Source organism: Aristophania sp. ESL1142 (assembly GCF_058107345.1).
In genome coordinates, this window is record NZ_JBYLUH010000001.1 from 1,165,172 (window position 1) to 1,222,842 (window position 57,671).

46 protein-coding genes, 1 tRNA gene, 1 other RNA gene and 2 pseudogenes (1 of these 50 cut by a window edge) are annotated in these 57,671 nt (G+C 46.1%); 12 read left to right on the forward strand and 38 right to left on the reverse strand.

Annotated features, from left to right (window positions below):
- From AC3B6P_RS05510 to AC3B6P_RS05520, 3 genes are all read left to right on the forward strand, one after another.
- Positions 1-303, forward strand: the 3' portion of a protein-coding gene (locus AC3B6P_RS05510; RefSeq protein ID WP_489805101.1) for a hypothetical protein. The gene continues 51 nt to the left of window position 1, outside the view; only the last 303 of its 354 coding nucleotides appear in the window; its start codon lies beyond the left edge, outside the window; the stop codon is at positions 301-303.
- Positions 304-634: 331 nt separating this feature from the next.
- Positions 635-1,981, forward strand: coding sequence for a glucoamylase family protein (locus AC3B6P_RS05515; protein WP_489805551.1), 1,347 nt, complete (start codon positions 635-637; stop codon positions 1,979-1,981).
- Between the two features lie 246 nt (positions 1,982-2,227).
- On the forward strand, positions 2,228-3,022 hold the full coding sequence (locus tag AC3B6P_RS05520) for a Fic family protein (RefSeq protein ID WP_489805102.1): 795 nt from the start codon (positions 2,228-2,230) through the stop codon (positions 3,020-3,022).
- Between the two features lie 16 nt (positions 3,023-3,038).
- Here the strand turns inward: AC3B6P_RS05520 and AC3B6P_RS05525 are convergent, their stop codons facing one another.
- From AC3B6P_RS05525 to zwf, 27 genes and pseudogenes are all read right to left on the reverse strand, one after another.
- Positions 3,039-3,596, reverse strand: coding sequence for a nicotinamidase (locus AC3B6P_RS05525; protein WP_489805103.1), 558 nt, complete (start codon positions 3,594-3,596; stop codon positions 3,039-3,041).
- Positions 3,597-4,982 (reverse strand): hemolysin family protein, encoded by a 1,386-nt coding sequence (locus tag AC3B6P_RS05530; RefSeq protein WP_489805104.1) that lies wholly within the window; start codon positions 4,980-4,982, stop codon positions 3,597-3,599. It abuts the gene before it with no gap.
- A gap of 129 nt (positions 4,983-5,111) precedes the next feature.
- On the reverse strand, positions 5,112-5,924 hold the full coding sequence (gene focA / locus AC3B6P_RS05535) for a formate transporter FocA (protein ID WP_489805105.1): 813 nt from the start codon (positions 5,922-5,924) through the stop codon (positions 5,112-5,114).
- Positions 5,925-6,478: 554 nt separating this feature from the next.
- Entirely contained in the window at positions 6,479-7,894 is a 1,416-nt protein-coding gene (locus AC3B6P_RS05540; protein WP_489805106.1) for a cytochrome-c peroxidase, read from the reverse strand.
- Positions 7,895-8,105: 211 nt separating this feature from the next.
- Entirely contained in the window at positions 8,106-10,187 is a 2,082-nt protein-coding gene (gene ligA, locus AC3B6P_RS05545; protein ID WP_489805107.1) for an NAD-dependent DNA ligase LigA, read from the reverse strand.
- Complete coding sequence (recN, locus tag AC3B6P_RS05550) at positions 10,184-11,920, reverse strand: DNA repair protein RecN (RefSeq protein WP_489805108.1); 1,737 nt, start codon at positions 11,918-11,920, stop codon at positions 10,184-10,186. The genes ligA and recN overlap by 4 nt, the downstream gene beginning before the upstream one ends.
- Before the next feature lie 486 nt (positions 11,921-12,406).
- Positions 12,407-13,231 (reverse strand): annotated as a pseudogene (locus AC3B6P_RS05555) (outer membrane protein assembly factor BamD); the annotation flags it as partial.
- A gap of 105 nt (positions 13,232-13,336) precedes the next feature.
- Positions 13,337-14,260 carry a UDP-3-O-acyl-N-acetylglucosamine deacetylase gene (lpxC, locus tag AC3B6P_RS05560; RefSeq protein ID WP_489805109.1) on the reverse strand — a complete coding sequence of 308 codons (924 nt, stop codon included), beginning with the start codon at positions 14,258-14,260 and terminating at the stop codon, positions 13,337-13,339.
- Between the two features lie 138 nt (positions 14,261-14,398).
- Positions 14,399-15,838, reverse strand: coding sequence for a cell division protein FtsZ (ftsZ, locus tag AC3B6P_RS05565; RefSeq protein WP_489805110.1), 1,440 nt, complete (start codon positions 15,836-15,838; stop codon positions 14,399-14,401).
- 75 nt (positions 15,839-15,913) lie between these two features.
- Positions 15,914-17,251: a cell division protein FtsA gene (ftsA, locus tag AC3B6P_RS05570; RefSeq protein ID WP_489805111.1), complete on the reverse strand. Its 1,338-nt coding sequence runs from the start codon at positions 17,249-17,251 to the stop codon at positions 15,914-15,916.
- Complete coding sequence (locus tag AC3B6P_RS05575; protein ID WP_489805112.1) at positions 17,251-18,234, reverse strand: cell division protein FtsQ/DivIB; 984 nt, start codon at positions 18,232-18,234, stop codon at positions 17,251-17,253. The genes ftsA and AC3B6P_RS05575 overlap by 1 nt, the downstream gene beginning before the upstream one ends.
- 9 nt (positions 18,235-18,243) lie before the next feature.
- Entirely contained in the window at positions 18,244-19,236 is a 993-nt protein-coding gene (locus tag AC3B6P_RS05580) for a D-alanine--D-alanine ligase (protein WP_489805113.1), read from the reverse strand.
- 5 nt (positions 19,237-19,241) lie between these two features.
- On the reverse strand, positions 19,242-20,183 hold the full coding sequence (gene murB, locus AC3B6P_RS05585) for a UDP-N-acetylmuramate dehydrogenase (RefSeq protein ID WP_489805114.1): 942 nt from the start codon (positions 20,181-20,183) through the stop codon (positions 19,242-19,244).
- 23 nt (positions 20,184-20,206) lie between these two features.
- Positions 20,207-21,613: a UDP-N-acetylmuramate--L-alanine ligase gene (gene murC, locus AC3B6P_RS05590; protein ID WP_489805115.1), complete on the reverse strand. Its 1,407-nt coding sequence runs from the start codon at positions 21,611-21,613 to the stop codon at positions 20,207-20,209.
- 37 nt (positions 21,614-21,650) lie between these two features.
- On the reverse strand, positions 21,651-22,757 hold the full coding sequence (gene murG / locus AC3B6P_RS05595) for an undecaprenyldiphospho-muramoylpentapeptide beta-N-acetylglucosaminyltransferase (RefSeq protein ID WP_489805116.1): 1,107 nt from the start codon (positions 22,755-22,757) through the stop codon (positions 21,651-21,653).
- Between the two features lies 1 nt (position 22,758).
- The gene (locus AC3B6P_RS05600; RefSeq protein WP_489805117.1) at positions 22,759-23,967 is read right to left on the reverse strand and encodes an FtsW/RodA/SpoVE family cell cycle protein; all 1,209 of its coding nucleotides are present in this window, start codon (positions 23,965-23,967) and stop codon (positions 22,759-22,761) included.
- Positions 23,968-23,976: 9 nt separating this feature from the next.
- A complete protein-coding gene (gene murD, locus AC3B6P_RS05605; protein WP_489805118.1) occupies positions 23,977-25,305 on the reverse strand; it encodes a UDP-N-acetylmuramoyl-L-alanine--D-glutamate ligase in 1,329 nt (442 codons plus the stop codon).
- A complete protein-coding gene (mraY, locus tag AC3B6P_RS05610; RefSeq protein WP_489805119.1) occupies positions 25,302-26,393 on the reverse strand; it encodes a phospho-N-acetylmuramoyl-pentapeptide-transferase in 1,092 nt (363 codons plus the stop codon). Before mraY ends, murD begins: the two co-directional genes overlap by 4 nt.
- Before the next feature lie 15 nt (positions 26,394-26,408).
- The gene (locus tag AC3B6P_RS05615; RefSeq protein WP_489805120.1) at positions 26,409-27,815 is read right to left on the reverse strand and encodes a UDP-N-acetylmuramoyl-tripeptide--D-alanyl-D-alanine ligase; all 1,407 of its coding nucleotides are present in this window, start codon (positions 27,813-27,815) and stop codon (positions 26,409-26,411) included.
- Positions 27,812-29,302, reverse strand: coding sequence for a UDP-N-acetylmuramoyl-L-alanyl-D-glutamate--2,6-diaminopimelate ligase (locus AC3B6P_RS05620; protein ID WP_489805121.1), 1,491 nt, complete (start codon positions 29,300-29,302; stop codon positions 27,812-27,814). The genes AC3B6P_RS05615 and AC3B6P_RS05620 overlap by 4 nt, the downstream gene beginning before the upstream one ends.
- A 31-nt stretch (positions 29,303-29,333) precedes the next feature.
- Positions 29,334-31,280, reverse strand: a complete 1,947-nt coding sequence (locus tag AC3B6P_RS05625) for a peptidoglycan D,D-transpeptidase FtsI family protein (RefSeq protein ID WP_489805122.1) — start codon at positions 31,278-31,280, stop codon at positions 29,334-29,336.
- Between the two features lie 66 nt (positions 31,281-31,346).
- Positions 31,347-32,153, reverse strand: a complete 807-nt coding sequence (gene ftsL / locus AC3B6P_RS05630; RefSeq protein WP_489805123.1) for a cell division protein FtsL — start codon at positions 32,151-32,153, stop codon at positions 31,347-31,349.
- Positions 32,150-33,088 (reverse strand): 16S rRNA (cytosine(1402)-N(4))-methyltransferase RsmH, encoded by a 939-nt coding sequence (gene rsmH / locus AC3B6P_RS05635; protein WP_489805124.1) that lies wholly within the window; start codon positions 33,086-33,088, stop codon positions 32,150-32,152. Before rsmH ends, ftsL begins: the two co-directional genes overlap by 4 nt.
- Entirely contained in the window at positions 33,085-33,570 is a 486-nt protein-coding gene (gene mraZ, locus AC3B6P_RS05640) for a division/cell wall cluster transcriptional repressor MraZ (protein ID WP_489805125.1), read from the reverse strand. The genes rsmH and mraZ overlap by 4 nt, the downstream gene beginning before the upstream one ends.
- 326 nt (positions 33,571-33,896) lie before the next feature.
- Positions 33,897-34,289: RNase P RNA component class A (gene rnpB, locus AC3B6P_RS05645), an RNA gene on the reverse strand.
- 53 nt (positions 34,290-34,342) lie between these two features.
- Positions 34,343-34,801, reverse strand: a complete 459-nt coding sequence (locus tag AC3B6P_RS05650) for a hypothetical protein (protein WP_489805126.1) — start codon at positions 34,799-34,801, stop codon at positions 34,343-34,345.
- 88 nt (positions 34,802-34,889) lie between these two features.
- Positions 34,890-36,362 carry a glucose-6-phosphate dehydrogenase gene (gene zwf, locus AC3B6P_RS05655; protein WP_489805127.1) on the reverse strand — a complete coding sequence of 491 codons (1,473 nt, stop codon included), beginning with the start codon at positions 36,360-36,362 and terminating at the stop codon, positions 34,890-34,892.
- Positions 36,363-36,706: 344 nt separating this feature from the next.
- Between zwf and AC3B6P_RS05660 the strand changes: the two genes are divergently transcribed.
- Positions 36,707-36,961: a DUF2312 domain-containing protein gene (locus AC3B6P_RS05660; RefSeq protein WP_489805128.1), complete on the forward strand. Its 255-nt coding sequence runs from the start codon at positions 36,707-36,709 to the stop codon at positions 36,959-36,961.
- Between the two features lie 102 nt (positions 36,962-37,063).
- Here the strand turns inward: AC3B6P_RS05660 and AC3B6P_RS05665 are convergent, their stop codons facing one another.
- The gene (locus AC3B6P_RS05665; protein ID WP_489805129.1) at positions 37,064-37,966 is read right to left on the reverse strand and encodes a LysR family transcriptional regulator; all 903 of its coding nucleotides are present in this window, start codon (positions 37,964-37,966) and stop codon (positions 37,064-37,066) included.
- Between the two features lie 194 nt (positions 37,967-38,160).
- Between AC3B6P_RS05665 and budA the strand changes: the two genes are divergently transcribed.
- The 5 genes from budA to AC3B6P_RS05690 all read left to right on the forward strand — a co-directional run bounded on the left by budA (position 38,161) and on the right by AC3B6P_RS05690 (position 43,603).
- Positions 38,161-38,910, forward strand: a complete 750-nt coding sequence (gene budA / locus AC3B6P_RS05670) for an acetolactate decarboxylase (RefSeq protein WP_489805130.1) — start codon at positions 38,161-38,163, stop codon at positions 38,908-38,910.
- A gap of 66 nt (positions 38,911-38,976) precedes the next feature.
- A complete protein-coding gene (alsS, locus tag AC3B6P_RS05675) occupies positions 38,977-40,671 on the forward strand; it encodes an acetolactate synthase AlsS (protein WP_489805131.1) in 1,695 nt (564 codons plus the stop codon).
- A gap of 159 nt (positions 40,672-40,830) precedes the next feature.
- Positions 40,831-41,574 (forward strand): (Fe-S)-binding protein, encoded by a 744-nt coding sequence (locus AC3B6P_RS05680; RefSeq protein WP_489805132.1) that lies wholly within the window; start codon positions 40,831-40,833, stop codon positions 41,572-41,574.
- The gene (locus AC3B6P_RS05685) at positions 41,571-42,995 is read left to right on the forward strand and encodes a lactate utilization protein B (protein WP_489805133.1); all 1,425 of its coding nucleotides are present in this window, start codon (positions 41,571-41,573) and stop codon (positions 42,993-42,995) included. Before AC3B6P_RS05680 ends, AC3B6P_RS05685 begins: the two co-directional genes overlap by 4 nt.
- Positions 42,995-43,603 (forward strand): LutC/YkgG family protein, encoded by a 609-nt coding sequence (locus tag AC3B6P_RS05690; RefSeq protein WP_489805134.1) that lies wholly within the window; start codon positions 42,995-42,997, stop codon positions 43,601-43,603. Before AC3B6P_RS05685 ends, AC3B6P_RS05690 begins: the two co-directional genes overlap by 1 nt.
- Before the next feature lie 60 nt (positions 43,604-43,663).
- Here the strand turns inward: AC3B6P_RS05690 and obgE are convergent, their stop codons facing one another.
- From obgE to rplU, 3 genes are all read right to left on the reverse strand, one after another.
- On the reverse strand, positions 43,664-44,665 hold the full coding sequence (gene obgE / locus AC3B6P_RS05695; RefSeq protein WP_489805135.1) for a GTPase ObgE: 1,002 nt from the start codon (positions 44,663-44,665) through the stop codon (positions 43,664-43,666).
- Positions 44,666-44,774: 109 nt separating this feature from the next.
- Positions 44,775-45,041: a 50S ribosomal protein L27 gene (gene rpmA / locus AC3B6P_RS05700; RefSeq protein WP_489805136.1), complete on the reverse strand. Its 267-nt coding sequence runs from the start codon at positions 45,039-45,041 to the stop codon at positions 44,775-44,777.
- 54 nt (positions 45,042-45,095) lie between these two features.
- Positions 45,096-45,410, reverse strand: a complete 315-nt coding sequence (rplU, locus tag AC3B6P_RS05705) for a 50S ribosomal protein L21 (RefSeq protein ID WP_489805137.1) — start codon at positions 45,408-45,410, stop codon at positions 45,096-45,098.
- A gap of 350 nt (positions 45,411-45,760) precedes the next feature.
- Here rplU and AC3B6P_RS05710 point away from each other — a divergent pair.
- Together AC3B6P_RS05710 and AC3B6P_RS05715 are read left to right on the forward strand one after the other, a co-directional pair.
- Positions 45,761-45,850 (forward strand) — tRNA-Ser (locus AC3B6P_RS05710).
- A gap of 171 nt (positions 45,851-46,021) precedes the next feature.
- Complete coding sequence (locus AC3B6P_RS05715) at positions 46,022-46,684, forward strand: LabA-like NYN domain-containing protein (protein WP_489805138.1); 663 nt, start codon at positions 46,022-46,024, stop codon at positions 46,682-46,684.
- Here AC3B6P_RS05715 and AC3B6P_RS05720 read toward each other — a convergent pair.
- Positions 46,658-48,919: an FUSC family protein gene (locus tag AC3B6P_RS05720; RefSeq protein ID WP_489805139.1), complete on the reverse strand. Its 2,262-nt coding sequence runs from the start codon at positions 48,917-48,919 to the stop codon at positions 46,658-46,660. The two genes, AC3B6P_RS05715 and AC3B6P_RS05720, sit on opposite strands and share 27 nt — an antisense overlap.
- A 27-nt stretch (positions 48,920-48,946) precedes the next feature.
- A complete protein-coding gene (locus tag AC3B6P_RS05725) occupies positions 48,947-50,215 on the reverse strand; it encodes a UdgX family uracil-DNA binding protein (RefSeq protein ID WP_489805140.1) in 1,269 nt (422 codons plus the stop codon).
- Positions 50,216-50,337: 122 nt separating this feature from the next.
- Between AC3B6P_RS05725 and AC3B6P_RS05730 the strand changes: the two genes are divergently transcribed.
- On the forward strand, positions 50,338-50,796 hold the full coding sequence (locus AC3B6P_RS05730; protein WP_489805141.1) for a Ros/MucR family transcriptional regulator: 459 nt from the start codon (positions 50,338-50,340) through the stop codon (positions 50,794-50,796).
- Positions 50,797-50,877: 81 nt separating this feature from the next.
- On the opposite strand, the pseudogene AC3B6P_RS05735 reads toward AC3B6P_RS05730, so the two are convergent.
- The 5 genes and pseudogenes from AC3B6P_RS05735 to AC3B6P_RS05755 all read right to left on the reverse strand — a co-directional run.
- Positions 50,878-51,903 (reverse strand): annotated as a pseudogene (locus tag AC3B6P_RS05735) (aldose epimerase family protein); the annotation flags it as partial.
- A 67-nt stretch (positions 51,904-51,970) separates the two neighbouring features.
- Complete coding sequence (locus AC3B6P_RS05740; RefSeq protein ID WP_489805142.1) at positions 51,971-53,296, reverse strand: c-type cytochrome; 1,326 nt, start codon at positions 53,294-53,296, stop codon at positions 51,971-51,973.
- A gap of 5 nt (positions 53,297-53,301) precedes the next feature.
- Positions 53,302-55,074 (reverse strand): GMC family oxidoreductase, encoded by a 1,773-nt coding sequence (locus AC3B6P_RS05745; RefSeq protein WP_489805143.1) that lies wholly within the window; start codon positions 55,072-55,074, stop codon positions 53,302-53,304.
- 67 nt (positions 55,075-55,141) lie between these two features.
- On the reverse strand, positions 55,142-55,867 hold the full coding sequence (locus AC3B6P_RS05750; protein ID WP_489805144.1) for a gluconate 2-dehydrogenase subunit 3 family protein: 726 nt from the start codon (positions 55,865-55,867) through the stop codon (positions 55,142-55,144).
- Between the two features lie 43 nt (positions 55,868-55,910).
- Positions 55,911-57,338, reverse strand: a complete 1,428-nt coding sequence (locus tag AC3B6P_RS05755; protein WP_489805145.1) for a carbohydrate porin — start codon at positions 57,336-57,338, stop codon at positions 55,911-55,913.
- Positions 57,339-57,671: the final 333 nt, after the last annotated feature.

Below are 57,671 nucleotides of genomic sequence, written 5' to 3' on the forward strand. Positions count from 1 at the left end.
CAAATGGCATTGATGTATGATTCAGATAGTTCCTCCCATTTCTTAAATAATGTTATGGAGCTGACAGCAGAGGCATTGGCCAGTTTTAAGTTGGCTTTTGATGAGGTTGATATCTTTTCATTAAAGATTTGTAGTAATATTCTTAAGAATATTCTTAACTACATAAAAAATTCTGCACTTCATGTTGAATTTCAGGATATATTTCTAGTAGTTCAGGATGCATATAAAAATATATCTCTTCTTCTTGAAAAAGAATCGCCTGAATTGGCATATATTCTTGGAAATAGAACTCCAGCATTGTGACTTATATTTAATTTAATCGTACTTATGCGTATTAAATTAGGATATTCTTTATTCAAAATTATTTTATTTTAATAATATGTAAAATATCTTGACCTGTATTTACCCTTGCCGGATAACACATGAAAAACATGCCAGGAATGGCTTTTTTGGAAGTTTTATAGTGAGACTCTTCCAGAAGAACTTTGGAAACATGTTTGGGAGAGTTATTTTGGTTAGAAAATTTCTTTCTGAGAAATCCTCAAGAAAGAATAAGAGCGTGCGTTTATTCTTTTTGCTTTTAAGTTTTTTTGCAGTCTTTTTTGTTACGGGACATTTTTCAAGAGCTTTGGAAATAGACCATGGCAATAGAGGGCTGGAATTTGAAGCCCTTTCCAAAGACGACAAGTCATTTCTGGATGATCTAGAGTATCGTACCTTTAGGTGGTTCTGGGATAATGCTAACCCGAGAAATGGTCTGATCCCTGATCGTGCACCTTTACCTGGAGGCGCTGCTAGTATTGCCAGTGTTGGGTTTGGTCTTACCTCATATGGGGTTGGTGTGCAAAGAGGGTATATAACCCGTCAGCAAGCTGCAGAACGCACATTAACAACATTGCGTTTTCTTGAAAAATTACCACAGAATGATAAAGCCAGTGGTTCTGCTGGATCACATGGTTTTTATTATCATTTTCTTGATCCTAAAACTGGGTTGCGTGTCGCAGATTGGTCTGAGCTTTCGAGTGTTGATACTGCTTTATTGATGGGAGGTATCCTGTTTGCTCAGTCTTACTTCGATCATCATACCAAGCAGGAACATGAAATTAGGAGAGTTGCAGAGCATCTATATCGCAGGGTAGATTGGCATTGGATGCAGCATAACGGTCAATGGCTCAGTATGGGCTGGTTTCCGCCAGATAAATTTATTCCCGTTGAGTGGAAAGGATATAATGAAGGGCTGATTATTTATCTGCTTGCATTGGCGTCACCAACTCATTCCCTGCCAAAACATGTCTGGAAAGACTGGACGAAAACCTACAATAATCAATGGGGTCAGTTCCAGGGGCATATCTTCCTGAATTTCGCGCCTTTATTTGGTCATCAATATTCTGAATCGTGGGTTGATTTTCGAGGGATTCAAGATTCCTTTAATCGTAAACATGAAACAGATTATTTCAATAACAGTCGTGAGGCTGTCTATGCTCAACGGGAATATGCCAAAGCAAATCCCGGTAAATGGAATGATTATAGTCAGGACATATGGGGGCTAACTGCCAGCGATGGCCCTGGCGATATTACAAAAGAGCAGGATGGTATTCAACGGCATTTCCTTTCTTATAGTGCGCGGGGGGTTGGGCGTGATTACATCAATGATGATGGTACGATCGCGCCAACCGCAGCGGGAGGCTCTGTTGCATTTGCTCCTGAGATAGCCTTGCCTGCTCTGAAGGAAATGAAACGGCGTTATGGCGATAAGATCTATAATCGCTATGGATTTGTTGATGCCTTTAACCCCACTTTTAAAACGCAGGATGGCTTTTGGGTAGATGGACAACAGATTGGAATAGATCAGGGGCCCATTCTGCTGATGATCGAGAATTATCGCAGTCAGTTTGTCTGGAATGTCATGAAAAAAAACCAGGTCATTCGCACAGCTTTAACAAAGGCGGGCTTTAAAGGGGGCTGGCTGGGGCAGAAATAATATTTGAGGGATTTTGCCTCATCCATGACAGCCTGGCCATGGCTTTTATGTAGGTTATTGGCCAGGTGTAGTCAGATGGAAAATGAAAAATTCCTGTTTCCGAAAAAAACCTTCCCATATTCGCGTCCAGGGACTGATAGATAGACTAGTGGAGAGTGGTAAGCTTCCTAATCCATTAAGTCCGGTTTTTTTCAGAAATTACATTATTACTTTTATAAGAATGCTTCTCCAGAGGCATTGACAATCGTGAATGGGAAAGGTCCTGCCCGTTATATAATTCCGGATAAATTTCGTTCGGAAAGAGAAGATGATGTGCAGGTGGGCAGGCTTATTCCTCCAGAATCCACCGAGGTTGAGAACTTTATTAATTACTTTTCCAAGCGTTATACTAACATTACCGAAAACTCTCCCTCTTCGAGAATTATTGCCATAGGACCAGTTCATCATCGTTTTAACTATATTCATCCTTTTATTGATGGAAATGGACGCGTTAGTCGCCTGGTCGCACATGCCATGTTTCATCATGCAAATATCGGACTAGAAGGATTGTGGTCTATATCGCGTGGTTTAGCACGGGGTTTGGAGGGTAAGCCTCGTTCGCAGGAATATAAACAGCATATGCAAGCAGCTGATCGTTTGAAAGATGGTGATCTTGATGGACGGGGGACATTATCTCAAAAGGCATTAAAAACATTTACAATCTGGTTTTTAAAAGTCGCGTTAGATCAGATAAATTTTATGCGCAGCCGGTTTGAAACAACGACTTTTACAGAGAGATATCTCTCTCATATAGAACGAATTTATAAAGATGATGATAGAGATGATATCAGAAAGATCATGAGTGAATTATTACAATATGGCACACTGGAAAAAGGAAAGCTTTCCAAGATTCTGGAAGTATCAGATCCCACAGCCAGAAAACGGATTGCGCCTCTTATAAAAGACGGGTTTGTAAAAACTGATCATAAAAATCATAAAGCCCCTTATGTTCTGAAGATTCCAGTAAAAGCAATGAGTGATATTTTCCCCCATCTTTTTTAAAGGAAGCAACAAGGTTTTATATAATTTTTATGCCGTGATTTTGTAAGAGTTTTAATGTCTCAGCTGGGCCATTAATGCTTCTGGTAAGAGAGCTTAGCAGATATGTCTCAAAACCGGCTTTCACACTATCTAGTGCCGTTTCCTTGACGCAGTAATCCAGAGCAACCCCGCATAAATAAAGGCGTTTTATGCTGTGAGCCTTGAGGATGTCTGCCAGCCCGGTTGAATGTCCGGCAGCATCAGTAAAGGCGGAATAGCTTTCAATAGAGGGATTGGTACCTTTATCAAAAATTCTGGCAGAAGAGGGGAGCTTTAAACGAGGGTCTAATTCTGCACCTTTTGTCCCAGCGATGCAGTGGACAGGCCAGGGGCCTCCCTGCGTTTTAAAAGAACAATGATTTTCCGGGTGCCAGTCACGTGTGGCGATAATGACTGAAAAACCAGCCTTGATTTGCTTGTTAATCAGCGGAAGTATTTTATCACTACCCGCCACCGCTAATGTCCCGCCAGGGAGAAAATCTCTCTGCATATCAATAATGAGCAGGGCATCTTCCTGGCGGGGTTTAAGAATCATCTAAGGTAGCTTTTTGTTTTTTTCTTTAGCTTCAAGGGCAGAGACGCGCGTTACCAAGAGTTGATTAATACGAAACCCTTCGACATCAACAACCTCAAAACAGAAGCCAGAGGCTTTGACGCGGTCTGCTTTACGCGCCATCCGCCTGAGACGGTGCATGACAAAGCCACCGATTGTATCGACATTATGGCCATCTTCAAAAAGCGGAATATTCAGCTCGCGAATAACATCTCCAATAGGAGCCGCTCCATCAATAAGCCATGAATCCTTATCTCGGGGAACGATAGCCTGCTCCTCAAAGGGATTGGCCAGACCGTCCATCAAAGCACCCATAATATCTTTATAGGTTGTTAAGCCAACGACGAGACCATATTCGTTAATGATAAGGGCAAAACCAGCACCATGAGTGTCAAACTGTGCCAGTGTTTCCCATAAATTCAATGTATCAGGAAGAGAAAGTACATCCCGCCGCATCTGGAATATCTGGCTTTTTTTTGCAGCTATTTCTGTCTTGCCTGTTATTGGCTCATCAACGACAGCAACCAGCACATCTTCTGCTCTGATAGATCCTATGACATGATCTAAGCCTCCATCACAAAGCGGATATCGTGAGTATGGGCGCACCCGTACTTTGTCACGCTGGCTTTCGAGGTTTTCACTTACTTCCAGGAAAACGATTTCATCACGAGGTGTCATGGCAGAGGTGACGGAACGGTCCTGTAGAGCCATGACATTCTGGATCATCTGGTGTTCTTGTTCCAGAAGAACACCAGAGGCCGTTCCCGCAGCCAGAACAGCACGCAAATCTTCAGGCGTCATGCGTTCCACCATGGGGGCTGCAGGGATATGCAGAACGCGAAGAATGGCATCAGAAATATGGGAAAATATCCAGACAAAAGGATATAGGAGCTTTAATAGAAGTGATGGGAACCATGAAACTTTAAGAGCAACCTGATTGGGCGCATTCATGGCGACCCGTTTCGGTAAGAGGTCAGCAAAAAGAACAAAAAGTCCAGTCACCAGAATGAAAGCGATCAAAGAGCCAAGCTCATGGGCAAGGACAGAATTGATCCCCCATCCTTCCAGCATGCTGCCTAAAGGGCTTCCTAGCATGGAATCCCCAACGATACCGCCTAATATGCCCATGGCATTCAGGCATATTTGAATCGCTGTCATAACCTTACCGCTATTACGCCGCAGGGCCAGAAAAGCTTTTGCGCGCTTATCTCCTTCCTCTGCAAAGCTACGCATCCGGGATTCACGTGCAGCAGCAAAGGAAATTTCGGAAAGGGAAATCAGGATAGAAATCCCAATCAGCACGATCGTGAAAAAGATACCTGTAGCAAAGAGCCAGTAGGGATGAAGATTTACTGATAAAAAAGCCATAGGACCCGACTTTAGCCTGCTTGATTAATAAAAATCTATCCCCTGACAGGTCTTTTTAAAGAGATTATGTCTTACTGCTATACCTTATATAATATGGTAAGGAGAGTCCGAATATATCGTGGACGGATATTACGGAGCGGTTTTTCTTTTTAAATGCATTGCCCAATAGGTCAGTCCAACCAGCAAGCCCCCAATGATATTTCCGATGGTTACAGGTATCAGATTATTTATGATAAAATGCCCAACAGTTAATTGTGAGAAGCTGTCAGGGTTACTTCCGACCATTTTCCAGAATTCTGGTGTTGCAAAAGAGTGGATCGCTATGCCCAATGGGATCATGAACATATTTGCGATGCTATGTTCAAAACCGCTTGCGACAAAAACAGCAATGGGCAGCATTAATATGAACATTTTATCAATTAATGTTCGTCCGCTATAACTCATCCAGACAGCCAAGCATACCATGAGGTTGGCTAATGTGCCTAAAAAGACTGCCTGGGTAAAAGAATGCTGTAATTTCAGGCTGGCTATATTGAGAACATTCAGCCCCCATTGACCTTTCCCTGCTAGATATTCTCCCGAGAACCAGATTAAAACAACGAAAAATAGGGCGCCAACGAAATTTCCAAAATAGACAATGATCCAATGTATGATCATGCGTTCTAAACTGATGCGTCTCGTTGCTGTTGGTACAGATGTTAAAATAGTAGAGGTGAAAAGGTCGGCACCACAAAAGACTACCAAGATCAATCCAAGCGAGAAGCATAGCCCACCGATTAGTTTTGCCATTCCTGCTGGCATAGCGCCACTGGCAGTTGTGACAGTGGTGAAAAATAAGAACCCGATGGAAATAAAAACGCCGGCTGTTATTGCAGAAAAAAATGTTTCTTTAACACTTTTATTAGCTTTATCAGCACAAAGTTTTTCAGCTAATTGTGCCATCTCTAATGGAGAACGATTATCGACTGTCTGATTCATGATTGATATTATCTCACTTGCACAATGATGTTATCATCTAATCAAATTTGTTTGAGTAACAAATACTTACTAAGGTGATTGATAATTTTATTATGTTTTCTGGTATTATACATAAATTACATAGATAATATTTATTACTTAAATGTGATCTTGATAAAATATTCTTGAGCTTTTGTTGGTTTTGGGTAAATATTTATTTCATAGATTAAGTTTATTATTATATAGATATTTTTTATTGATATATAATTTTACAATAAAACTTAATTTTGTAAGACAATCAGACAAAAATGATGATATGATTTTAGAAATATATTTTTGTTATGGATATGCCTTTTATTATGGAAAAAAATGCATCACTTTATAAGACTTATTGAGTAAGACGGGTTAAATTATTGGAATTATTTATTTGAGTTATAAAAAAGGCTCATTTGCGATGGGGTTTAACCCGCAAATGAGCCTTTTCCATGAGGGATCATTGTAGATATTCTTTCAAATATCTACAAATTACTCTTAAAAGACTATTTTGTGCTTGTTAGCACATGACCTTCATACTGACCTGTTAGTGTTTTAAGGAAGGCAACAATATCAGCAACATCCTGATCAGATGGGTTACTGTCTGGCGTTTGATAATGTGCCATCTTGCGTACGGCTTCTTCAAGAGTCTTGGCACTGCCATCATGGAAGTAAGGTGCCGTCAGTTCAATGTTACGCAAGGTAGGAACGACGAAACGGTTGAGATCATCTTCTTTCTTATCGAGTGCGTAAATGCCTTTATCGGCATCAGTTTCTTGACCGCCGCGATCCTTGAAGTAGTTGGCTTCCAGTCCCATGACCTCATAGCTCTCGCCACCAACAGCAATGCCGCTATGGCAGCCTGAGCAGCCAATAGCCTTGAAACGTGCATAACCACGTTTAGCCTGTTCGCTGATCGCGTCTTCTTTGCCCTTCAGATATTGGTCAAAAGCACTGTCAGGTGTAATCAGTGTTTTCTCGAATTCGGCAATCGCCTGGGTAATGGTCTCTTGCCCGATCTGCGCATCGGGACCAAAGGCTGCTTGGAACATGGGCATATAAGCGGGGTCAGCAGTTAATTTATTGGCGACGTCAGACCAGTTATGTGAGCCCATTTCAATAGGATTCATGACAGGGCCAGCGGCCTGTGCGGCTAGATCGGGTGCGCGGCCATTCCAGAATTGTGCGATCTTGAAATAGGCGTCATAGACGCTTGGAACGTTAATCGGGCCTTTCTGTCCGCCAATCCCAGTTGCAGTAACCAGATGATCAACCCCTCCTGTGTCCAAGCCGTGGCAGCTTGCACAAGTAAGCGTATTATCGCCTGAAAGCTTTTTATCAAAGAAGAGTTTCTGACCCAAAGCAACCTTTGCCGGATCCACAGGGATTGATTCCGGCACCGGACGAATAGGCTCTCCAGCCAGAGCAGAGATGGCGCCAGTTGTATTATAATATTTACGTCTTGTATCCTGCACCCAGTTCAGAATAGCCTGACGCTCATTTTGCGAAAGATGAGCGTGCCAATGCATCAGAAGATATTGTGCAGGGGGCATACGGTTTTGAACGACCACTTCTTCGATGCGTGATAACGCTTCTTCTGAAGGAGGTTTGCCTTGTTCAAAAGCAGATAAAACAGGCTCCAGACGGAAATGTCGTTTCCCTTGTTCAAGATCCTTTGCCATAATTGCATGGGCAACAGGAAGGCTGAAATAAAAAGGCAGATCACGTCCGACAGTGTGGCAATAATCACAACGTGCTTCATTCAGTGCATTAAAAGCAGCAAGCGCGACAGGATCTTTCTTTGTGGGGGAGGTTTCAGGCAATCTTGGAGCCGTTTTATGATCATAATGCTGCAAATAGGCAACTGTACCACCATAAGCAAGCAATCCAGCCCCAACCAGAGAGATCAATACGCGTTTCAAATTTTATTCCTCCGCATTCTTATGCAACTGAAGCGTTTTATAAGCCTTAATGTAATTTTTGTTTGATCAATAACAAAATGTCAAAATGATTATATCTATCTCCTTCATAAATAAATCTAATGAGAAATTATAGCAAAACCTATAAAATAAGCCTTTTAGGCTGCCATAAATGTCTTCAAAATGTTTATTTAGGAAAAAATAATGTCTGTTTTTATAATCCAGCCAGTTCCAGCCACTCTTTTTCATTAATCGTGCGAATGCCGAGTTCATGGGCTTTTTTCGCCTTTGAGCCGGCTTTTTCACCTAAAATAACAAGAGTTGTTTTCTTTGAAACCGTTTCAGTAACATGGGCACCAAGCCGTTCGGCAACGGCTTTTGCTTCGGGACGGGACATTTGCGTAAGCGAGCCTGTAAAAACAAGTATTTCGCCAGAAAGTTTGTGAGCTTCTGCTCCTTCAGTAAGCGCAGAAGGCGCTTTTGTAATTGTTAGCTGTGAGGCAAGATCGCTCATAACGTGATCATTATGAGGCTCACGGAAAAAAGCAGAGAGTTCATCAGCTATTGCCTGACCAATCCCCATAATCGCGCTGAGCGTCTCATAGTCTTCCTGATTTTCATCATTAAGGGCATGCATAGAATGGAGCCAGTTTTCAAATGTGCCGTAATGACGTGCAAGTAGGGTCGCATTGCGGTCCCCAATCCGTCTTATTCCCAGGGCGTAGATAAAGCGTGAAAGTGTAATGGTACGTTTTTCATTGATGGCTTCTAAAAGATTATCAACTGATTGTGCGCCCCAGCCTTCAAGTTTTAGAAGGGATTCCTTATGGCCTGAAAGACGGAAAATATCACCAGGTTGTTTTATATAACCTAGCTCATAAAAAGCTCTGATTGTGCGCTGGCCAAGCCCTTCAATGTCAAATGCCTTACGGGAGACAAAATGAATAAGGCGTTCAATGGTTTGGGCCTCGCATGTAAGGCCACCCGTGCAGCGTCTGACAGCTTCACCTTGGATCCGTTCCGCATAAGCACCACAAACTGGGCAATGGTCAGGAAAGATGAATTTAGGTGCACGCTGGGTTTGCTGTTGCCCTTCTGATGGAGAGAGAACGCCCAGAATTTGTGGAATGACATCTCCTGCGCGTTGTATACGCACCAAGTCTCCTAGCCGTACATCAAGGCGATTAATTTCATCTTCATTATGTAATGTAGCCCGTGAGACGATGACGCCGCCTACATTCACGGGTTCAAGATGTGCTACAGGTGTCAGAGCTCCGGTACGGCCGACCTGTATCTCAATATTCTCAAGTCGTGTAATAGCCTGTTCGGCAGGGAATTTCCATGCAATGGCCCAGCGTGGCGTGCGTCCTACAAATCCAAGACGTTGCTGAAGCGCAAGTTCATTGATTTTAAAAACAATGCCGTCAATATCATAATCAAGGCCAGAGCGTTCGCGGGCGAGTTGCTCTACATAAGCAGGAATATCACTGGCATGAGCCAGTAAGCGGGAGAGGGGATTGACGTCAAACCCCCATTGCTGAAGCTTTTGCAGAAATGCTTGATGTGTATCGGCAATAGCTGCAGAAGATGCTCCCATATTATAGGCAAAAAGCCCTAGAGGACGTTTTGCCGTTACCTGTGGGTCAAGCTGACGCAGTGAGCCTGCTGCGGCATTACGTGGGTTGGCAAAAGGTTTCTCTCCTCGTTTTTCTTGCGCTGCATTCAATTCATAAAAACGCGATTTCTGCATATAAACTTCACCGCGTATCTCGATAAAGTCGGGTGCATCCTGCCCTAATGTCAAGGGGACTGTTTTTAGAGTGCGAATATTGTCTGTGACATCTTCGCCTTCCATTCCATCTCCACGCGTCGAGCCGTAAACCAGTTTGCCCTGCTCATAAGTGAGATTAATCGACAGGCCATCTATTTTCGGTTCCGCCATGAAACTGAGCTTCTGGGCATCTTCTTCCGAAAGTCCTAGAAAATTCCCGGCACGACTGACAAACTGGAGAAATTCGTCAGAGTTGAAAACATTTCCCAAAGAAAGCATAGGCACTCGGTGCTGAAGCTTTTTGAATGAAGGGTCAGGCTTTGCACCGATTTTTTCGCTAGGATTGTTTTTGTTTTTCAGCTCGGGATGCAGCCTCTCCAATTGTGAAATTTCTAGTCTGGCATGATCATATTCCGCATCGGAAACCTCGGGATTATCCCGCCCATGATAGGCTTCATCCCAACGCGCTATTTTATTCTGAAGTTCCTGATATCGTGCAGCAAGAGAAGAGAGGGGGTCGTTCATGAAGGTGTTTTTCCAAGGAGACTATCGGCCGCAGCGCGTGCGGCTTCTGTAATACTGTCGCCAGCGAGCATACGGGCCAGCTCTTCACGCCGCTCTGTAGGGGAGAGAGGCTCCGCAATGGTTATAGTCCTTTGGTTAAGGACTTTTTTTGCGATGCGATATTGATGCTCTGCCGAGGCGGCAACCTGCGGGCTATGCGTGATTGCGAGGACCTGGACGCTTTGGGCAACACGGTGCAGTCTTTCCCCAATCGCAGAGGCTGTAGCACCACCCACGCCAGAATCAACCTCGTCAAAAACGAGTGTCGTTAAGCCAGAACGTCCAGCTAGAACAACTTTAAGCGCCAGCATTAGCCGTGAAAGCTCTCCCCCGGAAGCAACTTTTCCAAGTGGACCTGCGGTTTGTCCGGGATTGGCTGCGATGAGGAAGGAGGCGGTTTCCGTGCCGCGATGAGACCAGTTTTCAAAAGGTAGTTCGGTCAGCTCAACGATAAAGTGCGCTCTCTCCAGTTTGAGGGGTTTTAATTCGGCCATAATCGCTTTTTCCAGCTCTCTGGCGGCTTTCTGGCGGAAAAGATTTAGGGTTTTAGCATCAGTTCTATAGGTTTCTTCAGCTTGCCGGGTCTTTTTCTCAAGCTGATGAATGGTCTCGATCCCTGTTTCCAACCTTGAGAGTTTGTCTTTTAAACTAGACAGAAAGTCAGGAAGTTCAGCTACGGTAATATGATGTTTGCGTGCTTCCGCACGGAGAGCAAAAAGGCGTTCTTCAGTTTCTTCCAGAAGATGATTATCGGTTTCTGTATCTGCTACCAATCTTGTTAGAAGCATTTCGGCGTCAGCCAGGGCTTCTTCCGCTTTTTCAAGGGCTGTAAGTGCTTCCTGCGCCTGTAATTGATGCGTTGAAGGCTCGCTTTGTGTATCATTCTCATGATCGGAGAAGGAGGAGGGCAGAAGTCGGGCCAGTGTACGGCTTGCTGAGCGTAAAGCGTTGGCTGGGTGTGCAGCGCGGCGATCACGTGGGTTCAGTTCCGTCAGAGCAGCAGCTACAGCTTCACGCCTGCGTTCTTCTTGCTGTAATTTCGTGCGAAGTTCGACAAGCTGATTTTCTTCTTCATGTTGTGGTGCCAATGAGGAGAGGTCTTCAATGGTCTGACGCAGCCAGTTTTCTTCTTTTTCTGCTTCTTCAATGATATGGCGGGCTTCTGTCAGACTGGTCAGGGCTTGCTGCCAATCTTTCCAGCTTTGTCTGACTGTTTCGACGGGAACACTAAGCGCGCCAAAAGAGTCAAGCAGATCAAGATGCAGTTTTTGATCAGCTAGCCCCATCTGTTCATGTTGTCCCTGAATTTCGACCAGGAGGGAAGCGATTTTGCGTAAAACAGAAATACTGATTAGCTGCTCGCCCATATAGGCACGTGAACGTCCATCTCTAGTGATGAGACGACGCAGAATCAGGGGATCACCTTCTTCGATCGCGGAAAGGTCCAGCTCTTTGAGAAGGGTATGAACCTCATGGTCTGGAGGAAGATCAAAGACAGCTGTCACACTGCTTTGTTCGGCTCCGTTACGAATAATATCACCCGCAGCCCGTTCTCCTAAGGCGAGACCAAGACTATCCAGAAGAATTGACTTTCCAGCCCCGGTTTCCCCTGTAAAAACAGTCAGGCCTTCCTCAAAGTGAAGGTCGAGCTTTTCAATAAGAACGATATCCCGGATAGAGAGTTGTGTCAGCATATGACTACTCTAAAACGCGGACCCTCCGTCCGTCCAGAGAGAACAGTTCAACGGAGGCAGAAAGTTCCATGCTGTTTTGAATAAGACGTTTTAGAAGATCTTATTCCACATATTGGCAAAGAAATCGCCAACAGGATTAAAGAACGAGAAGAAGCCCTCATCTTTTTTCTGTTTTTGAGGTAATGGCTTACTTTTCGGTGGTGGCGAAAGGACTGCTGCCTGCTGTGGGGGCTTTTGCTGTAATGCAACAGAAGAGGGCTGTTGCATCATTGCTGATGCAGTCTGTCGCCCCTGAGACGCAGAGGCTGCTGCTTGTGGGGCAGGGTTCAAGACAGGAGAAGTGGATTGCACAGAAGCAACGGATTTCTGGCCTGGTGCAGGTATATCAAATTGCGCAATAGGCGCTGTTTTCGTAGAGGAAAGCGTCTCTGAGGCTAGGATTGGCCCCTGAGCTTTTCTGCTTTCGTCATAATTACCGTTTTTAGCACCAGGCTTACGCGTCTCTTTGGTAAGTAAACCATTATATTTCAGTTTATTATAGGCAATGCGATACCATTTGCTGTCTGGGTAGTTATATCCCAGAATCAGAGCGTTCTGGCGTGCTTCATCTTTCAGCCCCAGGCGAAGGCTGACTTCAACGATACGTTCCATAGCTTCTGGGACATGGTTCGTTGTCTGGAAGTCCTGCACAACGCGTTGATAACGACCAAGGGCTGCCTGATAATCTTTTTCACGTTCATAAAAACGTCCGACCAGCATTTCCTTACCGGCTAAATGGTCACGGCAGAGATCAATTTTAAGTTGGGCATCACGGGCATAAGAGCTTTGCGGGAAGCGTGTTACGACTTCCTGAAGGGCGTCCATGGCCTCAATCGTGCCAAGCTGGTCACGTGAGACAATCCCGATCTGCTCATAATAGCAGAGACCTCGCAAATAATAGGCATAGGCAGCATCGGGACTGGTGGGGTGAAGCTGGAGGTAGCGTTCAAGCTGCTGGACTGACAGCTCATATTCACCCTGAAGGTAATAGGCATAGCCCTCAAGCAATTCCGCATTCCCAGTATACCCTGAATAAGGGAAGTTCTGCTGAAGCGACTCGAACTCTGCACTGGCTAGTTTGTAATCGCCTCCATGAAGGGAATCCACGCCGTAATTATAGAGGGTCTCGGCATCAGTCGTTCTTGGCACGCGTTTATCTGCATCATCGGCACAGCCGCTGAGCAATGCAAGCCCCATCAGACCACTTAAACCAAGAGTCAGGGCGCGGGAGGAACGGGTTTTTACAGCGTAATGCTTGATGATGCTAACCATAACTGCCTTATAGCATGGAAGGTAACAGGAGGAAGAGGTACTTGGTCATTATAAAAACGCCTTTATCTTTAGAATAATGACCTTCCAAAACTCAAGAGTTCATTTTCAGGAAACGAGCTGCCATGTTTCTTTTTGTTTTGCTAAGGTTTTTATAAGCTGGTTATTTAGGGCGTGACCAGATTTGAACCCTTCAAATTTTCCTATAATTTGATAGCCGAAACAGTAACAATCTCCAATAGTATCCAGTAGTTTATGACGAATAAACTCGTCTTCACATCGTAATCCTTCAGGATTGAGAATATGATCATTTTCTACGACGAGAGCATTTTTTAAAGACCCACCTAGTGCGAGTCCCTGTTTTTGCAAATTCTCAATGTCATTATAATTAACGAAAGTACGGCTGAAGGCGATATTTTTGAGGAAGTCATTCTGGGTCAGAGTGAAATCTATCTTTCCTGAACCGATGATTTTTTCTTTGAAATCTATTGCAAGCTTAAGAGAAAATTTTTGCTTCTTTCGAGGCTGGAGAGATGCAAAAGCTCCCTCTTTGCCTTGAACACTCACAGTTTGGAGGATTTTGATAAAATGTCGGGGCGCAGGGAGTTCCTGCTGTCCCGCACATCCAAGTAAAAAAACAAAATCCTGGGCACTTCCGTCAAAGATTGGAATTTCAGGACCGTCAAGCTGAATGAGAATATTATCAATAGCGAGTGCGTGAAGCGCTGCCATAAGATGTTCAATCGTGGAGATACGAACGTCTGGTTCAGAAGGTGATGCTATGACCGTTGCGAGCTGGGCTTCTTGCAGGCTTTCGGGGGTGAGGCGGAAAGGCTTCGTGTGGGTGAGGTCAGTTCTCTGAAAGAGGATTCCACTATCGGCAGGCTGAGGAAGAAGTTTTAAGGTAATTTCTCTGCCGGTATGAAGCCCGATGCCGCAGCAGAAAATTTCTTTTTTGAGCGTCGTCTGAGCCTGGGAGGTTTTTAAATTATTCTTACTGGATGAAGAGGTTGGTTCGTTTTGTTGTGTCACTTTCAAAATCCCTTCCAAAGGGGGGGTGCCTCATTATAGTGCTTCCCGATAATGAACACGGTTACGGACCTCATCGCTTCAGGCTCGGGGTGGCCTGAAGCGAAATCGTCATCTTTAAAGATATTTTGTGGGTAAACCTTATTTCTGGGGACGCCTTAAATAAGCCGGAATATCCAGGTTTGAATCATCTGTCTGCTCGTCCTGTTTCTGTTGTGGGTGTGAAGGAGGAGCATCATAATTCCGGGAGGACTCAGCTCTCTGTTGTGAACCTACAAAAGGTGTAGAACGCTGCCCTCTCTGATCAGCGGCAGCAGGTCGACTACGGAAGAAACGGCTGAAGAAACCGCCCCCCCCCTCATTTTGATCAGGCTCTTCAGCGTAACGAGGCGCTGTCTCAGCTGGTCTGGATAATGGCTGGGGTGCTGAAGTGTAAGCAGCGGCAGGGGCTTCTTCCATACGTGTTTGTGGCGTAATGACTGGCGCTTCTTCAGGCTTTGGTTCTACTGCTTGTGATGATTGCTGTTCAGCTTGAGGTAACTCTTCAGCGACTGGGGTTGTATGAGGGGGAGGCTGGAAGCTGTTGATTTCATCACGTGACGCAATACCAGTCGCAACAACCGAGACCTGGATCGTCCCGCTCATTTCTTCGCGCACAAGTAGACCACCGATGATTTCGGCATCTTCGTGGGCTTCTTCACGGATACGTTCCATTACATTGGTATAATCATGAAGCCCGAGATCAGGCCCCCCTGTGACATTGATCAGTAGGCCGCGTGCACCACGGATGGACGTTTCTTCCAGAAGAGGATTAGAAATGGCTCGTTCAGCTGCGAGAGTAGCCCAGTCCTGGCCATCTACACTACTTTGGGCGACTCCTGTGCCCATCATGGCTTTGCCCATTTCCCCCATGACGGTTTTGACGTCGGCAAAGTCCAGATTGATCTTGCCAGGGACGACCATAAGGTCGGTAATGCTTCTGACACCCTGATAGAGTACGTCATCTGCCATTTTGAAGGCATCAATCAGTGTCGTCGTCTGTGTCGCACAGCTGAAAAGATTCTGATTGGGGATGACGATCAATGTATCAACATGTTTCTGTAGCTCAGCAATGCCGGCATCAGCAGAGCGGCAGCGCCTCATTCCCTCAAACTGAAAGGGCTTGGAAACCACGCCGATTGTCAGGGCACCATTTTCACGGGCGATACGGGCAATGACGGGAGCTGCACCTGTACCGGTGCCACCACCCATTCCCGCTGTAATGAAAACGAGGTCGGAGCCTGTCAGATGTTGACGGATTTCTTCTTCAACTTCCTCAGCAGATTTACGGCCAATTTCGGGTTTGGCACCTGCTCCTAGACCACGTGTCAGGGTAGGGCCTAATTGAAGGCGGACATCAGCGTGTGAATTGGCCAGCTGCTGTGCATCAGTATTGGCAACGACAAACTCTACGCTTTTGAGGTCCGTAGAGATCATATTATCGACAGCATTCCCGCCGCCACCGCCAACACCTACTACCGTAATACGTGGAGGGCTGACTACACTCACACCAGGTGTTGTTGGGGTCAGGTTCAGTGTCATATGTGCGGCTCCGAACGGTAAAAAACAGAATGACTGAGCAATTCAGTTAGGACGATTCAGTCATGAGGCAGGGAATTATACATGCCTGCCGATGAAATTAACAAGACGTCTCATCCAGTTTCGTCCTTGTAAACTGCTTTCTGCCATAGAAAATTGTGTATCAGCTCCCAAAGCCCAGGCTAATAGGCCAGAAGCTGTGGAAAATCCAGCAGAGATTGCCGAGCTTTCGGGCAGGTTTTGTACATTGATGGGCTGTCCCAGGCGTAATTGTCGGCCAAAAATGCGGGCAGCAACAGGGCCAATATCAGTCAGAAGTGAAGCGCCACCTGTCAGGACAATCCGCCCTTCAGCCAATTGTCCCAGACCTGCACTATCAAGGGCATGTCGCGTCATTTCCAATGTTTCTTCAACGCGTGGTGCGATAATTCCAATCAATCTGGCTCTGGAAATACGTTCAGCCGTACGATCCTGCCCTGTGGGAAGGCGGATGGTGTAATCTTCATTTTCAGAGAGATATTGGGCTGCACCATGCATGGTCTTGAGCCATTCAGCGGTATCTGTATGCACATTGAGGGCTGAGGCAATATCACGGGTAATGTGATGACCACCAATGCGCAACTGGGCAGTATGGAGTAACTTCCCGTGAGAGAAAATGCCGAGAGATGTTGTGCCTGCACCCATCTCAATAACCGTAACCCCCAGGTCACGTTCATCATGATCCAAAACTGAAAGCCCGGCGGCAAAGGGGCTGGAAACAAGACCTGACAGGCGTAATTCCGCTTTGTTTAAGACAGTACTAAGTGTCCGCAAGGTGCTGGTATTGGCATCAATAATATGGAATTTGCCTAGCAGATTTTGACATAAATGTCCGCAAGGGTTGGGTACTGCATGTGTTTCATCCACATTAAAGCCCAATGGGAGGGTATGGATGATTTCACGTCCCTCCCGTTGGGCAGAAAAACGGGCATCTTCCATCAGGTTATGGACATCATTTTCCACAACTTCGCGATTACCGATTACTGTGGAAACATCTGTATGAAGACTCATGGGATTGCCGCCGGAAAGGTTGACAATCAAGTCATCAATATGGCGCCCTGTTTGTTTCTCAGCATCACCTACTGTCGCACGGATAACAGCTTCAGCCTGTCTGGTATCGACAATAGCCCCAGATTGTACGCCTTCTGAGCGTCGCCAGCCCCACCCAAGAACCTGGAGTGTACCATTTTGCAGTCCTCTGCCGATGAGGCAGGTCGTTTTTGTCGACCCAATGTCTAATACAGCTTTAATGCCAGGACGCCATTCAAACCCAGGGCGTTTTTCTGTGGGTAGAATAGGGAGAACTGCTTTGCTCTCTCTTCCTGTTGAGGGAAGAAAGAGCGCTTCTTTCGTTTGTTGCGAGGGCAGTGAAGACATCAGGGATGTTTTCCAGCAGGGCCGGGAGAAGGGGGCGGAAGGCTTTTGCTCTTTAATGAAGAATTTGTTCCAGGTGAAGTAGCGGCTTTATTAGGCAAAGAGGGAGCAACAGACTCTGTTTCTGGCGTAATGGCAGGCTCTGGCTCTGGCGCTGGTGGAAGGTGAATGACCATTCTGTCAGGGAGTCGCATATCAATGGCCGATAAAGGGCGTTCCAGAAGGTGAAAATTTTGCTGATAACTCTGAAGACGTTGCAGGGCTGCATCCTCAGCATTTTCAGGAAGCAGAATGAGTGTACCATTACGCATCATCATATTCCAGCGTCTATTTCCTATACGGACCAGAGCCAGAGTGTGTTTGGCAATTTCTGGAGTGTGTTTAAGTGCTTCAATGAGTGGGGCTGCATTTTCGTTAGCGCCTTCGCCCACAACAAGTGGTAGTTTGCGGAAGATTTCAGAATCAGCGGTCGTAAATTGTTGTTCTGAAACTGGCTTGCCTGCCTCATTAATCAGTACAAAATGTCCATGTGTTTGCCAGATAGCAGCCGGTATACGTTCCTGTACTGTAATGATGATTGTATCAGGCAGGTGCCTTTCTACGATAGAATGTTCAATGAAAGGTAATTTATTTAGTTTCTGTCGTGCATCTTCAACGGAAAATCCAAACAGATTATGGCCTATATCTGTATTAAGCTGAGCCATGATTGTGGCTTTGTCAGTAAGATGGGCCCCTGTAATTGTGATTTTTTTTATTTTAAGTGGGTCGAGTGATTCCAGGTTTCGTCTGATGGTTTCCATCTGGGAATCAGAGAGCATGTTATAGAGCGTCCAGCCCCCGCCAGTTGAAATTCCGAGAATCATGATGAGGAAAAAAAAGCGCCCTAACCCCGTTCTGTGACGCTGCCAGAAAAGAGACAGACGAGATGGCCTGTCTCCCTCAATGGGCCGTCTGTTTTTTTCTGGGGGAGGGGGGCCAGCGTACATGAAAGAGGCTCAGCTTCCCTGCGGTAAAGTGAGGAGAGCGGAAACGCTGGAGCTATTGAGTGAAAGCGCTTCCTTGACGATCCAGTCACAGAGCCGTGCATAAGAAAGTCCACGATAGGCTGCCTGTTCAGGGAGTAATGAAGTGGGGGTCATGCCGGGTTGCGTATTGACCTCCAGGATTACCATATGATCAGTTTCCTTATCATAACGGAAGTCGGTCCGGCTGGCTCCCGTGCATCCCAAGGCTTTATGTGCTTTGACGGCAAGATTACATAAATGGTCGGTTAAAGAAGTGGGAAGCGTTGCGGGAACGATATGACGTGAGCCGCCAGATTGGTATTTGGCACCAAAATCATAAAAATCTCCAGAAAGTGGTAGAATTTCCGTCACTGCAAGTGGTGTATCACGCATGACACCGACTGTAAGTTCCTGCCCAGGGATATAGTCTTCTACAAGAATTTCCTTGCCGTAACGCCAGGAGGATGCAATTTCAGGGCGCCTTGGGTCTCCTGGTTGTAAAATCGTAACGCCTACAGAGGAACCTTCCAGGAGGGGTTTGATCACATAAGGGCGTGGTAGTGGGTCAGATTCTGCCAGTTCTTCTGGAGATATGACCAGACCTTTGGCGACTGGCAGGTTGTGAGCTTCAAAAATAATTCGGCTTGTCGCTTTGTTCATGGCCATGGCTGAACTCTGAACATCAGAATGTGTATAAGGAAGTCCCAGCCAGTGCAGTACGCCCTGAATGGTTCCGTCCTCTCCACCTGGGCCATGAAGGGCATTAAAAACCACATCAGGATGATAAATCCTGAGTGCGTGAATGGTCTGTTCAAGGTCAGTATTAACGTCAAGAGGCTGGACTTTATGACCAAGCGAAGACAAAGCCTGTGCAACGGACTTGCCACTTGAAAGACTAACGTTTCTTTCGCTGGAGGTTCCCCCCATCAAGACGCTGATTTTTAGAGGATGATCAGTTTTTTCACTTTGTGTGACATGATTCATGGAGATCAATCCGCAACAGGAGCTGTATGAAAAGATTTTGCCTTACGCTCTGAAGCTGTAAGGCCAAGGCGTTTGATCTCCCATTGCAAGAGAATGGCTGTTTGATCAAATACTTTTTTTCTCACTGTTTCACCAAGTGTTTCAAGATCTTCGCTGCTGGCATGTCCGAGATTGAGCATGAAATTACAATGTTTCTCACTCATTTGGGCATCTCCGATGCGTAATCCCCTACATCCTGCTTCGTCGATCAGAGACCAGGCTTTATGCCCTTCAGGATTGCGAAATGTTGATCCTCCTGTACGTGTTCTCAAAGGCTGGCTTGCTTCACGGGCAGAACGGATTTCAGAAATCTTCTGACGGATGGTGTCAGGGGCAGATTTTTGTGTTTTCAGACGTACCCGCGTGACGATAAATCCTTCAGGAAGTTCGCTATGACGATAGCTCATATGCAGGGCGTCTGCTTGTAATCTTGCTGCATGCCCCTTTTGATCAAGTCCTTCGATCCACTCAAGGCAATCGGTAATTTCGCCGCCATAAGCACCGGCATTCATGGCAACAGCCCCTCCCAGTGAACCAGGAATACCTGCCAGGAATTCCAGCCCTCCCAGTCCGAGAGAGGCAGCTTTTTCTGCGACTGTAACATCTAATGCAGCAGCTCCAATGATGAGGCCATCATGATCTTCTTCGATATGGGCGAAATTACCAGCCAATTTTATGACGACGCCCTCAATGCCTCCATCACGAATAATAATATTGGAGCAGGCTCCCAGAATGGTCCGTGGAATATCTGGGGGACATTGGGCAAGGAAATGAGCCAGATCTTCTTCATCTTCGGGAATGAAGAACCAGTCAGCCGGACCGCCACAACGAAACCAGGTGCGTGGCCCCAGAGGAACATTGCTCAGGAAACGACCACGGACAGAAGGAGGAATAAAATTCTGGGACATGAATTAAGGTCTATAATAATTCTTTAAGAGGCATCAGCCAGTTTTTGCGGAAGTTGTTGTGCCCATTGTGTAATATTCCCGGCGCCCAGACAAATAACATAGTCACCAGGTTGTGCATTCTCCTTGATAAGGGCTGGAAGATCATCAGGTGATGAGAGGCTGATGACATTGCGGTGGCCATGATCCCGTAAGCCCTGAACCAGTGCCTCCTTTGTAATATTTTCAAGAGGTTCCTCTCCAGCGGCATAAATATCACTGATAATCACGATATCAGCATCATTCATACAGCCACAAAATTCGTTAAACAGGTCTTTAACTCTTGAATAACGGTGAGGTTGCACAACCGCGATCACATGTCCTGCGCCTGCCTGACGTGCTGCTTTTAGAACAGCAGCAATCTCGACGGGATGATGGCCATAATCATCAATAATCGTAATATTATTCCATGTGCCCGTTCGGGTGAAACGTCTTTTGACACCACGAAATCCAGCCAGTGCTTCTGCGATAACATCGTCGGAAATTTCCATTTCACTGGCAACGGCTATCGCTGCGAGTGCATTGAGAATATTGTGGTTGCCAAACATCGGCAGGGTAAAGGGCCCTGCTTTGCGTGTACTATTCTGTGCACGGTTGGCGATGATGACGTCAAAGCGGGCGCCTTGCGGACTCATGATGATATTTTCTGCCCGGATATCTGCTTGAGGACTGAAGCCGTATGTAACCACACGATGATCAGAAAGTTGGGGGATCATTTGTTGCACGCGTGGATGATCCACACAAAGCACCGCAAAGCCATAAAAAGGGATATTGGAGACAAACTGGCGATAGCCTGCCTCCATCGCTTCGTCTGTTCCCCAATGGTCAAGGTGCTCTGGGTCCATATTGGTCACAACGGCAATGACGGCGGGAAGGCGCAGGAAAGAACCGTCACTTTCATCGGCTTCAACAACCATCCAGTCTCCTGACCCCATGCGTGTATTCGTGCCGTAAGCCTCAATAATACCGCCATTAATAACGGTCGGGTCCAGAGATGCCTGTTCAAGCACGCAGGAGACAAGACTGGTTGTGGTGGTCTTACCGTGTGTTCCTCCTATGGCAATTGCCCAACGCAGCCTCATAAGTTCAGCCAGCATTTCAGCCCGACGGACAACGGGAATCAGACGCGAGCGCGCTGCTACAACTTCAGGATTATCCCTTTTGACTGCCGTGGAAATAACGACAACCTGTGCATCATTCAGATTATCAGCATCATGGCCAATAAAAACGGGAATACCAATTTTGCGTAGGCGCTGGACATTGCTGTTTTCACTGAGGTCTGAGCCTTGCACCTTGTACCCCAGCATATGCAACACTTCAGCGATACCGGACATGCCGATACCGCCAATCCCGACAAAATGGAGTGTTCCGATATTCAGAGGTAGGGCGCGCATAGGATTAGTCTCCAGGAATAACAGATAAAAGAAAGCATCAGGAAATGTGTTTTTCGATCAGGTCAGCCAGTTTCTCCGCCGCATTTTTATGGCGGAGGCTTGCAGAGGCCTGAGCAGCCTGGGTTAGGAGTTCAGGATGGGTGAAAAGTTCTGTGAGTTTGCCTGTCAGGGTTTCGATAGTGAAATCTTTCTGACGGATCATCCATCCTGCACCAGCATCTTCAAGAGCTTTGGCATTTGCGCCCTGTTCATCTGAAGCTGCAATGGGAAGGGGAACCATGATAACAGGTTTTCCTGCCATGGTAAGTTCTGCGATGGAAGAGCCTCCAGCGCGTCCGATGACGAGATGCGCTTTTTCCAAAACAGGGGCAACATTTTGGATAAAGGGGCGTAAATCCGCTTTAATACCTGCATTGCTGTAACGGGTTTGCAGGGCGGGGATGAGTTCCTCTTTGAGCTGTTGTGTGATGTGAAGGCGTTTTCTGAATGTTTCAGGCAAGGCAATCAGGGCATCAGGTACAACCTGGCTGAAAATCTGTGCTCCAAGTGATCCGCCCCAGATAAGCAACTCCAGAGGGCTGTCTCCATTCTGTTCGGGTGGAGAATAAGGCTGCGTAGCCAAAGCTTCTATTTCAGCGCGAACGGGCATTCCGGTTAGTGTGACATTTGCTTTCAGGGGCAAGCGGGCGACATTTTTATAGGATGTGGCAATAGCCGTGGCAAAATGGGCGAGTAAGGCATTGGCCTTTCCCAAAACAGCATTCCCTTCATGGATAATGATGACAGGGCGCTTTTTGCGGGGAAAGAAGCTACTGCTTAACAGAGGAGGGATCGATGGATAACCGCCAAATCCAATGACAGCGGCAGGTTTTATCGTTTTGATAAGGGTCCTTGCCTTATAGGTTCCTTTCAAAAGGGAAAAAATACCTTCTATCTTGGCTTTATAGGACTTTCCTGCAACGCCGGAACCTGGAAGCACATATTGGCGTGATGTCGCGAAAGCACCAATTTTGCGGTGCGTGTTACGGCTATCTGTCATCAGGACAATCTCATGTCCTCTTTGAAGAAGACAGCTTGCCAAAGCTTCAGCAGGAAAGAAATGACCACCTGTTCCACCTGCCGCGATAATGATAGGAGCTTTCATGCTAGCGAACCTTTGAACTGGAAGACTCAAGTCTCAGTGAAATGGAAGAAACAGGCGTTGTTGCTGATGGCGGGGCGAAAAGCCCCGGGTCAACACGGTGACGCGTCAGTGCCAGGACCATTCCCAATGTCAGGGCTATTGATACAGCTGAACTCCCTCCATATGAAATCAGTGGTAAGGTCATGCCTTTTGTCGGGATCAGATGGAGTGTTGAGCCCATATTAATAAAAGCCTGAAGACCGAACCCTGCAATGAGGCCGCTGGTTGAAAGGATGATATAGGGGTCTTTGTCACGTGTCAGGCGCAGTAAGGTCCTGATGACGATGACAACATAAACAGCGATAATAAAAAGGCAAAGAAGCAGGCCATATTCTTCTCCAGCAACGGCGAAGATAAAGTCAGCATGGGCATCTGGAAGCAGATCCTTGACATGCCCCTCTCCTGGACCACGCCCAAGGAGACCACCATTGCCAAAGGCTCTTAAAGAGGTATCGATCTGATAGTGGTCACCAACGTCAGGGTGTAAAAACCGTTCAACACGGGAACGCACATGAGAAAATTTTACATAAGCGACACCAAAGGCACCCAGCATGGCTCCGACGAGACCAAGAAAGAAGACGATCGGCAGGCCATCAATGAAAAGCTGTATGGCAAAAACAGCGGTAATAACTGAAAGCATTCCGATATCAGGCTGAGCCTGTAGCAAAACAGCAATGAGCAAAAAAACCAGAAAAGCAGCTAGCCTTCCCGGAAATTGAAAACCGTTGGGAAGTTTGATCTGATGACGTAAACTTAGGAGCCATCCAGTCACAATTGCAAAAAATGGCTTCAAAAATTCTGAAGGCTGAACAGACATAACAGGTAAGGCAATCCAGCGTCTGGCACCTTTGATTTCCATTCCATGGACAAGTGTCATGAATGTTGCCCCGAGAGCAATAATGCCACCGCCTATTGCAAGTCTACGGATAGCGCGTGGACTTAGCGATGACGTGAACAATAGTACAAGCCCTGCAATAGCCAGGAATATAACTTGTTTAAGGATAAACATGTTACGTGAAGCCCCAATACGATGGGCCACGGCGGGACTTGCTGCCAGCATCAGGATATATCCCAGAGCCATGAGAATACCGACGCATGTCAGGGTTACATGGTCAATATTGCGCCACCAACGGGCATAAGGGGACGTATCTGTGCGGCTTAATGATGTCATGGATGGATCTCAGGACGTCGCAGCGAGTGTATGAACATAATGGGCAAAACGGGCGCCACGCTCTTCAAAACTCTGGAACTGGTCAAAACTTGCACATGCCGGAGAGAGGAGGATGGTATGAATACCAGTAGCTTTGGCAATTCGGAAAGCCTCATGAACGGCAGGTTCAAGAGTTTTACATGATGTACACTCTACCTGATGGGACTTTAGCGTTTTAGCTAATAGATCGCTGTCCTGACCAATGAGGCAGGCATGGGCAATATGAGGGAAAAGAGGCACAAGACTTTCAATACCACCTGTTTTGGCGATACCGCCTGCAATCCAGATAACTTTATCATAAGCCTGAAGGGCGTGGGAGGCTGCCTCGGCGTTCGTTGCCTTGCTGTCATTGATAAAGCGGATATTATCAATGATGGCTACGGTCTTGAGGCGATGATCCAGCCCTGCAAAACTTTTGATTGCAGAGGAAATGACGTCATCAGGAATTCCCAGAAACTGCGCCGCCTTTCTCGAAGCCATGATATTCTGGGCATTATGAAGGCCGGGCAGATTAGGGGCTTCTTCAGATGAAAAGGCATGATCAACAGAGAGTGTGACCACTGGCACATTTTGCTCTTTAAGCTGGGGCATGATGGTTTTTACCCACGGAGCATCTTCTCCCAGGATGGCGAGGTCATGCTCATCCATGTGATCAAAAACATGGGCCTTGGCTTCGATATAACCCTGCATTGAGCCATGGCGTTCAAGATGGTCGGGTGTGATGTTCAGCCAGATGGCGCAATGAGCGTGAAATTTGTCCAGTCGCTCTAGCATGTAAGAAGACATTTCAATGACGTATATACCGTTATCTCCCAATAAGGGGAGAGCAAGAGCAGCGGTTCCCAGATTCCCACCAGCTGCAACAGGACGTCCTGCTTCTTTGCAAATATGCGTCAGTAGCGCTGTTGTCGTGGATTTTCCGTTTGTTCCGGTCACTGAAATGAATTGCGCCTGAGAGCCTGCTTCGCGCACGGCACGCCATAAAATTTCAGCATCAGAGAAGATGGGGATGGATTGTGAACGTGCCAGAATGGCAGTTGGGTGCGGTTGTGGCAGGAGATGGGGGATTCCTGGTGATAAGATCAGAGCCTCAAAACCGCGTAAATCAGTAATAGGGGCAAGTGTCAGGTTCGGATGTGTGTCCAAAAGGGGTGACCGATCGTCCCAGGCGTGAACCTTGGCGCCCATAGCGAGCAGTGTACGTACAACCGCACTGCCATTACGGCCAAGTCCACAGACAGCGAACTGCTTTCCCTCAAACAGGTTCGAGGGGAAAGGGCGGGGGGGAAGGTCAGTCATCTTAATTTCAACGTTGCCAAGCCACAGAGTCCCAATATAAAGGCTATGATCCAGAAGCGTACGACAATTTTCGGTTCTTGCCAGCCTTTTTTCTCAAAATGATGATGGAGAGGGGCCATCAGAAAAATGCGTCTCCCCGTTCTGCGGAACCAGAAGACCTGAATAATGACAGATAGGGTTTCAGCAACAAATAATCCCCCTACAATGCAAAGGACAAGCTCATGCTTGATCGCAACGGCAATGCTTCCCAGAGCACCTCCAAGGGCCAGAGAGCCTGTATCCCCCATAAAAACCTCGGCAGGGGGTGCATTAAACCATAAAAACCCCAGGGCAGCCCCAATGAGTGCTGCGCAGAGAACACTAAGCTCTCCTGTGCCAGGAATATAATGAAGTTGCAGATAGTCTGCAAAAATGTGATTGCCGACCATATAAGCAATCAGGGCAAATACCAGCGCGGCAATGATCACCGGGACTGTGGCCAGTCCATCGAGTCCATCTGTGAGATTTACGGCATTGCCAAATCCGCTGATCGTAATCATGGCGAAAAGTGGAAACGCATATCCCAGAGGTAAAAAGAGAGATTTGGCGAATGGAAAGGCCAAGGCATTGCGTATTTCAGGAGGTGTAAGGGCCTGAAGCCAGATTCCGGCCAGGAGCGATACCAGAAATTCACATCCCAAACGTGTTTTTTTGCTCAGACCAGTTGAATTATGACGGGCGAGTTTCTCGTAATCATCAACAAAACCAACAGCCCCAAAGGCTAAAGTTGTCAATAAAACAGCCCAGACAAAACCATTATGCAAATCGGCCCATAAAAGCGTTGAAAGAGTCAGGCAGAAGAGAATTAACATCCCTCCCATTGTTGGCGTCCCTGCTTTTTCAAGAATGTGACGTTCAGGGCCAACAGCCCTGATCGGTTGGCCATCACGCTGGATACGTTTGAGATGGGCAATGAAAGGCCGTCCCAGAAAGAGGGACAATACAAGAGCTGTCAGGCACGCGCAGCCGGCCCGGAAGGTAATGTAATGAAAAAGGTTGAAAAAACCACCATGGTGCAGGTTATGGGCAGCAATGAGATTAAAGAACATAGACTCGGACTCGGTTCAGGTTTTTTCAATTGGGTTAAGGATTGTTTTCAGACCCTCTATCAGTTTTTTCATTTTGCTGCCCAGACTTCCTTTTACGAGGATGACATCGCCTGAACGCAGAATTTTGGTCATAAGAGGAACCAGCTCTTCTGAAGTTTCTCCATAACCGCCTTTCAGGGCTGCAGGTAAACAATCAAACAAGGCTTTCATATGGGTACCACAGCAAAAACAGAGGGTCTGGCTGTTTTTGATTGCGGAGGCAAGGGCCTCATGCTCCTGTCGGGAAAATTCACCAAGTTCAAGCATGTCCCCTAAAGCAGCAATATGGCGGGAGGCCGGTTTTAGGGAAAGTGTTTCAAGCGATGCTTTGATGCTTTCAGGTGAGGCATTGTAGCTTTCATCAATGATTGTGACGTTATCGCCTATAACGTAGGTCGCGCCGCGTCCTTCATCAGCCCTGAAAGATTTGAGTGCCAGAACAGATGGTGCCATAGGGTAGCCGAGAGCAGCGACACAGCCTAAAGCTAAAGAAGCATTACGAATATGATGTAGCCCAGGTAGAGAAAGCTGCACGCTATAAGTTTCATTACTATATTGAATCTGAAACTTGCTTCCGGAATCTGAGAGAACAGGGTTTATGATATGAATGTCTGCTTTGTTAGAAAAACCAGAGAGCCATAATTGGGCAGAAGGTGGAAGATAAGCCTTTATTATAGAATCATAGCCGGTATCATCTGGCATGAGCGCGACCGAGTGAGGATGGGAAAGACTTGCAAACAGAGATGCTTTTTCACGAGCAATCGCTTCGCGGCTTCCCATAAGGCCAAGATGGGCCGTGCCAATTGCAGTGATAACCGCACAATCAGGCTGTACTTGTGCCGCAAGAGGTGTAATTTCACCTATATGATTCATACCGATCTCACTAATGCAGAAATCAGTATCACGCGGCAGACGTGCCAATGTTAAGGGTACGCCCCAGTGATTATTAAAGGAAGCAACGGAAGCGTGGACTTTGCCGTGGGGGAGGAGAGTCTGACGCAGCATTTCTTTTGTCGTGGTTTTACCGACGCTGCCAGTAACGGCGATTGCTTTGCCCCTAAAACGGTTTCTGGCAAATTGTCCCAGCTTTTCAAGGGCTTTCATAGTGTCTGTGACCAGAAGAATGCGAGGATCATTTTGCAAGCTCTGGGCTTGCAAAGCATCCTTGTCATGAACCATAACGGCCGCGGCTCCCTGTTCCAGGGCTTGTCTGGCAAAACGATGCCCATCAGAATTATGACCGATCAGTGCGATAAAAAGATCGCCTTTCTGAAGAGTACGGGTATCTATCGAAATACCGGTAATATTCAATTCTGCGCTGAGTGTGCCATGAGTTGCAGCGCGTAATTCAGAGCTGGTCCATAAAGGATGGGAAGTGTTCATGAGCAAATTTCTTCTGCCAAAGTACGCGTTATGTCACGGTCATCAAAAGGGTGAATTTCATCGCCGATAATCTGGCCTTTTTCATGTCCTTTTCCTGCAATAATTAAAATATCGTCTTTTCTAAGTGAGCGAAGTCCTTCAGAAATTGCTTCAGCCCGGGATGGGATTTCTCTTGCCTGGGGACAGGTCTGTCTGATCTCCTGCCGGATGCGGTCTGGGTCTTCGTGCCGAGGATTGTCATCAGTAATAATAATCCTATCAGCCAGACGCGAAGCAACTTGCCCCATAAGAGGGCGTTTCCCTTTATCGCGGTCTCCTCCAGCACCAAAAACAAGTGTGAGCTTTCCTTTTGTATGAGCGCGCAGGCTAAGAAGAATATGTTCCAGTGCATCAGGCGTATGGGCATAATCGACGTAAGCACAGGCTTGATTCGGCAAGCTCGCAACGAGTTCGCAACGTCCTGGGACATTTTTAAGCCCTGTAAGTAAAGAAAGGGTTTCTGTTGCGTCCTGATCATCTTTCCAGCAAAGGGTTGCTGCCATAAGAGCATTTTCTATCTGAAAAGCGCCTGCCAGCGGGATCTGTAAAGGTGGTAGGGTTTTGCCCAGAAACGTAAGAGAGACAATTTGTCCTGTAGGAGTTGGTGTCACGTCCCTTATGGTAAGAAACTGCGCATTGCGGCCGATATCACGTATTTTGAGATGACGTTCCCTGGCAATAGCGCGAAGGGCAGAGACAGTCTCTGGGTCCATGTCAGCATTAAAGGCTGCAATCCCTCCCTCTTCGAGCAAGGCTTTAAAAAGATGAAGTTTTGCATCCCGATAAGCACTGATCGTGCCGTGATAATCCAGATGATCGCGTGTGAGATTGGAAAAGCCCGCAGCTTTGAATGTCAGACCATCAAGGCGGGATTGTATCAGGCCATGTGAAGAAGCTTCCAATGCAACATGATCAATGCCTGCTTTTTTGAGGTCAGCCAATGCATTGGCCAGGCTGACAGGGTCAGGCGTTGTTAAGGGAGGAAGGGGCGGAAGAATGACATCGGTAATCAGGCCTAATGTGCCGATACTGGCAGCAGACAGATTTTGTTTCTGCCAAATCTGTCTGACAAAATCGACCGTGCTGCTTTTTCCGTTCGTGCCTGTGACGGCTATGAGTGTTTCTGGCGGGGTACCGGCGAGTACTATGGCTGAAAGGGCCAGAAAACGGGCAGGGTTTTCAAGTGCGATCATCGGGACTGATCGACCATTTTCGTTATGCTGGACAAATTCTGTTATATGGGGTTCTTTCTGCCGGATGATGGCGCTGGCCCCTTTGAAAATCGCGTGGGAAATATAAGACGCTCCATCGTGCTGAGTGCCTTTAAGAGCAACAAAAAGGCTGCCTGACTGAACAGAGCGACTATCGGCCGCAACGGATGTGATTGTCACATCGTGCGGAATGTCGATATTGAGACCTGTTTGGTGTAGCAGTGAAGATAAAAGCATGATGGAGCCTGACAGAAAAAAAGGAAGAAGGTTAATGACCTTTCGGAAGTGCGTGTTTGCGAGGGGGTGGCTCACCGGGGTCATTGCCGGGGCCGAGTGGGCGGGCACCACGGGGGACAGGCGGGTTAAGGGAGATAGCGAGTTCCTGTTCAATTTTTCCCATCTGCTCAGCAGGGGGAGGAAAAAGTCCTAGCATTGGGGCTGTGCGTGTGATGATTTTTGAAAATGTTGGCGCAGCAATCCAGCCAGCCGTCGCCCAGCCATGTGTTTCAGCTGTTGGTTTGGGTGCGTCAAGCATGACATAAAGTGCATAATGCGGGTCATTCATAGGGAACAGGCCAGTAAAAGCTGTAATATTGACATGTTTCAGATATTGGCCGTGAGCGCCGACTTTTTCAGCCGTACCAGTTTTTCCACCGACAAAATAACCAGGACTTTCCGAGTTGCGTCCAGTCCCCTTTGTGACGTCAAGGCGCAGGATGCGGCGTAATATATCAGCATTCTCCCGTGACAGGACACGCGTACCTTTGGGGGACGGTTCCGTGTTCTCATCATGAGGTTGTGCCAGAAGTGTGGGGGTAATTAAAAAACCGCCATTTCCGGCTGCTGCAGTGCCTCGCACAATTGCTAAAGGTGATTCAGCCACCCCATGTCCGAAGCCGACTGTCATAACAGTCGTTAATCCCCAATTACGCTGTGAAGGAACGATGGGATGGCCAACTTCGGGCAGTTCAACTGGCACACGATCAAGGAACCCCATTTGTTTTAGCCATTCTCTCTGTCTTTTGGCTCCAACGTCAAGCGCGATATGTGCTGATGCCGGATTGGAGGAATAAGCCAAAACAGAGGTCAGGGGGAGCCAAGGGGCAAAATGGTCTGTTTTCAGATCAGAAATCTTAAACCGGCCAACATGGATGGGAATTGTTGAAAAGCGATCCCAAATATGGGCAACATTGAGTTGAAGAGCCATTGCCGCGGTTTGCAGTTTAAAAGTGGAGCCGGGCTCATACATACCCGTTACGGCCCTGTTGAAGCGTGCATCGGCAGGCGTATGTGCAAATTCATTGGCGTCAAAGTCAGGAAGGCTGACCATGGCGAGGATTTCGCCTGTCCTCACGTCCATTAAAATGGCGCTGGCGCCAATAGCGCTGAAATGTTCTTTCGCGTTATAGAGTTCTTCCCGTATGGCTGCCTGCACTCTCGTATCAATGGAGAGACGCAAAGGGGTTGGGTCACTCATTAATCTCTTATCGAAATAGCGCTCCACACCAGCAATGCCATGGTCGTCAATATCAACACTGCCCAATATATGAGCTGCAATATTACCTAGAGGGTAACGACGTTTTTCACTATTTTCGAAATAAAGACCAGGAATACCCAGATTATTAATAGCAAGTTCCTGAGAGGGTGTAATATCACGGGAGAGATAGACAAATTGCCTGTTCTGGTGGAGGCGTTTGAGGATCAGATCCTTATCGAGATCGCTTATAATGGCACTTAATTTTGTGACAACGTCTTCAGGATCAATAATTTCCCGTGGGTTGGCATAGACTTGCACCATTGGTAGGGAAAGCGCTAATGGCTGTCCATTACGATCAGTGATTGAGGCACGTTTTACATTTGGAAGTGTAAAACCACCGCTCATTAATGCCTTGGGGTCGGGCTTGGGGATATCAGGCAGTGCTGTTGCGATCTGGTTTGGTAAAGGCGGCACAGGAGCGAGGATCGTTGCCAAAATCGCTTTAAAACTGACTGCTCCAAAAAGGATCAGAAATCCTAGTCCAACATAAACAAGCCTTCCTTGACGCTGCTCTTCGGGCGTCTGTCTGTTTTTTTTCTTTTTTGGTTTGGACGCAGTTTTTTTTGTCTCTTTCCCATTTTTATTCTGCCGACCTTCCCCGCGACTTCCTGAATAATTCTCAGAAGTTCCGTCAGGAGAATGATCAGGTAACTCGGGAGGACGTGGAGGCTCTGCCATGAATTTCGTTTCAGCCGAAGGTGTGTAAGCTGTGACTTAAAAAGGAGGGTAAAAGGGCTGTCAATATTAGTCCGTCAGCGGAACAGGGGGAGGTAAGGGGCTTTCCTGTAAATTTGTGGCAGATTTTATAGTTGCTTTCGTCAAGGAACTTTTATGAGCTGTTTTCTCATGGGGGACTGACCATGAAATATCCTCAATCTTGGAGGAGGGGTTTATATCGTCAAGATCAGTAGTTTTACGTTCATTTTTCTTCACTCCGGACCTGAGAGGCTGATGTGAAAGAAAAGCACGTTCTTGCGTTCTTTTTTCCTTTGAACGTTGGGTCATCATTGCAATGGTCTGATCAAGCGTCACTATTTTGTGCGCTGGAGCATGCGCAATGATTTTGGGCGTGGTGACAACATGGGTATTATCATTATTAGCCGGAGTAACGGAAGTAGCAATAACAGGTGCTATTACATGATCTGACTTTTCGTTATCTGCCGGATGTATATGAGACTCTGCATCGTCATGAGAATTTATATTTGGGACAATATGCTGCTGAGGCGTGTTCTGCGCGATTAAAGTCTGAACTGTTTTATGGTTGATGGCAGGCAGGGCAGAAGCCAGTTTGTCCATTTTGACAAATTGGCGGGGTTGTACAGATTGCAGCTGGGGCAGAAAACGTCCAGAAAGTGCTGCCAGCCTGTCAGGCTGATTGAGAAGTGCCCATTCCGTACGGAGCATGACAGTCTGTTCCTGAACCTTGCGGGTATCATGGACAATCTGCGTGATTTTTTGATCAAGAAGTAAAGTGTCATGTTTCTTGGTGTAAAGAAACAGACCGGATAAAGCCGCCATGAGGGCACAGAGGAAAGTCACAGGTTTAATCATGCTAATGCTCCAGCATTATCAAGACGGCGTAGCGCTCTCAGATGCGCACTTCTTGAACGGGGGTTCTGACGGATTTCTTCTTCGCTGGGGTGAAGTGCGCGTGAGTAGAGAAGAGAAAATTCTTTCTGTTGAGTGGTTGCTTTTACAGGAAGATAGCGTGAGTTCTGTTCCATACGGCCGCTCAATCGCGCCATTGAGCGTTTTACCAGCCTGTCTTCAAGGGAGTGGAACGTAACAACAACAAAGACACCATTGGGAGCAAGTTTCTGAGGAGCAATTTCAAGTGCTCGCTCAATTTCTCCAAGTTCATCATTCACAGCTATGCGCAAAGCCTGAAAGCTCCTTGTAGCGGGGTCAAAACCCGGCCGCTCGCGGGGGACGCAGCTGCGGATTATGTCTGCAAGGGCAAATGTGGTGGTAATAGGGGCTTCCGCTCTGGCTTTGACAATAGCGCGCGCTATAGAGCGTGCTTTTCTTTCCTCACCATAATGATAGAAAATGTCTGCAAGTGTCTGCTCGCTTTCCTGATTTACAAAATCAGCAGCAGAGCGTCCCTGCGCGCTCATGCGCATGTCCAGAGCAGCATCGAAACGGAAAGAAAATCCTCTCTCTGCTTCATCAAGCTGATAGGATGAAACCCCTAAATCAAGTACAATTCCATCAAAGAGGGCTTCATGAGACAGTAATTTGTCCATGGAGCCAAAAGTGCCGTGATGAAGATGCACTTTGCCTGGGAAATCCTTAATGAGAGCCTGCCCACGAGTGATGGCATCCGGGTCACGGTCAATGGCATGAAGCGTGACGTCGGCTGTTGAAAGAATGGCCCGGCTATAGCCACCGCCACCAAATGTCCCGTCAAGGTAGCGACCATTTTCTTTGATATTAAGAGCTCGAAGAACTTCCGGCAGCATGACAGGGAAATGACCTTCAGTCATGACCGTTCTCCTTCTTTAGAAGAGAGGAGGGAAGAAGACTTTAAAGCACTTAGCGCTTTTGCTTTCTGACGGGCCTGTAGGCGTCGTTCGAGAGCGGCTTCAGGGGTCCATATCTGAAAAATTTTCCCAAGCCCCATAAAGGTGACTTCTTTGTCAAGGCCTGCGTGCTGTTTGAGAATATCAGGCAGAATGATGCGGCCTTCCTTATCGCTATCAAGTGGGTAAGCATCTGCGTAGAGACTGGCTGCAAGATCCTCATGTTCTTCTGAAAAAGGATCATATTCATCCAAAGGAGCGGCCAGAGAGGCAAAGCCGTCTGCTGTCCAGCCTTCAATACAGGGATGAAGATGAGAAGGGCGTAGAATGACGAGAGCATCACCGGGGTGAGCCTGTTCTTTTAACGCGATTCTAAAAGGCGCAGGAATGGAGACGCGTCCTTTGGCGTCGAAACGGTTACAATGAGTGCCTAAAAACATGCTCATTGCGACCACTGCCCCCTTTCCTCTCTTAATGACCGAAGATCATTGTGAAGCCTGAAAATCCAGGATTCTTCATAGGAATAAAGTTCTTATGGGAGTCTCCTGCATCTATTGGGATATCATGGGAAAGCATGGGCGTCAAAAAAAATGTAAAAAAAATGCGCGGAATACCGCGCTTAATTTTTAACTGAGAGAAAAATCCTGGAAAAAATTTGTATTATTAGGTGAAGAGTTGATGTGTGAATTTACTTAATAAAAATTAGCATTTATCTTTTCGTATCAAGTAATTTTCTGATATTTCTCGTCCTTTAAGGATGTGTGTAAGTATAATGGCCAGATGGTCTATAAGCCGGGTTCTGTTCTCTCACCAAAAGGTGGAAGAGGTGATCATTCATCTAGGACAGATCTTGCGACCTGCCTCACGCAACCAACCCGGACGGCGAGGCAGAAACCCCTGACATATTTTGTCAGCCGTCCCTATTCGGTTTTGCTCCCGGTGGGGTTTACCATGACCGCTTCTGTTGCCAGAAGCGCGGTGCGCTCTTACCGCACCGTTTCATCTTTACCTGCACTTTTCAGAAACTGAAAAGCCGGCAGGAAGTCTCGTTTCTGTGGCACTTTCCCTAAGGTCACCCTCGCCGGCTGTTAGCCGGCACCGTTTTTCTGTGGAGCCCGGACTTTCCTCCAGAGCATGAAGCTCCAGCGATCACCCGACCATCTGGCGCGCCGGAGAGTGCCTGCCTTACGTCCTCAGGTCAAGAGCGGTAAACAGGATTTATTGTGTAGCGAGTGGATGAAAATCACCCGGTGTTCCGGCATCTGTGGCGATATAACCTGCTAGACGATTAACCTTGATATTAAAAAGATTTTCCGCAGAGGCTGTCGTGCCTGGGCAGCCATTCCCATGGCGTCCCAGGACATTGATCGTTGGTTCGTTATTGGTAATGTCACCATTAATAACAAAAACCAGGCATTTGCGGGGAAGAGGGGAGAGTTTTTTCTGCGTAATGACCGTTCGTAGATGTTCGACCAAAGCACTATTGTCAAACCAGCTAGCTTTCTTGAAGGTAAACTGGTCATAAATTGCGTCTAGAGTGCCATTCTTTGCCATATAGAGCATGATCAGAATAAGCGGAATCATAATGACGAGGCGTCTTATAATATGCTGCTTGATAGAACGGTTTTTGTAAAAAGAGGCAAGACTGGGGCGTTTGGGCGAAGGTGTTTGGGTCAAAGGATAAATCCATCAGAAAACAGAAAGGAGACATTATATCTGTCCCCTTTCTGAAAAAATATGAAGACCGAATATAGAGATTCGGAGATTAATTTTTCATATTTTCGTGCCAGAAATCTCCTGTCTTGTTGATAAAGGCCTTTGCGGCTGTTGGGCCGCGGGTACCTGCAACGTAATGTTCCATCGGGACCTGATCTTCGGCCCAAGCTTTGAGAGTTGGTTCAACCCATGCCCAAGCGGCTTCAACTTCATCGCGGCGGATGAAAAGTGTTGGGTTTTCACGCACGACATCAAGCATTAAACGCTCGTAAGAGTCGGGGATAAGAGAGCCATCGGTTGTGGTAAAGGCGCCACTCAGGTCAAGCTCCTGAAAACTGAAGCCAGGTGAGGAAGGGTTTTTGGCATTAATGGTGAGGTCAATGCCTTCATTGGGCTGGATACGGATAACGAGTTTGTTGGCCTTGGGTAAATGGCCAAAAAGACCGTGAGCGCGTTTCTTGAATGTGATGACAACTTCGCTGACTTTCAATTTGGAGCGCTTCAAGGTGCGGATATAAAAGGGAACATTTTTCCAGCGAGGTGTTTCAACATAAGCCCGTAAGGCTGCATAGGTCTCTGTATTGCTCGGGCGCCCCAGCTCATCAAGATAACCAGAGACGGGCTGGTCGCCAATACCACCTTTTGTATATTGGGCACGCAAGGTCTCTGTCCGGATTGCATCGCCAGTAATGGGCCGTAATGCTTTGAGAACGGCGACCTTCGCATCTCTGACGGCATCAGCGTCAAGGGCTGTGGGTTCCTCCATGGCACAGAGACTCAGGATTTGCAGTAGGTGATTCTGGATCATGTCACGCAAAGCACCTGACTTGTCATAATAGCCAGCGCGTCCTTCTACTCCCACTGTTTCTGCTGCAGTGATCTGGATGGACTGGATATATTCATGAGACCATATGGCATTGATAATGGGATTAGCGAAGCGGAGTGCCGTGATGTTTTGTACTGTTTCTTTGCCAAGGTAATGGTCAATACGATAGATCTGATGTTCTTTGAAATATTGACTGACACTATCATTGATTTTGTTGGCTGATTGGCTGTCAGTACCAATCGGTTTTTCCATGACGACACGTGACTGAGGCGTAATCAGGTTATGTTTGGCAAGGTTTTCACTGATTTCCCCGAAAAGATGAGGCGCTGTGGAATAATAAAATACCCGGACCTGGTTTGAAGGGGACTGGGCAAGTTTTTCGGTGAGTTCAGCCCAGTTACTGTTGTTTTTTGTGGCGTCGAGCTGGACATAATCCAGCATATCCATGAAATGCTTTATTACGGTTTCGCTTCTATTGGCATCTGGAACGAAGCGCTCAAGTGCTTGGTGGGCCTGTTCCTGGAATTCTTCGCGTGTATTTGCAGAGCGGGCTGTACCAATGATGCGTGCTTTTCTAGGAATGTGACCGAGGCGAAGCTGGTTATAAAGACTTGGTAGCAGCTTGCGCATTGTCAGGTCGCCTGTGGCGCCAAAAATGATATAATCAAAAGGGACCGTTTGCTGGGAACCAGTCATAAGGAATAACAGCCTTTCCTGTTTGTGCGCAGGGCGCGCCTATAAAGATCAAAATGCATTTCAGAATATCTGTTGCCACCTTTCTAGAACGGCCTAGTGCTCATTTCTGTCAAGAGGAGAACAAGGGTTATGGAGGGCGTTTGAGAGGTATAAATGACTATTCAAAAAACTTTTACTTTACAGATGAAAAAAAGAGCGTTTTTTCAATTTTTTTCTCATGGGTTTTATGGAAAAAACGTGTTTTTTTGCTCGATCAGAGTTAGATTTATTGACCCGGTAAAAGGGACGCTATAAGCCGCAAAGCGGTAATATAGAATCGTAAAATGAAAGAGGATCAAAGGCTAATGGAGTCAGAAACTGCAACAACAGGAGGCATTGCCGCTGATCGCTTGCGTTCTATCATTGAACGTGTTGAGAGACTTGAGGAAGAACGTAAAGCTCTGGGCGGTGATATAAGGGATATCTTTGCTGAAGCGAAGTCAGCCGGCTTTGATGTTAAAGTCATCAAACAGATCATCAGACAGCGTAAACAAGAGCCAGCAGAGATTGAAGAGCAGGAAACGCTTCTCGATATTTATCGTCGCGCTCTGGGTATGTAAATAAATAATTATTTAAACCAGATTGCCTCTTAATGCTCCGTTTTGGCAGGGTCTATCCTGCTTAAACGGAGCTTTTTTATTGGAGTCAAAAAAGTTACGGAATTACTTTTCTGCAGAAGACTGGCAGACTTTTTTAAGTAAATTACAGAAATCCTGCATTAAAGGACTGTTTGCTGATTTGCGCATGGCAATGGCCAGGTTGGAATAAGGCGCAGGTTCCTCAATCTCGTGATAGGTGATTCCTTCAGTATGAAGCTGCTTGAGCGATTCAGGAACGACTGAAACACCTAATCCTGCTGCAACAAGGGGAATTGTTCCGGCAATCTGCGGGGCCTGCTGCCCTAAAGGAGGTGTTGCACCTGCAAGCTGGTAAGCTGCCAATATGGAATCGTAAAATCCAGGTCCTAATTCACGGGGGAAAATAATGAGGGGATCTTCTTCAATTTCATTAAGCCGGATTTTTGTTTTTCCTGAAAGAGGGTGGCCACTAGGTAAAGCCACTAGTGTAGGCTCCTTGAGTAGAGGAATAACTTCAATCAGATCCGGGTCCGTTACAGGTGGACGGACGACAGCAATATCAAGCTGATAATTAAGAAGTGACGCGCATAATGCGGGGGTATTGCTTTCTTCAAGAGACAGAACAACATCTGGTGACATTGTTCTGAATTGACGGATGGCAAAAGGAATAGCCGGCAGAAGAGGGACAGAACCAGCCAATCCAATCCGCAGCCTTCCCTTTTTTCCTTCAGCAAGACTCTGGGCATTTTCGATGAATTGCTGCTTCAGTTCAAGGATAAGGCGTGCCTGAGGAAGAAGCATCTGCCCTGCTTCAGTCAGTGTGACGCCTCGTGTCTGGCGGATAAAAAGCGTAACACCGAGCGTTTCTTCCATTTTGCGTAACTGTTGGCTGAGAGGAGGTTGCTCCATGGACAGCATTTTGGCGGCCAGGGTGATACTCCCAGCATCGGCAACAGCGGTAAAATATTGGAAGTGTCGAATATCCATCTTCGCCTATCTCATGATTTTTCACTGTATTTCAGTGTTGTAGTAATAAAATTTCTTTAGGGGTTAAAAGCATATATTTTTTATATAGCAGAAAATAGCATATATATTATATATACATATAGTTAAAACTATATATTTGAAATAGGCTTCGATGCGTAATATCTTCAATTCCGTATTCGGGAATGGGAGAGTATATGACCGAACAGCTTGTTAAGAAGGCGGAAGGCCCTCGTAAGACGAACCGCCTTTATCAGACCTCAACAATGTCAGCTTTACTTGATGCCGTTTATGACGGTGAGACGACGCTTAATGATTTATTGCAACATGGTGATTTCGGCCTTGGCACATTCAATGCGCTGGATGGAGAAATGATTGTTGCAGATGGTGTTGTAAAACAGTTCCGCTCTGAAGGAATTGCCTCAGAAGCGCATGGTGGTCTGAAAACGCCTTTTGCCTGTGTGACTTTTTTTGAACCAGAAAAAATAATCGAACTTGATAAGCCTCATAATAAAGAGGAGTTTGAGGAAATCGTTGATGGTCTGATCGGTAATCCGAACCTGTTTGGAGCTGTAAGGTTTACAGGTGAGTTTGAGGTTGTGGATACGCGTACGGTTTTTTGCCAATGCAGACCCTATCCCCATATGCTGGATGTTGTAGCAAGGCAGCCTACATTTACGATGAATAATATTTCAGGACAGATGCTGGGCTTCCGTACGCCTCATTTCATGCAGGGTGTCAATGTTGCGGGGTATCATCTGCACATATTGAGTGATGATGCCAAACATGGCGGTCATGTAACAGATTATATTGTAAAGCGCGGCAAGCTTGAGGTCGCGAGTATTTCGGACCTGGAAATAGAGCTTCCCCGTACAAAAGAATTTGCTGAGGCTGATCTGTCTCCCGAAGGATTAAGTGATTCAATCAGGGTTGCCGAAGGAGGGTAGTTAAGGCGTTCCTTACGTTTTTTCGGACCTTATTTCCTCGATTTTTAAATATTTTCCAAGGATATCATGACACAGAAAGAGAAAGCTTTGGCTGAACAGACCACGGCTGAACTGATTGTACGTAATCTTGAAGCGCACGGAACCAAACATGTTTTTGGAATTCCTGGTGCCAAGATTGACCGTCTATTTGAGGCATTAGAAGATTCTTCTATCGAAACGATTGCGGTCCGGCATGAACAGAATGCAGCTTTTATGGCTGCCGGGATCGGGAGAATTACAGGGAAAGCGGGCATTTCATTGGTGACTTCAGGTCCTGGTGTTTCCAATCTGACAACAGGTCTGGCTACGGCGACATCTGAAGGTGACCCTATGCTCGCAATTGGTGGGGCTGTGGGGCGTGCTGATCTTGTCAAACTGACGCATCAGAGCATGGATACAGTCAGCATGCTTCGCCCTGTCACGAAATATAGTGTCGAGATTGGAGCACCAGCGGCGACCTCTGAAATTATCACAAATGCCTTGCGTGCAGCTGAATCAGGGCGGCCTGGTGCATCTTTTGTCAGTGTTCCTATGGATGTTTTGAATCTACAGGCACCTTATGAGGTCTTGGCAAAATGCGCAGCTCCCAAAAGTGGTCCGGCTCCTGATGATTATATCAATGAAGCGGCACTGGCTCTGAAGAAAGCGAAAAAACCAGTTATTCTTCTTGGTATGCTTGCCAGCACACCTGAAAATGCAGATGCTGTAAGGCAGTTTGTTACTCATACTGGCCTTGCTGTTGTTGGCTCTTATCAGGCAGCGGGGGCAATCTCGCATAAATTGCTACCACAATTTGGCGGTCGCATTGGGCTATTTCATAATCAGCATGGCGATCACCTTCTGAACGAAGCTGATCTTGTTCTTGCGATTGGCTATAATCCGATCGAGTATGATCCGATTTTGTGGAATCTGAAAACAGACCGACCCCTTATTAATGTTGATGTAGTACCAGCGCAAATTGATAAAGCTTACGCACCTTCTTGCGAGTTGATTGGTGATATTGCTCTGACACTTGCTCATCTGGAACGTAAAGTTGGTAAAATTGGCCTGACGTCAGATATCGCAAAAATTCTTGAAGATTACCGGGCTGATTTAAAACAGAGTTTTGCATCAGCCAAAAGTCATAAAGAAGGGATGTTACATCCTCTTGAGATTGTCAGAGTCCTGGAGACATTCATCCAGCAGGATATTACATTATGCCTTGATATGGGGTCTTTCCATATATGGATTGCGCGCTATCTTCATGCTTTCCGTGCGCGGCAGATTCTCATGACAAATGGCCAGCAGACCATGGGTGTGGGCTTGCCCTGGGCAATGGCAGCCAGTCTCGTGAACCCTGCACAGAAGGTGATTTCTGTTTCTGGTGATGGTGGTTTCATGATGTCTTCGATGGATCTTGAAACTGCGGTGCGCCTGAAATCCAATATCATTCATCTAATCTGGGTGGATCATCACTATAACATGGTCAAGATCCAGGAAGAGAAGAAATATGGGCGCGAGGCAGCCGTTGCCTTCGGTGATATTGATTTTGCCCGCTACGCTGAGTCTTTTGGCGCTAAAGGCGTAAATGTGACGTCAGTTCAGGGGTTGAAACAGGCTCTCACTGAAGCGATGGATATAGAAGGCCCTGTTGTTATTGCAGTATCTGTTGACTATACAGACAACCACAAGCTTCTTGAGCCACTGCCCGCGTTAGGAGGATCCCCTAAGGCATCTGCTTGATAAATATCGTTAAGAAAATCCTGTTACGGTAACATGGTTGCTACTTGTAACAGGTCTATTCGTTATTGTAAAATAACGAATAGTTTCAAGGGTAAAATTTTTTATAATCGTTAAGTGTTTTATCTTTTATTTGAAAACACTTTTTTGGAGTACCTAAACGTGAAAATAGGTTTGTTTATTCCCTGTTATATGGATGCGTTTTATCCAAAAACGGCGATTGCCACATTAGAGCTACTTGAAAAACTAGGGCAGACTGTAGAATATCCTCTAGACCAGACCTGTTGCGGGCAGCCAATGGTAAATTCAGGCTGTAACAAGGATGCTAAAGAGACCGAAGAGTTATTTGTAAAAAATTTTGCTGATTATGATGTCATCGTTGCGCCTACGGGGAGCTGCGTCCATAATATCCGTGATAATTTTGATGCCCTTGAGCAGACAGCGGCTGTAAAACACGTAAGACAAAATACATATGAGCTTGTTGAATTCATTCACGATGTTCTGAAGGTCAGGGAATTTCCTTGGGCTGAGTTTCCTCATAAAGTAGGGATTCATAATAGTTGTGCGACATTAAGGTCGTTGCGGACAGCCAGTATGTCTGAACTTGGTGAACCCTTTTTTTCAAAGCCAAAAGCACTTCTTTCTGCGGTGAAGGGAATCAGTTTTGCCCAGCCACAGCGTCCTGATGAATGTTGTGGTTTTGGTGGGACCTATTCTGTAACTGAAGAGGCCATTTCTGCGAAAATGGGGCTTGATAAGGTTATGGATCATAGCTCTGCGGGTGCTGAATATATCGTCTCTGCCGATACTTCCTGCATGATGCACCAACAGGGCTGTGCTGAACGTAATAATGTGCCAGTCAAATTTATCCATATTGCAGAGATTCTGAATGGAGCGCGCGCATGAGCACGAAACCTGTTCCGCATGCCCGGCAAGGGGCTGAGTTTCTGAAAGAAGAAGCTCATCTGCATTTTCATGATGAACGTCTCTGGGATATTCGTCAGAAGCGTGATCACCAGATGCATATTCTGCCTGAATGGCAGGAACTGCGTCAGAAAGCTTCTGAAATTAAAGAGCATACACTTGCCAATCTGCCTGAGTATCTTGAGCAATTTGAACGTAATGCCAAGGCAAATGGGATCCATGTCCATTGGGCGCGGGACGGCAAAGAGCATAACCGTATCGTTGCCGAGATATTGGAAGCGCATAACGCGAAATCACTGATCAAGAGTAAATCCATGATCACTGATGAGTGTGAAATGCGGGAATATCTTGAGCCACGGGGTATTACTGTAACAGAAACCGACCTTGGTGAGCGGATTCAGCAGCTTGATGGGCAGCTGCCCAGTCACGTTGTATTACCGGCTGTGCAGAAACTGACGGTGGATGTGGCAGCGCTTTTTGCCAAATATTATCATACAGACCCTAATGATCATGATGCCCATTCTTTGGCAGAAGCTCAGAGACAGGCAGCGCGTCCCGTCATCCTTGGTGCGAATGCAGGTATGACAGGCGGGAATTTCCTGGTTGCAGAAACAGGCAGTTTTGTCGTTTGTACAAATGAGGGGAACGCCGATCTGAGCGCCAATGTTTCCGGTTTGCATATTGCGACATTAGGGATAGAACGCCTTGTCCCGCGTATGTCTGACCTCGGTGTCTTTGTCCGTCTACTTTCCCGTAGTGCTCTTGGGTCACCCATCACACAATATACAACCCATTTCCGTAAGCCTAAAAAAGGCGGGGAAATGCATATTATCCTTGTTGATAATGGGCGTTCTGATCGCCTGGCAATGGATGATTTCTGGTCTTCCCTGAAATGTATCCGCTGTGGCGCCTGCATGAATACCTGTCCTGTTTACAGACGTTCTGGCGGACAGTCTTACGGAGCTGTTTATTCGGGACCTATCGGAGCGATCATCGACCCGACCTTTAACAAGGAAAAATATAGCACACTGCCATTCGCTTCGACATTAAACGGAAGTTGCAGTAATGTCTGTCCGGTGAAGATCAATATTCACGAGCAGCTTTTCCAGTGGCGGCGTGTTCTGGCTGAAGAAAATGAAATTCCTTTTGTTAAAAAGGAAATCATGAAAATGGCCGGGAAGCTACTTTCCAGTCCTCGTATGTATAGGGCTGCAATTTCAGGGACAAATCTTGCACTGAAAACCATGCCACGCTTTGTCCTCTATAATGCATTCAATCAATGGGGAAAACATCGCGAGTTACCCCATCCTGTATCAGAAACATTTAATCACTGGTACCGTAAAAACCGCTTAAATCAATCCGTGGAAACGGCTCAGAAGCCCGGTATAGGAGGGCAGGCATAATGGCCATACAGGAACAATCTGCCAGAGATGTGATCTTGACCAAATTGAGAGAAAAGCGTTCTCCCCGTGCGGAACAATATCCTCTGCCTGAAGTTGTGACTTTGGGTGATATGGATCGTTCTGTAAAACGCTTTGAAGAAGCTCTTTATTTACTGGGAGGTGACGTTTGGACTCCAGAGGCTGGAGAAACACTTGAAGAGACTGTCCGCCGCAAATATCCTGATGCACACTCGATTTGTTCAGCGACAGACGAATTTCAGGGGACGTCGAAAATTACTGATCTTAAAACGTTACAGGTTGCAGATGAGGTCGATGTCATGGTCGTCCGGTCTCCTTTCGGGATTGCTGAAATGGGATCTATTTTTCTGAGTGAAGTAGAGTTGCATGATCATCTCGCTGATGTGCATCTGGCGCAGCATCTGATTGTACTGCTTTCCAGAACGGCCTTAACAGCGAATATGCATACAGCCTATCAGGAACGTGAAGAGTTTAAGACGGCTGGTTATGGTGTTTTGATGAGTGGTCCTTCTGCAACGGCTGATATTCAGGGTGTTCTGATTCGCGGTGCGCAGGGTGTAAGAAGTCTGACAGTTATCTGGACAGATTAATGAGGTAAATGATACGGACAGTTCTGTTTTTAATAAAACTGTCTGTATCATTTCTGATGATCAGTTCTTCTTGTTAAGATTAACTTTGTCCTGAAGAAGCCTCAATAAGTCATCAAGACCGGTCCGGCTGACAGAAGAGAGAAGATATACTTTTTGTTTTGAGGCTTTTGCAAGGGCTGCCTGCTTTTCCTCAATTTCTTCTTCAGTTAAGGCATCACATTTATTTAGCACAATGATTTCCGGCTTATTAGCCAGATCACTATCATAGGCTTGCAGTTCATGCCGGATCATGGCCCAGTTTGCAGCCGGGTCAGGCTGAGTGCCATCGACGAGATGTAGGAGGACGGCGCAACGTTCTACATGTCCTAAAAAGCGGTCTCCCAATCCTAATCCTTCACTAGCTCCTTCAATCAAGCCGGGGATATCCGCAATGACGAATTCCTCACTATTATTTAAGCGGACAACGCCAAGTTGAGGGTGAAGGGTCGTGAAAGGATAATCTGCGATTTTCGGTTTGGCACGAGAAACGATAGAGAGAAAAGTAGATTTTCCAGCATTGGGAAGGCCGAGAAGGCCGACATCAGCAATAAGTTTCAAGCGTAACCAGACCCAGCGCTCCTCACCAGGATAACCTTTATCGGCTCGACGGGGAGCGCGGTTTGTACTGCTTTTATAATGGCTGTTACCGTGTCCACCATCGCCACCACGACAGAGAAGAATCATTTTCCCTTCTTCATCCAGGTCAGCTAAAAGGGTTTCACGATCTTCATCAAGGATTTGCGTGCCAATAGGGACGTCAATAATGATATCCGGGGCAGCAGCTCCTGTCCGGTCAGAGCCTGCGCCATTTCCCCCCTTGCGGGCGCGAAAATGTTGCGTATAGCGGAAGTCGATCAGTGTATTCAGGCTAGGTACAGCCCGGAAATAGATATTTCCGCCACGACCACCATTTCCCCCATCGGGGCCTCCAAATTCAATATATTTTTCACGCCGGAAGGCTATAACCCCATCGCCCCCATCACCGGAGCGGACATAAATTTTAGCTTGATCAAGAAATTTCATAAATCTTATCGCAGTCGAAGCGAGGAGGGGGATATGAGAAAGGGGGAATCTCCTTTTACAGGAAACTTCCCCCCGTTTAACGCTGTATTATAAGCGGTAAAAGCGCTTGTTATTCAGCTGCTGCTGCTAGTGCAACAGAGACATGAACCTTACCCTGAGCGCGACGCTGGAATTTAACATGGCCTTCAACCAGAGCGAAAAGTGTATGGTCACGCCCCATACCAACATTTTCACCTGGATGAACTTTTGTGCCGCGCTGACGCACGATAATATTGCCAGCAAGAACATGCTGACCACCAAATTTCTTAACGCCTAAACGACGTCCAGCGCTATCGCGTCCGTTACGACTGGATCCGCCTGCCTTTTTTTGTGCCATTCTGGTCTCTCCTTAAAATGGTCTTTAAACGCTGCCTTAAAAATCAGGAGCCGCTTAAGCGGCGTTGACTGCCGTAATACGTAGTACGGTCACAGGCTGACGATGGCCATTTTTCCGGCGGCTGTTCTGGCGACGACGTTTTTTGAAAATGATCACTTTGGCCAGACGATCCTGTGCAATGACTTCTGCTGTTACTGAAGCACCAGCAACAGTCGGAGCACCAACTTGAAGGCTGCCTTCACCACCAACCATCAGTACGTCAGAGAATGTGACGGTGCTGCCTGGCTGAGCATCGAGCTTTTCAACCTTTAGGATAGCGTCTTTTGTGACGCGATATTGTTTTCCGCCAGTGCGGATGACTGCAAACATGCAAAATTCTCTCTAATTACCGTAGTCCTGATACCGCCAGTCTCATTTCTGTATGAGAGGCGATTTTTACTACGCTTTTTGTCATTGGCCCCATTAATATTTGTTCATTAAAACAATATGAAATTGGGCAGGGTCGATATATAAATTTTTAGCTCCTCCGTCAAGGGCGGTGGCAAATTTATTAGTAGTCATTCTTCATTACTGATACAGTTCCTGAATAATAGTTAATAAACCTGTAAAAGAGATTGTTTTTAGGGATTCTCCCCTTGCATATACGATGAAAAATCGTCATAAGCGGCTTGAGAGGATTCTATTTCTTATTAAAGAGTTAGCGATCATCTCTAAAATAAGGAGAGGTGCCAGAGTGGTCGATTGGGGCGGTCTCGAAAACCGTTGTGCGTGCAAGCGTACCGTGGGTTCGAATCCCACCCTCTCCGCCATAAAAATGTAAGTAGAGGCTTCCTCTCAAATTTTTTATGTCCCGCTAATTAATTATTTAACCTATAAGTAGTTAATAAGGCATAGCGATGATAATTTCTTTCCTGTTTTCTTTATAAAACAGATTTGAGATAGTTTTCGATTCGATAAACGAGATATATGAGGATTGGGTTATGCATCCTGATTATGAACTTTCAGAAGAACAGTTTGAAAAACAGCGTGAATTCTTACGTAGTGAACTGTCTCGGCTATTTTCAAAAGGACGTGTGACTATCCTCATTGATCACGCAAATCTGGAGTTTGCACTTAAAAAACTTCGTTTCAGATTTGATTATGAAAGATTTCTTCATGATTTTCAGGAAGTTGCAAATCTGAAGGGGGTTTATTGTTTTATTTCATATATTCCTAATGATTATAAAAGAGGCGGTTTTATCTCTTTTCTGGAATATAATGGTTACCGGGTTATTCGGAAGGAAACAAAAGGACACTTTAACTTTGACACGATGGATAATGCCGAGATTCTTGATGAGGCAGAAATAACTGGCGATCCAGCATCGCGTGGTCAGGGGGAGCCTTTTCGACGGATTAAAGGAAATGTTGATGTTGAATTGACCATTTATGCACTCGAATATTGCCGCCATGCTGATCATATTATTTTAGTATCAGGGGACGGTGATTTTCGTATGTTAATCGAGCAGCTCCAGAAAAATGGTAAAGAAGTGACCGTAATCTCGACTGCGCGTACTTACCCACCAGTCGTTGCAGATGAAGTAAGGCGGCAGGCAGATAATTTCCTTGATCTTGATGATTTAAGAGTGCTTTTTGAGAAAGAATGACCAAGCACGGCTTTTACTGGTTACAGGGCGAGGGCCTTCTCCCATGAATGGTCTGCTCTCATCAAGGAAGTTTGTATTTGTTTTCAGTGTATGGGCGATAACGACCAGGTAAGTTAATGCTCTTGTCAATTCCAGGCGCGTGATAATGTCATGTTCTGGTGTATCCAGTTCTCTCAACCGTCTGACAGCAGCGCGAGCAATGCGTGCAGCACGTCCGTGTCGTTTTGTTGAACGTTCTATATAATGTAAAACTAGGGTAATTGGCCGTCTGGCGCTTTCTGGTAGATATTCACGGTCCATGAGTGCGCGAAGGCGGATGATATTCAGTCCTAATGTCAATGTTGCCAGAGTTCCTTGAATTGCGGCTTCAGTCAAGGGTGAACCACTGGGATCAGAATGGGAAATAAGACGTGAAAAACGGTCAGTATTATGGCTGATCCATTTACCAACCTGTGGGATGACCTTGAAATCTGTCAAAGAACGAAGTTCTTTTAACATCATTTTGCGCATTCTAAAGCGCTCGGCATCAGCATCAAATGGAAGAACACTTCTAAAGACCACGACACTAACGATACCTGCCATAATAATGGCAAGGTTTATATTATGATAATCAATTTCATCCATAACCGCCTGATTATCAAGCCCGAGCATAAGAGGCATAAGCAGAGTGTAGGATGCAGCTGCCTTGGCTGTGGAAGGATTCGCTTTTGCTAAACCACCAAAGAACATGGCAGAACCAATGATAAGAGCCAGAGGTTCATAGGTTTTTACCATTGGTATGAAACCAAACACAAGGAACCAGGCAACGACCCATGCACAAAACATCCCTTTGAGAAAGCTTGTTGTGCCTAGAACCGGATTTTCCTGAGTAGCATATAGCCCACAGATAATGCAGACCATACTGATAAAGTTTGTACCATTTGGCCAGGCGGTTACTTCGTAAATAAGGGCTGCAATAATAACGGCAAGGGCTGTTCTGATACCATTATTGCAGGCAATTTTCAGATCATGAGAGGCTTGACGGTTAAAGCGGAAATGGTCTCCAAAAACCGGGTGCATACTGGCATGGAACTGGGTGATTGCCTGTTCAAGGTCGCCGAGTAATTCCCCCATGGAAATAAAGAGGACACGTTCATCAAGTTCTGGAGTTGTAATTTCTGCGCCTTCTTCCTGAGCAAGGCGCTCAACATCAGCCATGCTCAGAACTGCCGGACCGTTATAAGAGGAATCTATAGAGACACGCAAAGGCGAAGCGTATTGCCGGCATGTGTCTCGTAAATGGAGTAGGTCTTCCAGAAGGAAAGGTATTTCATCTTCCTGGGCAAGGCGTTTGGGGAAACTGTCAAGGAATTTAAGAACTTCCTGGGTGATGGCCTCAAATTCCTGGTGAGCGCTTGTGAGGAGCTGTAATCGGGTTGCCATACCAAAACCACGTGATAACAGCGCGGATAAGGAAGCGAGGGATGCGCGGGCATGGTCACCTTCATGACCATAGGCTCTCATTTCAACTTCAGCGAACTCAATTTCATCATTCAGTTTTAAGACAGTGCCGAATTGCTTACGGGCAGAGGTTAAAGCTGTCCGATCCTGACTTAGGATTGATTTCAGTGTTTGGGAGACGAGAATTAAAGCTGTTTCCAGTTTTTGCCTGATTTTAAGATGAGCATGTTGTTCCTGGTCTGTAGAAAAGATCGTTGCAACAACCGTCTCGCACGTCACACCTAGAATAATATAGCTTGTACGTGCCACAGCAGCCATAAAGAGCCTGTTGCCGTCTGGTGATGAATCCATACAGATGATTGCACAGGTATAGCCTGCCAGAACAAAGGCATAAGAGCGGAAATTACTGCAAAAGGTGGCACAGCCACTACACATGCCAATCCATAAAGCAATGGTAGGGTAGTAAAGCCATGGCGATTGAGGGATCATCCCTGTAATGACAATGGAGACAAAGGCTCCTATGAATGTCCCGACGATACGCCATCTGGCCTTTGAAAGAGATTCTCCCCGATTAAGTTGGGCGACAACCCAGACTGTCATTCCTGCCCAGGCAGGATTATCGAGTTCCATCCAAAGAGAAATGCCCAGAGCAATACAGGCAGCAATTGTCGTCCGAAGTGCGAAGATGAATCCCGCAGGTGTAGGACAATAAATCCAGGAAAGGGGCAGGGGGGTAGGTGCTTTAGGCCGTTCTGGAAAAGCAAGTCTCTTGATTGCAGCGTTAATCAGAGCCATGAGAGCGTAACCTTGATAAAGGAGTCTCTATGATAGCGCTGAATAAGCAAGTTTGAGGTCAGAAACAAAATGATCATATTCCCTGGCCCGGGAGTCGTCAGATTGACGGAGTAAAAAAGACGGGTGGACAGTCACTAGCCCTATAGAGCCGTCCTGCAAAGTCAAAAATTTTGACCTTTCTCGTGAAACGGTTATAGGGCGGCCTAAAATGGCAGTTCCGCCAGTGACGCCCATCATAATTGTTACTTTAGGTTTTAAAAGCTCCCTTTCCCTCTGAAGCCAGGGAGAACAGGCTTTGATATGCTCAGAATCTGGTTTCTGATGAAGGCGCCTCCCATTCCCATATGGTGTAAAACGGAAATGTTTGACAGCATTGGTAACCCAGCTTTCTTTTCGTTCAATGCCACATTCGCGCAAAGCCTGATCAAAAAGCTGTCCAGCTGGCCCTACAAAGGGACGCCCTTGAAGGTCTTCCTGATCCCCAGGTTGTTCTCCAACAAACATGAGCCTTGCATTGTGATTTCCTTCGCCTGTTACTGTGCGGGATGCAGGTTTACAGAGAGGGCAAAGCTGACAATCGGCGGCATAAGATTTCAGAAGGAAAAGAGAAGGTATTTGTTGAATAAAATCAGGAACAGGCTTTACTGATAAGGGCATTATAGAATGCCAAAAAGTGCTTTCATGAGAGGCAATGCCATGTATTTGTGCAAAATCAAATAAGACTTCATCCTGAAGGGGCGCTGAGACAGGCGGTGAAGGTGCAAAAAAGAGTTTACCGTCAATAGCACATATTATGCGGTCAAGCGTTATAATCAGCCAGTTATTTGGCCTTAAAGAAAGAAGGGCAAGAGCCTGGCTATCAAGTAGAGCTGTTGATACGTCAAGGTGGAGAATGGTTCGCTCAGATATAGGGGCCTTACAGAGGGTCTCTCTCAGTAATAGTGCGTCTTTTCTAGCTTTATGACTGAGAGTTTTTAATCTCGTGAAAAGAGGGTCGGCCCTATCATCAAGATTTTTATGATCTCTTATGCGTTCAAGTAATTCATAGAGAAGCTCAAATCGTTCTGGGGATCCAGAAGAAAAAACCGCAATAACGAGCGACGAAAGTGAACGAGGAATCGTAAAAAAAGATGAAGACTCCGTAGAATCGCGCTTGTAACTGTTTTTATAGAGATCATCAGAGGGGGATATAGTAAGATTTACTTGTGAAAAAGGCACATATTTTTCCAGAAAGGGGCGAATTTGCTCTCGCCATCCTTGGAAGTCACTTTCAGTTTCAAGCTTTATGATATTCATCGCTGATTGTTACCGATATTTTATAGGAGAATAACTATTAATTAAGCTTTTCTTTGTCGGATATTTATTTTACACACTCACCTTAGATCAAACGAGATTATTATGAGATAAAGGTTACTATAATGGTAGATCAAACTGAGCATAACCATCTACTGAAATTGACAACAGATATTGTTGTTTCAAAACTATCAAGGTCTTCTTTATCACTTGAAGAGTTATGTAATTTAATTGGTAGTGTTTATAAAACATTGTCATCTCAGAGTAATGGTGCAGAAAAAGATAGTGCCTTTTCCAATCAACAGCCAGCTGTTCCTGTGCGTAAATCTGTTTTCCCTGATTATATTATCTGTTTGGAAGATGGGAAGAAGCTGAAAATGCTTAGACGGCACCTCCAAAGTGCTTATGGCATGACACCGGAACAATATCGCGAGAAATGGAGTCTCCCTCCTGAATACCCGATGGTTGCTCCGAATTATGCAGCACGCCGCTCTGCTCTGGCAAGAGAGATTGGTTTAGGGCGTAATATTGGTTCAGTTTCTGAAAACCATACCGGACCAGGCAGACGTAGCAGGGATGCATAATTTTTCGACTGATCTGGGGATATAATAGAAAGGCCCGGTGGAAGATCCTCACCGGGCCTTTCTATATTTATCATGTCTGTTTTATTGCTTTACCGAAAAATGAAAAATGGTCTCAGTCTGATAGACTTCACCTGGATTTAATATGGACGATGGAAATTTAGGATGGTTGGGTGTGTCAGGAAACACTTCCGTCTCAAGGGCGATTGCGTCAGTCTGATGGTAGGCTTTTTCTGAAATACCGTGAAATGTTCCATCCAGCCCGTTTGATGTGTAAAATTGCAACCCTGGCTGAGTGGTTATAACGTCTAATACGCGCCCTGAATGAGGTGCGTAAACATGGGCTGCAAGGCGGGGTGTCTGATAGGGGGTGCCGTTAATGACAAAATTTTTGTCATACCCATGATCCTGATCCAATTGGGGGTTTTCATCTCTTAAATGTAGCCCGATTGGTGTGAGTGTGCGAAAATCATAGGGTGTATGGCTGACAGAAGCGAGGGCTCCTGTTGGGATGGCTGTTTTATCTGTTGGTGTATAATAATCGGCATTGATGCGGATCTTCTGGCTTTCAATATTGCCTGATCCTTCCCCATCCAGATTCCAGAAATTATGGCTTGTTAAGCTGACAATTGTAGGGGCATCTGCGGTTGCGTGATAGGAAAGGACCAAATTATCATGATTATCAAGTGTAAATTCTACTAAAGTGTGGAGATTACCGGGAAAGCTCTGATCGCCATCTGGGCTGTCAAGCCCAAGGCGTAAATGGGCTGCCTGAGCATCCGTGGAATGACTTTCGACATTCCATAGCTTTTTATCAAATCCGACCTCTCCACCATGAAGCGCATGAGGTGCAAGACTTTGCGGGATAGTATAAACGTGACCATTTAATGAAAAATGACCATAGGCAATACGATTGGCGTAACGCCCAATCAAAGCACCAAAATAAAGATGATTATTCCGTACATCCGTCAGATAGGATTTAAGGTCTTTAAAACCAAGGACAATATCACGGATATTTCCGTTGCGGTCAGGGGTTTCGATCGATTGAATCGTGCCGCCGTAAGTCATAATACGGACCGTAATATTATGATCATTTTTTAACGTAAAAAATGTGAAGACCTGCTGAAGGCAGCAGGGTCATCATAATGATCCTGCTTTTGTAATTTTTGACGAATAATCAGGGAGTATCTTTGGACTCAGATGTTTGGATTTCTGTTTTTCCAGAACGGAAACCAGGCTTGTTCCAGTCATCAGGTACAGGGCCGATTTTTTTCGTTTTGACATCAGCACGCATATTGGCAACCATTTCTGGTTTAACTGCTGCCCCATTATTACCCCAGCTATTACGTATATATGTCAGGACGTCTGCAATCTGGGCATTATCCAGTCTCCAGGCGAAGGAGGGCATGGCTGCTCCAGTAGGGTTGCCGTCTGTTATGGCACCACGTCCACCAGCCAGTACGGTATGGATCAGGCTATCAGATATAGGGGCCTGAATCGCGCTGTTACCCGGAAATCCTGTAATCATGCCCTTCACACCAGAGCCATCATGCTTATGACAAGCTTCACAGGAAACTTCATAAACTGAACGACCATGCATCATTTGTGGATCTGTTTCAGCTATAGCTGACGTCTTGGGGCGGGCATTAGCATCTTTTACAGAGGCAAAATATGTTGCAATAGCCTTTAAGTCATCATCAGTAAGATATTGTGTGGAATTTTCAACAGCTTCTCCCATAGGGCCAGAAGCGACATAAGAGCCAGCACTTCCTGTTTTGAGATAGGTGTGGAGGTCATCGGGCGACCATGAGCCGATCCCGTGGCTTTTGCTGTTTGTTATATTGGGCGCAAACCAACCTTGGAGGGATGTTCCTGTATAGGCTTTCCCGTTTTTGTCACCTCCAAGAAAGTTTTTGGGTGTATGGCAGGCATTACAATGTTCGAGCGCCTCAACCAGGTAAGCTCCGCGGTTCCAGTCTTCTGACTGTTTGGGGTCTGGTTCATAACGTCCGCTATGGAAATTCAGCAAATTCCAGAAAATCAGAACTGAGCGGATCTTATAAGGGAATGGCAGCTGATTACTGACAACCTCTTTCTGAACAGGCGTGATCATCTTCATATATAGCCATAAGGCATGAATGTCTTCGTCTGTCATTTTGGTGTAATTAGGGTAGGGCATGGCAGGATAGAGATGTTCCCCATTTTTGCCAATTCCTTCACGGACAGCTCTTTTGAACTCTGCTTCGGTCCAGTCGCCAATACCTGTTTTGGGATCGGGCGTGATGTTACTGGCAAGTAATGTGCCGAAAGGTGTTTTCAGGGCATGCCCACCTGAAAAGGCTCGGCCGTCCATAGGGTCAGTATGGCATGCTACACAGTCTGAAGCGCGCGCAATATATTCCCCATGTTTGATAATATCAGAGCTTTCGTCGGCATATGCCTGGAAAGACAGGATTGCACCCGTCAGGGCGACACTGGCGGTCAATGAGGTAAGGAGTTTCATGATTGTTAGGCCTTTACCAATGGTCCAGGGTTTTTAATATATTGGTCAATAATGGCGCGCGCGGTCCATAAAGCTAACGCACCGATTGTCCCAGTCGGGTTGTACCCAGCATTATTGGGGAATGAAGACGCTCCCAGAACAAAGACATTATGAACATCCCAGACCTGCTGATAGCGATTAAGCACGCTAGTTTTGGGGTCTGTTCCCATGACAGCACCACCAATTGTGTGATCTGAGGCAAAATTATAAGGCGTAAATTTGCTGGCAGCAGAGTTCGTTCCAACGACAGTGCGGGCGCCCATTTTCTTGCCAATTTCGACACTGCGGTCTTCAACAAATTTTGCTGAACGCCGGTCATTGTCATTATATTCAAAAGTCATCCGTAAAAGGGGTTGACCATTGCGATCCTTATATTCAGGGTCGAGGTCAAGATAGGCTTCTCTGGTTGAAAAACTTGTGCCTTGGCCAAAAATGCCCGTTGCATTCTGGAAGGCATGTTTATAGCCTTTTTTCCATTCAGAGCCCCAGCGTGGTGTGCCTGGTTCAAGAAGGTCTGCGTTGCCAATAGGGCGAGATCCTCTTGAAACGACTAGAATTCCGGCTCCACCAATAAAGCCTAGACCTGAATGATCGAAATTATCGCCATTAAAATCGTCAATCTGTGAGGAGAGCGCGCCAGCTCCGGCAAAATGATTGAATTTTTCATCTTCAAAAAAGATATTAGCGCCAGAAACCGTCTGGAAACAGTAAGCCCGCCCAACAACACCTTCCTGAGTGGCAGGGTCATATGGCTGCCCAATTTTTGAGAGAAGTAAAAGGCGGACGTTCTGCATCTGAAATGCAGAGAAAATGACAATATCAGCAGGCTGTTCCCATTCTTCACCAGCCTTGTCAAGGTAACGGACACCTGTAGCTGTCTTCCCATCATCAGCTAATGTTGCATGCAGTACTTCTGATTCAGTCAAAACTGTAAAATTAGGGCGTTTGATAATTGCCGGCAGAATGCAGGCGTTCGGACTTGCCTTGGACCAGTTTCCGCATCCGTAATAAAGACAATAGCCACAATAGGTGCAGGGCGCCATATGGACGCCAAGCGGATTTATATAGTCTCTTGATGTATGACCTGCTGGTACGATGAAAGGATGGTATCCCATTGAGGCAGTTGCCTCGGTGAAAACATCCATCAAATATGAAGCTTTGAGCGGCGGTAGAGGATATTCATTTGAGCGTGACCCTTCAAAAGGATTTCCTCCCTCGATTTTTTCTCCATTTAAAACACCGGCTTTTCCTGATATTCCGGCGATTTTCTCGAAACGGTCATAATAGGGCTCCAGCTCATCATATGTGACGCCCCAATCCTGGACGATAAGTCCTTCAACAAGCTGTTTTATGCCATAACGCTGTATTGTCTGCGTATAAGGTTGAAAATCAAAAGGAGAGAAGCGCCATGCCATGGCCGCCCAATGAGTCCCGGAACCGCCGACATTATAGCCCCATTCATTTATGCTCCAGTCACGAATAGGGAGTGCTTTTTGGGAGCGGTTATTGCGTACAGTTGTCGTTTCAATGGCGGGTGGAAGGAGCATAGACCTCCTGGCATCCCACCGAAGTTCATCACCATCGACAGCAGGAGCAAAATCAATGGAGTTTTCGACCCAGGGGCCACGTTCAATCGCAACGACATTGAGACCAGCGCGTGTCAGCTCTTCTGCGATCAATGAACCGCACCACCCAAGTCCAACGATTACGGCATCTGTTTTAGAGCGTTTTTTAACCATTTTACTCTCTTTTTATTAGGCAGTTTCATGGTTGGGAACTGCATTAGTGAGACGTTATCAATGAATGTCAGAGCATTCTGTCGAGAAGACTGACAGGCTTTAAATTTAAATCCTTGTTTTTGACGTCCATATAATCGCGGTAATCATAGCGGGCTCCCGGGAAACCAATCATTTTCCAGCTCACCATATTTTTATTGCCGCCATAGATCGGGTCAGAAAGGAAACCTTCGCGCACATTCTGTAAAACCTGCTCAAAAAAGATTTTTCCTTTCATGGAAGGAAATTCGATCTTGTCTTTTTCTAGGTCAGATAAAATAGAATCTTGCTGCTGAGGCGTTAAAGCTTCAAAAGTCTTGCGATAGGTTTTCTGGCAATAAGCTTTCAGATCTCGCAATCCAGTGCGATAACGCTCTGCCGGTGTACTGGAAAGCTGGGTGCCTTGTTCGGCAGTCCCTTCGATAAAACGACCGAGCCTGTAAAGGGAAGCAGCACGCCCATAAGGGCCAGAAAGCTGGCGGTCAATAAACTCAATACAGCCTGCCTGGCTGGCACTTATGCTGAGTTCATCAGCAGGAATAAGACGGTCCGCAATTGCTGTCAGGCTTGTTTTTTCTTCATTGGTGAGAAAATTGCCATCTGACGGAGACGTTCCATAGCGTGGTGCATTGGTTAATCCCGCCCTCCATGGGAGACGTCCTTGCACGATTGCGGCATATGAGTTGCCCAATAGGCTTAAACTGCCAAATCCAGCAGCACAGCCCATAAGTGTTCTGCGTGTGATGTTTTTAATCATGATGACCACCTTTGAAATAGTTCTTTAGGATTCTGCTCTGGAATTAGAAGAAAACGCGCATGTCAAAACCGAGAAGAGGTGCATTTTTGATTTTTCCAGTTCCGCCAGGACGCCAGAAATACTGAAATTCCGGTGTAAAGATGATTCCATTTGTGACGTGAATTCTGTAAATTGCCTCCATGACTGTTTCATGTGTGGACATGAGAGGATTTTGCTGCACAAGACTGTCAATCGTTGAAAGTGAGAACCTTCTGCTTGCTGCTGTGAATGGTTGATAAGCGGCTTTGACGTTTTTTCCGTAATAGAACTTCGAGAAAACAAGGCCGAAGCCATCAAGCGGGCGGGAAGGAATCATGCCGAAGTCCAGGAACCCAGCATACCACTGGTTGGAAATCGTCGAGATTGACGAGGTCAAATGTGTGAAGCCACCTATGAGAATGAGGCCTGAAGTTGAGTTGTTACCATGCCGCCAGATCATCTGGTCAACCATGATCCATGCCATCGTCTGTCCATGGTGGGAACCAGGAACGCCTGTCTCGCGTGAGGGCCAGTTATAGGGAAGTGAGGAAGAATCCCACATAATTCCCACTCTGTAGTGCCCATTGAGTCTGTCAGCACCAAATTCTGGTTCCCAGCCTGCTTCACCAAGTAAAGAAACACCTGTGGCTGAATACCAGTTTGTACCTGCTGTACCGCCATGTTGTGCTTCTGAAGTGAACACACCAGGAACTATGAATGTATCTCTTGTCGGGCGGAATTTAATATTTGTTCCCCATGCAGAGCTGGGCCATGAGGCATAACCATTAATCAATGTTGCAGCGCGCGGCTGACTACAGATAGCCCCACCGCTAAAGCTACAAAGTAGGGAAGTCGCATCATAATCAGGGCCTGAGGCATAGCGCCCAATGATCCACCGGATGCGGTTATTCATCCATGTTTTTTGCAGATAAAAATAAATCAGATGGAACAGAACATTTCCCCCACCGCCATAAATCTGGGATGGATTATAGACATTATCAGCGAAAACATCGGTTGAGAGACGGCGTCCAGCACGTTCTGCTCCTGCGAAGACAATAGAGGTATTTTTAAGACCAAAAAGTTTTTCCAGATCAAAGGTCGCTGAAAAACCAAACTGGTGTGCATAATCTGCTTTCTGTCGTAGACCTCCAGCCATATTGGCCATGAATTCAGGCCAGTAATGGATATCAATCGTCACACCTTTTTTGATAAGTTTGCGGCGCAGATCGCCATATATGTCATGGTCAAAAAAATGCCCCAGATCTTCATCAGGCATCGTATCATGGACTGACATTGGCTGTAGCCCCAGCATTTGAGCTACTGTGAAATCCTTATAAGGTTTCTTGGATGTTGATGGTGACTCTGCTGCTCCGGCAAAATTCTGTAGGTCAAATGCTAATAGACTTGCGCCAAAGCCAAATAAAAGGAAAATTTTCGGGAGTATATGACGCATACCCTACAATCTCTGCCAGATTAACGATGTCATTATGAGTGAGGACAGACTAGCCGTTCCTGAACTCTTTATTAAACCTAAAACAGAGTCTTTATTCGTTGCAAGCATTGTACCTGTCACATCATCGTGTGTTATTTCTCTTATTATATCTATCGGAAATTATGAAATTATTATTTAAAAATAAATAATACGTGTAAAAATAGTTATTTTAGATAAAATTATGTTTATATTTTTTAATTTTTATTTATATATTAAGCTTATTATCGTCCGAACTGAAAAAATTTGCATATCTTACATTATGCAGATCATAATATTATATACGGGTATCTCTAT

Bases quoted from the DNA above. Each gene is read 5' to 3' on its own strand.
- AC3B6P_RS05725 (WP_489805140.1), bottom strand. From the start codon at position 50,215: ATGAATATCATAAAGCTTGAAACTGAAAGTGACTTCCAAGGATGGCGA.
- AC3B6P_RS05745 (WP_489805143.1), bottom strand. From the start codon at position 55,074: ATGGTTAAAAAACGCTCTAAAACAGATGCCGTAATCGTTGGACTTGGG.
- rsmH (WP_489805124.1), bottom strand. From the start codon at position 33,088: ATGACTGAAGGTCATTTCCCTGTCATGCTGCCGGAAGTTCTTCGAGCT.
- AC3B6P_RS05615 (WP_489805120.1), bottom strand. From the start codon at position 27,815: ATGAACACTTCCCATCCTTTATGGACCAGCTCTGAATTACGCGCTGCA.
- ligA (WP_489805107.1), bottom strand. From the start codon at position 10,187: ATGAACGACCCCCTCTCTTCTCTTGCTGCACGATATCAGGAACTTCAG.
- AC3B6P_RS05685 (WP_489805133.1), top strand. From the start codon at position 41,571: ATGAGCACGAAACCTGTTCCGCATGCCCGGCAAGGGGCTGAGTTTCTG.
- ftsZ (WP_489805110.1), bottom strand. From the start codon at position 15,838: ATGACACTGAACCTGACCCCAACAACACCTGGTGTGAGTGTAGTCAGC.
- mraZ (WP_489805125.1), bottom strand. From the start codon at position 33,570: ATGAGCATGTTTTTAGGCACTCATTGTAACCGTTTCGACGCCAAAGGA.
- AC3B6P_RS05600 (WP_489805117.1), bottom strand. From the start codon at position 23,967: ATGACATCATTAAGCCGCACAGATACGTCCCCTTATGCCCGTTGGTGG.
- ftsL (WP_489805123.1), bottom strand. From the start codon at position 32,153: ATGATTAAACCTGTGACTTTCCTCTGTGCCCTCATGGCGGCTTTATCC.
- budA (WP_489805130.1), top strand. From the start codon at position 38,161: ATGACCGAACAGCTTGTTAAGAAGGCGGAAGGCCCTCGTAAGACGAAC.
- AC3B6P_RS05575 (WP_489805112.1), bottom strand. From the start codon at position 18,234: ATGTACGCTGGCCCCCCTCCCCCAGAAAAAAACAGACGGCCCATTGAG.
- murD (WP_489805118.1), bottom strand. From the start codon at position 25,305: ATGACTGACCTTCCCCCCCGCCCTTTCCCCTCGAACCTGTTTGAGGGA.
- AC3B6P_RS05750 (WP_489805144.1), bottom strand. From the start codon at position 55,867: ATGATTAAAAACATCACACGCAGAACACTTATGGGCTGTGCTGCTGGA.
- AC3B6P_RS05755 (WP_489805145.1), bottom strand. From the start codon at position 57,338: ATGCGTCATATACTCCCGAAAATTTTCCTTTTATTTGGCTTTGGCGCA.
- zwf (WP_489805127.1), bottom strand. From the start codon at position 36,362: ATGACTGGTTCCCAGCAAACGGTCCCTTTTGATTATATCATTTTTGGC.
- AC3B6P_RS05625 (WP_489805122.1), bottom strand. From the start codon at position 31,280: ATGGCAGAGCCTCCACGTCCTCCCGAGTTACCTGATCATTCTCCTGAC.
- AC3B6P_RS05740 (WP_489805142.1), bottom strand. From the start codon at position 53,296: ATGAAACTCCTTACCTCATTGACCGCCAGTGTCGCCCTGACGGGTGCA.
- AC3B6P_RS05620 (WP_489805121.1), bottom strand. From the start codon at position 29,302: ATGCTTTTATCTTCACTGCTACACCAAACAGGTCTCAATATCGACATT.
- AC3B6P_RS05660 (WP_489805128.1), top strand. From the start codon at position 36,707: ATGGAGTCAGAAACTGCAACAACAGGAGGCATTGCCGCTGATCGCTTG.
- AC3B6P_RS05530 (WP_489805104.1), bottom strand. From the start codon at position 4,982: ATGGCTTTTTTATCAGTAAATCTTCATCCCTACTGGCTCTTTGCTACA.
- rplU (WP_489805137.1), bottom strand. From the start codon at position 45,410: ATGTTTGCAGTCATCCGCACTGGCGGAAAACAATATCGCGTCACAAAA.
- murB (WP_489805114.1), bottom strand. From the start codon at position 20,183: ATGTCCCAGAATTTTATTCCTCCTTCTGTCCGTGGTCGTTTCCTGAGC.
- AC3B6P_RS05715 (WP_489805138.1), top strand. From the start codon at position 46,022: ATGCATCCTGATTATGAACTTTCAGAAGAACAGTTTGAAAAACAGCGT.
- obgE (WP_489805135.1), bottom strand. From the start codon at position 44,665: ATGAAATTTCTTGATCAAGCTAAAATTTATGTCCGCTCCGGTGATGGG.
- AC3B6P_RS05665 (WP_489805129.1), bottom strand. From the start codon at position 37,966: ATGGATATTCGACACTTCCAATATTTTACCGCTGTTGCCGATGCTGGG.
- murC (WP_489805115.1), bottom strand. From the start codon at position 21,613: ATGCGCGCCCTACCTCTGAATATCGGAACACTCCATTTTGTCGGGATT.
- focA (WP_489805105.1), bottom strand. From the start codon at position 5,924: ATGGCACAATTAGCTGAAAAACTTTGTGCTGATAAAGCTAATAAAAGT.
- ftsA (WP_489805111.1), bottom strand. From the start codon at position 17,251: ATGTCTTCACTGCCCTCGCAACAAACGAAAGAAGCGCTCTTTCTTCCC.
- AC3B6P_RS05690 (WP_489805134.1), top strand. From the start codon at position 42,995: ATGGCCATACAGGAACAATCTGCCAGAGATGTGATCTTGACCAAATTG.
- murG (WP_489805116.1), bottom strand. From the start codon at position 22,757: ATGAAAGCTCCTATCATTATCGCGGCAGGTGGAACAGGTGGTCATTTC.
- AC3B6P_RS05580 (WP_489805113.1), bottom strand. From the start codon at position 19,236: ATGAATCATGTCACACAAAGTGAAAAAACTGATCATCCTCTAAAAATC.
- rpmA (WP_489805136.1), bottom strand. From the start codon at position 45,041: ATGGCACAAAAAAAGGCAGGCGGATCCAGTCGTAACGGACGCGATAGC.
- AC3B6P_RS05525 (WP_489805103.1), bottom strand. From the start codon at position 3,596: ATGATTCTTAAACCCCGCCAGGAAGATGCCCTGCTCATTATTGATATG.
- alsS (WP_489805131.1), top strand. From the start codon at position 38,977: ATGACACAGAAAGAGAAAGCTTTGGCTGAACAGACCACGGCTGAACTG.
- recN (WP_489805108.1), bottom strand. From the start codon at position 11,920: ATGCTGACACAACTCTCTATCCGGGATATCGTTCTTATTGAAAAGCTC.
- AC3B6P_RS05730 (WP_489805141.1), top strand. From the start codon at position 50,338: ATGGTAGATCAAACTGAGCATAACCATCTACTGAAATTGACAACAGAT.
- AC3B6P_RS05720 (WP_489805139.1), bottom strand. From the start codon at position 48,919: ATGGCTCTGATTAACGCTGCAATCAAGAGACTTGCTTTTCCAGAACGG.
- mraY (WP_489805119.1), bottom strand. From the start codon at position 26,393: ATGTTCTTTAATCTCATTGCTGCCCATAACCTGCACCATGGTGGTTTT.